The sequence below is a fragment of the Stenotrophomonas sp. DR822 genome (assembly GCF_019793815.1).
In the GTDB taxonomy this organism is placed as follows: domain Bacteria; phylum Pseudomonadota; class Gammaproteobacteria; order Xanthomonadales; family Xanthomonadaceae; genus Stenotrophomonas; species Stenotrophomonas indicatrix.
Map to the genome: position 1 here is coordinate 3,276,150 of NZ_CP081826.1, position 54,974 is coordinate 3,331,123.

Annotated in this window: 56 protein-coding genes and 1 tRNA gene (1 of these 57 only partly in view); 36 read left to right on the plus strand and 21 right to left on the minus strand. The window is 66.6% G+C overall.

The genetic code is table 11. The features are described from left to right. From rsmB to K5K93_RS15030, 3 genes are all read left to right on the plus strand, one after another. Positions 1-968, plus strand: partial view of a 16S rRNA (cytosine(967)-C(5))-methyltransferase RsmB gene (gene rsmB / locus K5K93_RS15020; protein ID WP_222388301.1) — the 3' portion only. Its footprint begins 364 nt before the window's first position; only the last 968 of its 1,332 coding nucleotides appear in the window; its start codon lies beyond the left edge, outside the window; its stop codon occupies positions 966-968. A gap of 22 nt (positions 969-990) precedes the next feature. Next, positions 991-2,703, plus strand: coding sequence for a glycosyltransferase family 39 protein (locus tag K5K93_RS15025; RefSeq protein ID WP_222388302.1), 1,713 nt, complete (start codon positions 991-993; stop codon positions 2,701-2,703). Positions 2,704-2,825: 122 nt separating this feature from the next. Beyond that, positions 2,826-4,112 (plus strand): O-antigen ligase, encoded by a 1,287-nt coding sequence (locus K5K93_RS15030; protein ID WP_261311858.1) that lies wholly within the window; start codon positions 2,826-2,828, stop codon positions 4,110-4,112. A gap of 25 nt (positions 4,113-4,137) precedes the next feature. Here K5K93_RS15030 and K5K93_RS15035 read toward each other — a convergent pair whose 3' ends face one another. After that, entirely contained in the window at positions 4,138-4,944 is an 807-nt protein-coding gene (locus K5K93_RS15035; protein ID WP_032976680.1) for a glycosyltransferase family 2 protein, read from the minus strand. On the opposite strand from K5K93_RS15035, the gene K5K93_RS15040 reads away from it, so the two are divergent. Then, the gene (locus K5K93_RS15040; RefSeq protein ID WP_093818103.1) at positions 4,943-6,001 is read left to right on the plus strand and encodes a CDP-glycerol glycerophosphotransferase family protein; all 1,059 of its coding nucleotides are present in this window, start codon (positions 4,943-4,945) and stop codon (positions 5,999-6,001) included. The two genes, K5K93_RS15035 and K5K93_RS15040, sit on opposite strands and share 2 nt — an antisense overlap. A gap of 176 nt (positions 6,002-6,177) precedes the next feature. Here K5K93_RS15040 and K5K93_RS15045 read toward each other — a convergent pair whose 3' ends face one another. From K5K93_RS15045 to K5K93_RS15060, 4 genes are all read right to left on the minus strand, one after another. Next, positions 6,178-7,719, minus strand: coding sequence for a PH domain-containing protein (locus K5K93_RS15045; RefSeq protein ID WP_222388303.1), 1,542 nt, complete (start codon positions 7,717-7,719; stop codon positions 6,178-6,180). Then, positions 7,716-8,192 (minus strand): PH domain-containing protein, encoded by a 477-nt coding sequence (locus K5K93_RS15050; RefSeq protein WP_222391093.1) that lies wholly within the window; start codon positions 8,190-8,192, stop codon positions 7,716-7,718. The genes K5K93_RS15045 and K5K93_RS15050 overlap by 4 nt, the downstream gene beginning before the upstream one ends. Before the next feature lie 118 nt (positions 8,193-8,310). Beyond that, on the minus strand, positions 8,311-9,444 hold the full coding sequence (gene ribA / locus K5K93_RS15055) for a GTP cyclohydrolase II RibA (RefSeq protein WP_222388304.1): 1,134 nt from the start codon (positions 9,442-9,444) through the stop codon (positions 8,311-8,313). Between the two features lie 74 nt (positions 9,445-9,518). After that, positions 9,519-10,439 carry a lauroyl acyltransferase gene (locus K5K93_RS15060; protein ID WP_025879049.1) on the minus strand — a complete coding sequence of 307 codons (921 nt, stop codon included), beginning with the start codon at positions 10,437-10,439 and terminating at the stop codon, positions 9,519-9,521. 61 nt (positions 10,440-10,500) lie between these two features. Between K5K93_RS15060 and dtd the strand changes: the two genes are divergently transcribed. The 4 genes from dtd (at position 10,501) to K5K93_RS15080 (ending at position 13,607) form a co-directional block, all read left to right on the plus strand. Next, the gene (gene dtd, locus K5K93_RS15065) at positions 10,501-10,941 is read left to right on the plus strand and encodes a D-aminoacyl-tRNA deacylase (RefSeq protein WP_032976683.1); all 441 of its coding nucleotides are present in this window, start codon (positions 10,501-10,503) and stop codon (positions 10,939-10,941) included. Positions 10,942-11,031: 90 nt separating this feature from the next. Further along, on the plus strand, positions 11,032-12,882 hold the full coding sequence (rpoD, locus tag K5K93_RS15070) for an RNA polymerase sigma factor RpoD (protein ID WP_093818099.1): 1,851 nt from the start codon (positions 11,032-11,034) through the stop codon (positions 12,880-12,882). 293 nt (positions 12,883-13,175) lie between these two features. After that, entirely contained in the window at positions 13,176-13,541 is a 366-nt protein-coding gene (locus K5K93_RS15075) for a hypothetical protein (RefSeq protein ID WP_222388305.1), read from the plus strand. After that, positions 13,532-13,607, plus strand: a tRNA-Ile gene (locus K5K93_RS15080). The genes K5K93_RS15075 and K5K93_RS15080 overlap by 10 nt, the downstream gene beginning before the upstream one ends. Positions 13,608-13,636: 29 nt before the next feature. Here K5K93_RS15080 and K5K93_RS15085 read toward each other — a convergent pair. After that, positions 13,637-14,044, minus strand: a complete 408-nt coding sequence (locus tag K5K93_RS15085) for a DUF6326 family protein (RefSeq protein ID WP_222388306.1) — start codon at positions 14,042-14,044, stop codon at positions 13,637-13,639. Positions 14,045-14,067: 23 nt separating this feature from the next. After that, on the minus strand, positions 14,068-14,766 hold the full coding sequence (locus K5K93_RS15090) for a DUF4386 domain-containing protein (protein ID WP_222388307.1): 699 nt from the start codon (positions 14,764-14,766) through the stop codon (positions 14,068-14,070). Between K5K93_RS15090 and K5K93_RS15095 the strand changes: the two genes are divergently transcribed. Next, on the plus strand, positions 14,765-15,595 hold the full coding sequence (locus K5K93_RS15095) for a hypothetical protein (protein ID WP_222388308.1): 831 nt from the start codon (positions 14,765-14,767) through the stop codon (positions 15,593-15,595). The two genes, K5K93_RS15090 and K5K93_RS15095, sit on opposite strands and share 2 nt — an antisense overlap. An 18-nt stretch (positions 15,596-15,613) precedes the next feature. On the opposite strand, the gene K5K93_RS15100 is transcribed toward K5K93_RS15095, so the two are convergent. Together K5K93_RS15100 and K5K93_RS15105 are read right to left on the minus strand one after the other, a co-directional pair. Then, positions 15,614-15,934 (minus strand): hypothetical protein, encoded by a 321-nt coding sequence (locus K5K93_RS15100; RefSeq protein ID WP_222388309.1) that lies wholly within the window; start codon positions 15,932-15,934, stop codon positions 15,614-15,616. Positions 15,935-16,062: 128 nt separating this feature from the next. Next, positions 16,063-16,407 carry a helix-turn-helix domain-containing protein gene (locus K5K93_RS15105; RefSeq protein ID WP_154881112.1) on the minus strand — a complete coding sequence of 115 codons (345 nt, stop codon included), beginning with the start codon at positions 16,405-16,407 and terminating at the stop codon, positions 16,063-16,065. An 87-nt stretch (positions 16,408-16,494) separates the two neighbouring features. On the opposite strand from K5K93_RS15105, the gene K5K93_RS15110 reads away from it, so the two are divergent. After that, complete coding sequence (locus K5K93_RS15110; protein WP_222388310.1) at positions 16,495-16,821, plus strand: nuclear transport factor 2 family protein; 327 nt, start codon at positions 16,495-16,497, stop codon at positions 16,819-16,821. 120 nt (positions 16,822-16,941) lie between these two features. Here the strand turns inward: K5K93_RS15110 and K5K93_RS15115 are convergent, their stop codons facing one another. Beyond that, positions 16,942-17,583, minus strand: a complete 642-nt coding sequence (locus K5K93_RS15115) for a glutathione S-transferase family protein (protein ID WP_222388311.1) — start codon at positions 17,581-17,583, stop codon at positions 16,942-16,944. Between the two features lie 4 nt (positions 17,584-17,587). Here K5K93_RS15115 and K5K93_RS20295 point away from each other — a divergent pair, with 4 nt between their 5' ends. Then, positions 17,588-18,100, plus strand: coding sequence for a hypothetical protein (locus tag K5K93_RS20295; RefSeq protein ID WP_261311859.1), 513 nt, complete (start codon positions 17,588-17,590; stop codon positions 18,098-18,100). 17 nt (positions 18,101-18,117) lie between these two features. Here the strand turns inward: K5K93_RS20295 and K5K93_RS15125 are convergent, their stop codons facing one another. Next, positions 18,118-18,420 (minus strand): hypothetical protein, encoded by a 303-nt coding sequence (locus K5K93_RS15125; RefSeq protein WP_093818090.1) that lies wholly within the window; start codon positions 18,418-18,420, stop codon positions 18,118-18,120. Positions 18,421-18,521: 101 nt separating this feature from the next. On the opposite strand from K5K93_RS15125, the gene K5K93_RS20300 reads away from it, so the two are divergent. The 5 genes from K5K93_RS20300 (at position 18,522) to K5K93_RS15150 (ending at position 21,293) form a co-directional block, all read left to right on the plus strand. Continuing rightward, positions 18,522-18,974 (plus strand): hypothetical protein, encoded by a 453-nt coding sequence (locus K5K93_RS20300; RefSeq protein WP_261311860.1) that lies wholly within the window; start codon positions 18,522-18,524, stop codon positions 18,972-18,974. Between the two features lie 43 nt (positions 18,975-19,017). Next, positions 19,018-19,233 carry a hypothetical protein gene (locus tag K5K93_RS15135; protein ID WP_093818088.1) on the plus strand — a complete coding sequence of 72 codons (216 nt, stop codon included), beginning with the start codon at positions 19,018-19,020 and terminating at the stop codon, positions 19,231-19,233. Further along, positions 19,221-19,520 carry a hypothetical protein gene (locus K5K93_RS15140; protein ID WP_093818087.1) on the plus strand — a complete coding sequence of 100 codons (300 nt, stop codon included), beginning with the start codon at positions 19,221-19,223 and terminating at the stop codon, positions 19,518-19,520. The genes K5K93_RS15135 and K5K93_RS15140 overlap by 13 nt, the downstream gene beginning before the upstream one ends. Before the next feature lie 77 nt (positions 19,521-19,597). After that, positions 19,598-20,662 (plus strand): prolyl oligopeptidase family serine peptidase, encoded by a 1,065-nt coding sequence (locus K5K93_RS15145; protein ID WP_222388312.1) that lies wholly within the window; start codon positions 19,598-19,600, stop codon positions 20,660-20,662. A gap of 178 nt (positions 20,663-20,840) precedes the next feature. Then, a complete protein-coding gene (locus tag K5K93_RS15150) occupies positions 20,841-21,293 on the plus strand; it encodes a PA2169 family four-helix-bundle protein (protein WP_032952113.1) in 453 nt (150 codons plus the stop codon). Between the two features lie 84 nt (positions 21,294-21,377). Here K5K93_RS15150 and K5K93_RS15155 read toward each other — a convergent pair whose 3' ends face one another. Beyond that, positions 21,378-22,844, minus strand: a complete 1,467-nt coding sequence (locus K5K93_RS15155; RefSeq protein ID WP_261311861.1) for an MFS transporter — start codon at positions 22,842-22,844, stop codon at positions 21,378-21,380. A 110-nt stretch (positions 22,845-22,954) separates the two neighbouring features. Here K5K93_RS15155 and K5K93_RS15160 point away from each other — a divergent pair, with 110 nt between their 5' ends. The 4 genes from K5K93_RS15160 to K5K93_RS15170 all read left to right on the plus strand — a co-directional run bounded on the left by K5K93_RS15160 (position 22,955) and on the right by K5K93_RS15170 (position 25,998). Next, positions 22,955-23,860, plus strand: coding sequence for a LysR substrate-binding domain-containing protein (locus K5K93_RS15160; RefSeq protein ID WP_093818085.1), 906 nt, complete (start codon positions 22,955-22,957; stop codon positions 23,858-23,860). Between the two features lie 219 nt (positions 23,861-24,079). Then, the gene (cml, locus tag K5K93_RS15165; protein WP_222388313.1) at positions 24,080-25,261 is read left to right on the plus strand and encodes a CmlA/FloR family chloramphenicol efflux MFS transporter; all 1,182 of its coding nucleotides are present in this window, start codon (positions 24,080-24,082) and stop codon (positions 25,259-25,261) included. 87 nt (positions 25,262-25,348) lie between these two features. Further along, positions 25,349-25,549 (plus strand): hypothetical protein, encoded by a 201-nt coding sequence (locus K5K93_RS20330; RefSeq protein WP_033832284.1) that lies wholly within the window; start codon positions 25,349-25,351, stop codon positions 25,547-25,549. 98 nt (positions 25,550-25,647) lie between these two features. After that, positions 25,648-25,998 (plus strand): VOC family protein, encoded by a 351-nt coding sequence (locus K5K93_RS15170; protein ID WP_222388314.1) that lies wholly within the window; start codon positions 25,648-25,650, stop codon positions 25,996-25,998. Positions 25,999-26,101: 103 nt separating this feature from the next. Here K5K93_RS15170 and K5K93_RS15175 read toward each other — a convergent pair whose 3' ends face one another. Next, a complete protein-coding gene (locus K5K93_RS15175) occupies positions 26,102-26,404 on the minus strand; it encodes a KGG domain-containing protein (protein WP_222388315.1) in 303 nt (100 codons plus the stop codon). 317 nt (positions 26,405-26,721) lie between these two features. On the opposite strand from K5K93_RS15175, the gene K5K93_RS15180 reads away from it, so the two are divergent. Both K5K93_RS15180 and K5K93_RS20335 read left to right on the plus strand, forming a co-directional pair. Beyond that, the gene (locus K5K93_RS15180) at positions 26,722-27,615 is read left to right on the plus strand and encodes an NAD(P)-dependent oxidoreductase (protein WP_222388316.1); all 894 of its coding nucleotides are present in this window, start codon (positions 26,722-26,724) and stop codon (positions 27,613-27,615) included. Positions 27,616-27,837: 222 nt separating this feature from the next. After that, positions 27,838-30,372, plus strand: coding sequence for a methyl-accepting chemotaxis protein (locus tag K5K93_RS20335; RefSeq protein ID WP_222388317.1), 2,535 nt, complete (start codon positions 27,838-27,840; stop codon positions 30,370-30,372). A gap of 72 nt (positions 30,373-30,444) precedes the next feature. Here K5K93_RS20335 and K5K93_RS15190 read toward each other — a convergent pair whose 3' ends face one another. After that, entirely contained in the window at positions 30,445-30,831 is a 387-nt protein-coding gene (locus K5K93_RS15190; protein ID WP_222388318.1) for a DUF2628 domain-containing protein, read from the minus strand. Between the two features lie 216 nt (positions 30,832-31,047). On the opposite strand from K5K93_RS15190, the gene K5K93_RS15195 reads away from it, so the two are divergent. Beyond that, on the plus strand, positions 31,048-31,218 hold the full coding sequence (locus K5K93_RS15195) for a hypothetical protein (RefSeq protein WP_177176993.1): 171 nt from the start codon (positions 31,048-31,050) through the stop codon (positions 31,216-31,218). A gap of 57 nt (positions 31,219-31,275) precedes the next feature. On the opposite strand, the gene K5K93_RS15200 is transcribed toward K5K93_RS15195, so the two are convergent. Beyond that, positions 31,276-33,312 carry a TonB-dependent receptor gene (locus K5K93_RS15200; RefSeq protein WP_222388319.1) on the minus strand — a complete coding sequence of 679 codons (2,037 nt, stop codon included), beginning with the start codon at positions 33,310-33,312 and terminating at the stop codon, positions 31,276-31,278. Between the two features lie 495 nt (positions 33,313-33,807). On the opposite strand from K5K93_RS15200, the gene mdoH reads away from it, so the two are divergent. From mdoH to hemC, 5 genes are all read left to right on the plus strand, one after another. Continuing rightward, the gene (gene mdoH / locus K5K93_RS15205) at positions 33,808-35,733 is read left to right on the plus strand and encodes a glucans biosynthesis glucosyltransferase MdoH (protein WP_222388320.1); all 1,926 of its coding nucleotides are present in this window, start codon (positions 33,808-33,810) and stop codon (positions 35,731-35,733) included. Between the two features lie 50 nt (positions 35,734-35,783). Next, complete coding sequence (locus tag K5K93_RS15210) at positions 35,784-36,443, plus strand: alpha/beta hydrolase (protein WP_222388321.1); 660 nt, start codon at positions 35,784-35,786, stop codon at positions 36,441-36,443. A gap of 3 nt (positions 36,444-36,446) precedes the next feature. Continuing rightward, positions 36,447-37,490, plus strand: a complete 1,044-nt coding sequence (locus K5K93_RS15215; RefSeq protein ID WP_222388322.1) for a sensor histidine kinase — start codon at positions 36,447-36,449, stop codon at positions 37,488-37,490. Positions 37,491-37,500: 10 nt separating this feature from the next. Continuing rightward, complete coding sequence (locus tag K5K93_RS15220; RefSeq protein ID WP_025879008.1) at positions 37,501-38,229, plus strand: LytTR family DNA-binding domain-containing protein; 729 nt, start codon at positions 37,501-37,503, stop codon at positions 38,227-38,229. A gap of 679 nt (positions 38,230-38,908) precedes the next feature. After that, positions 38,909-39,820 carry a hydroxymethylbilane synthase gene (gene hemC, locus K5K93_RS15225; protein ID WP_033832280.1) on the plus strand — a complete coding sequence of 304 codons (912 nt, stop codon included), beginning with the start codon at positions 38,909-38,911 and terminating at the stop codon, positions 39,818-39,820. A 116-nt stretch (positions 39,821-39,936) separates the two neighbouring features. Here the strand turns inward: hemC and K5K93_RS15230 are convergent, their stop codons facing one another. Both K5K93_RS15230 and K5K93_RS15235 read right to left on the minus strand, forming a co-directional pair. Further along, entirely contained in the window at positions 39,937-40,713 is a 777-nt protein-coding gene (locus K5K93_RS15230; protein WP_025877391.1) for a DUF481 domain-containing protein, read from the minus strand. A 107-nt stretch (positions 40,714-40,820) separates the two neighbouring features. Continuing rightward, on the minus strand, positions 40,821-41,423 hold the full coding sequence (locus K5K93_RS15235) for a hypothetical protein (RefSeq protein ID WP_032976576.1): 603 nt from the start codon (positions 41,421-41,423) through the stop codon (positions 40,821-40,823). A gap of 81 nt (positions 41,424-41,504) precedes the next feature. Between K5K93_RS15235 and K5K93_RS15240 the strand changes: the two genes are divergently transcribed. Together K5K93_RS15240 and K5K93_RS15245 are read left to right on the plus strand one after the other, a co-directional pair. Next, positions 41,505-42,476: a YafY family protein gene (locus K5K93_RS15240; protein WP_025877388.1), complete on the plus strand. Its 972-nt coding sequence runs from the start codon at positions 41,505-41,507 to the stop codon at positions 42,474-42,476. A gap of 26 nt (positions 42,477-42,502) precedes the next feature. Continuing rightward, positions 42,503-43,297, plus strand: coding sequence for a MetQ/NlpA family ABC transporter substrate-binding protein (locus tag K5K93_RS15245; RefSeq protein WP_222388323.1), 795 nt, complete (start codon positions 42,503-42,505; stop codon positions 43,295-43,297). Positions 43,298-43,365: 68 nt separating this feature from the next. Here the strand turns inward: K5K93_RS15245 and glpK are convergent, their stop codons facing one another. The 3 genes from glpK to K5K93_RS15260 form a co-directional block, all read right to left on the minus strand. Beyond that, positions 43,366-44,865, minus strand: a complete 1,500-nt coding sequence (glpK, locus tag K5K93_RS15250) for a glycerol kinase GlpK (RefSeq protein WP_222388324.1) — start codon at positions 44,863-44,865, stop codon at positions 43,366-43,368. A 63-nt stretch (positions 44,866-44,928) separates the two neighbouring features. Next, the gene (gene glpD / locus K5K93_RS15255; protein WP_222388325.1) at positions 44,929-46,413 is read right to left on the minus strand and encodes a glycerol-3-phosphate dehydrogenase; all 1,485 of its coding nucleotides are present in this window, start codon (positions 46,411-46,413) and stop codon (positions 44,929-44,931) included. Between the two features lie 120 nt (positions 46,414-46,533). Next, positions 46,534-47,169 (minus strand): OmpW family outer membrane protein, encoded by a 636-nt coding sequence (locus tag K5K93_RS15260; RefSeq protein ID WP_049464294.1) that lies wholly within the window; start codon positions 47,167-47,169, stop codon positions 46,534-46,536. 186 nt (positions 47,170-47,355) lie between these two features. On the opposite strand from K5K93_RS15260, the gene K5K93_RS15265 reads away from it, so the two are divergent. The 3 genes from K5K93_RS15265 to lpdA all read left to right on the plus strand — a co-directional run bounded on the left by K5K93_RS15265 (position 47,356) and on the right by lpdA (position 51,685). Further along, a complete protein-coding gene (locus K5K93_RS15265; protein WP_222388326.1) occupies positions 47,356-47,925 on the plus strand; it encodes a DNA-deoxyinosine glycosylase in 570 nt (189 codons plus the stop codon). 113 nt (positions 47,926-48,038) lie between these two features. Further along, positions 48,039-49,769, plus strand: a complete 1,731-nt coding sequence (gene aceF / locus K5K93_RS15270) for a dihydrolipoyllysine-residue acetyltransferase (RefSeq protein ID WP_222388327.1) — start codon at positions 48,039-48,041, stop codon at positions 49,767-49,769. Positions 49,770-49,876: 107 nt separating this feature from the next. Further along, on the plus strand, positions 49,877-51,685 hold the full coding sequence (gene lpdA / locus K5K93_RS15275) for a dihydrolipoyl dehydrogenase (protein WP_222388328.1): 1,809 nt from the start codon (positions 49,877-49,879) through the stop codon (positions 51,683-51,685). 429 nt (positions 51,686-52,114) lie between these two features. On the opposite strand, the gene K5K93_RS15280 is transcribed toward lpdA, so the two are convergent. Next, positions 52,115-52,933 (minus strand): hypothetical protein, encoded by an 819-nt coding sequence (locus tag K5K93_RS15280; protein WP_222388329.1) that lies wholly within the window; start codon positions 52,931-52,933, stop codon positions 52,115-52,117. A gap of 496 nt (positions 52,934-53,429) precedes the next feature. Here K5K93_RS15280 and K5K93_RS15285 point away from each other — a divergent pair, with 496 nt between their 5' ends. The 3 genes from K5K93_RS15285 (at position 53,430) to atpE (ending at position 54,949) form a co-directional block, all read left to right on the plus strand. Next, positions 53,430-53,762, plus strand: a complete 333-nt coding sequence (locus K5K93_RS15285) for a hypothetical protein (RefSeq protein ID WP_032952006.1) — start codon at positions 53,430-53,432, stop codon at positions 53,760-53,762. Positions 53,763-53,793: 31 nt separating this feature from the next. Next, positions 53,794-54,582 carry a F0F1 ATP synthase subunit A gene (gene atpB / locus K5K93_RS15290; protein WP_025877369.1) on the plus strand — a complete coding sequence of 263 codons (789 nt, stop codon included), beginning with the start codon at positions 53,794-53,796 and terminating at the stop codon, positions 54,580-54,582. A 64-nt stretch (positions 54,583-54,646) separates the two neighbouring features. Continuing rightward, a complete protein-coding gene (gene atpE, locus K5K93_RS15295) occupies positions 54,647-54,949 on the plus strand; it encodes a F0F1 ATP synthase subunit C (RefSeq protein WP_025877367.1) in 303 nt (100 codons plus the stop codon). The last annotated feature ends 25 nt before the right edge of the window (positions 54,950-54,974 follow it).

The window sequence follows — 54,974 nt, forward strand, 5'->3', positions numbered from 1 at the left end:
GCCGTGAACGCCAGGCTGGCCTGGTCAATGCGATCCTGCGCCGCGCCCAGCGCGAGGGTTTCCCCGAACAACCTGCACGCGACGCATTTCCGGTCTGGCTGGCCGAGGCCGTCGAGCGCGACTGGCCGGCACAGGCCGAAGCGATCTACGCCGCCAGCCTGCAGCCGGCGCCGCTGTGGCTGCGTGCCAACCGCCAGCAGGGCGGGCGCGAGAAGATGATGGCGGCCCTGGCCGAGGCGGGCATTGCCGCCGAAGCCAGCCCACTGAGCGCCGATGCGCTGCGGCTGGCCGTGCCGGTCCCGGTGAACCAGCTGCCCGGCTTCGGCGAAGGCCTGCTGTCGGTGCAGGATCTGTCGGCGCAGTGTGCAGCCGACGCGCTGGCGCCGCCGGCAGGCAGCCGCGTGCTCGACGCGTGTGCCGCCCCGGGTGGCAAGTCGGCGCACCTGCTCGAGCGTGACCCCGGCCTGCGATTGCTGGCGCTGGATATCGATGCCCGTCGTCTGGCGCGCGCAAGGGATACGTTCGCCCGCACCGGTGTGGGCGAAGGCGCGCAGGTGCAGGTGGCCGATGCCAGCGATCCGGGGGCATGGTGGGACGGCATTCCGTTCGACGCGATCCTGCTGGACGCACCGTGCTCAGCCACTGGCGTCATCCGTCGGCAACCGGACGTGATGTTCCATCGCCGTGCGGAAGACATCGATGCGCTGGTCGGCATCCAGGCCCGCCTGCTGGAAGCCTGCTGGTCGATGCTGCGCCCCGGTGGTGTGCTGCTGTATGCCACCTGCTCGATCCTGCGCGCGGAAAACGTCGATCAGGTAAAGGGCTTCCTGAAATGGCACGCGGATGCGGAAGCGGTTGCGCTGGGTGACGCATTTGGTCTGGATTGTGACGGTATTGCTCGCCAGCGCCTGCCCGGTGAAAACGATGCTGACGGATTTTTCTACGCGCGTCTGCTAAAAAAGGCCTGACCCAACCGCCGTCCGAGCCCCCATGCTGAAAACCCCTGCGTCACGCCAGACATGGCTGTTCGTTGTGATGGCCCTGCTGGTGTTGGGTGCCGGGCTGGGACTGCGTGACCCCTGGCCTTCGGACGAACCGCGCTTCGCCCTGGTCGCCAAGCAGATGGTGGACAGCGGCGACTGGCTGTTCCCGCACCGGGGGCTGGAGCTGTACTCGGACAAGCCGCCGATGCTGATGTGGTGGCAGGCCACGCTGTACAGCGTGATCGGCAACTGGCGCGTGGCGTTCCTGCTGCCTTCGCTGATCGCTGCACTCGGCACGCTGTGGTGCGTGGTCGACCTCGGCCGGCGCCTGTGGACCCGCCAGGTCGGCCTGTACGCTGGCTGGGCGCTGCTGTTCGCGCTGCAGTTCACCTTCCAGTCGAAGAAGGCGCAGATCGACCCGCTGGTGGTGTTGTTCATCACCCTGGCCAACTATGGTCTGCTGCGCCACCTGCTGCTGGGGCCTGCCTGGCGCTGGTGGTGGCTGGGCTGGTTCTTTGCCGGCATCGGGGTGATCACCAAGGGCGTGGGCGTGATCGCGCTGCTGATGATCGTGCCAGCGGTGATCGGCTCGGTGCTGCACTGGCCGCGGGTGCGGCTGCATGCGCGTGACCTGCGCTTCTGGCTGGCACCGCTGGCGTTCGTGCTGGCCATCGCGCTGTGGCTGGTGCCGATGGTGATGACCGCGCTGGCCACCCGCTCCGGCGAATACCTGGCCTACATGGACGACATCCTGTTCCGGCAGACTGCCAAGCGCTATGCGCAATCGTGGGATCACCACCAGCCCTGGTGGTACTTCCTGGGCACCATGCCGTCGATGTGGATTCCCGCCTTCCTGGCGGTGCCGTGGGCGATCCCCGCCTGGCGGCGCCGGCTGCAGCGCCGGGACGCACGCTATCTGTTGCTGCTGGGCTGGTGGGCCCTGATCGTGCTGTTCTTCTCGATCCCCAATGGCAAGCGCGACGTCTACATCCTGCCGGCGCTGCCGATGTTCTGCCTGGCACTGGCACCGTTGCTGCCGGGGCTGCTGCGCCGGCGCGATGCGCAATGGCTGCTGGGTGCGTTCACCCTGCTGCTGTCGCTGGGGACGTTGGCCGCCGGTCTGTCTGCCCTGCTGGGCAAGCCCGGCTTTGAAGTACGGCTGATGCAGACGCGGGGCATCGGCAATGGCGAGATGAACGCTCTGGCCTGGGCAGCCATGGCGATGGGCGGCTGGGGTGTGGCCAGCCTGCTGCTGTTCGGGCGCGCCCGCCGCGAGCTGGCCCTGGTCTCGACCCTGACTGCCGTCTGGGTGCTGTACAGCCTGATCGGCTATCCGCTGCTGAATGATTCAAGTTCCGCCCGCGGCCTGATGCGGCACACCGGCCAGCGTATCGGCGCCGATGCCGAGCTGGGACTGGTGGCCTGGAAAGAGCAAAATCTGCTGATGGCCGACCGCCCGGCAGCCACCTTCGGTTTCAACGAGCCTTGGGATGCGCAGCTGGCTGCGGCCGTGGAATGGCAGCAGTTGGCGCCCCGGCGCCGCTGGTTGCTGGTCCACGAAGACGCGCTGTTGCCCTGCATCGACCGCAACCACGCCGAGTTGGCGGGAATTGCCAATCGCCGCCGCTGGTGGCTGGTACCGGCTGCTGCCGTGCAGGGCCGCTGCGTGGCCAGCGCGGAGGAACGCGAACGTGAACGACGGCTGCAACGTGAGGAATAACCATCCTGGCCCGTGCTTGTCCAGACTGCCCAAGCGACAGCAAAGGCAGTAAAACGTCAGCGTGGGATTGGCCGTGCCGGTGATCCCGTTCATTCCGCCGGATTGCAGCGAACTTTTTCGACGTGGCAGCTTCACAGCACAACCTGGAATCCACGATCGGCGATCCGCTGGGCGTCCCCGCAGGCAAGCTCCCGCGCGCGGCGCACTGGCTGGCGCAGATCGGCCTGTTCTGCATGCCGGCACTGGTGCTGACCATCCCGATCAACCTGTTGCCCTACGCGCTGCTGCTGCTGGTCAGCACGGCGATGGTGCCCGGCCTGCTGTGGCAGGCCCGACGTATGGACAAGCAGCCGATCAAGGTTCTCAGCTGGCTGATGCTGGCGGTGCTGTTGATGGCCATCGTGTCGGTCGTGCTGTTCGAACAGGGCCTGCGCGATGTCGACAATCGATCCCGCTTCCTGGTCATCCCGTGGATCGCACTGTGGGTGTGTGCGCTGCGCCCGGACATGCGCTGGCTGTGGCGCGGTGCATTGGCCGGGCTGGTGGGCACCTTCGTGCTTTCGGCACTGCAGGTGTTCCAGGGTGCGGCACGCGCCGAACTGTTCACCAACGCGATCGTGCTCGCCGACATCGTGATGATGCTGATGGTGCTGCTGGTGTTCTGCCGGCCGTCGCGGCGCTGGTCGCTGGTGATCGTCGGCATGGCTGCGGGTTGCGGGACCATCATCCTGACCGGAAGCCGGGGCGTGTTCGCGGCCCTGCTGGCGTTGCTGGTGGTGCTGGCACTGAGCCTGCGCTGGCGCACCGGCGCGGCGCGTCTTTCAGTGCTTGCCGGCATGCTGGCCATCGGCGCGACCCTGCTGCTGTCGGTGCCCGAACTGCGCCACCAGGTGCGGTTGTCCGAACTGCACAGCGATGTGCAGCGCATGGAGCAGGGTGACAGCGACTCTTCGGCCGGGGCGCGCGTCGAGCGCCTGCAGGTGGCGTGGGAGACCTTCCTTGATCATCCGCTGACCGGAGTAGGCATCGGCCACTTCGACACGGCCATGAAGCGGGTGCCGGCCTGCCGCGAGAACCCGCAGGAAGTCCGCTGCCACCTGCGCCATGCGCACAACGATCTGGCCGAGTGGGGGGCTACCCAGGGCCTGCCGGGCGTGTTGCTGCTGCTGGCCGTATATGGCGTGCCCCTGTGGGTATTCGTGCGCCTGCACCGGCGCAGCGGGCATGCCACCTTCCGCGGCCCTGCCGCCGCCGGTGTGATGGTGGTGGTGTCCTACATCCTGTGCGGCCTGACCCAGTCGATGTTCGCGCACCAGATGACCGCCAGCTTCTACGTCACCATCGTTGGCCTGCTGACCGGCCTGTCGATCGTGGAAGGTGCCCGGCACCGGGCAGGGATCGCCCGATAGCATCCGGCCAGGTTCAACCCTCCACTCAGGGGTTGGGCGGATCGGACACGGCCTGACCGTTGCCCAGCATCCACAGCATGATGGTCTTCTGGCGCACGTAGTTGGCGCGCACATAGGCATATACCAGGCCATGCCAACCGTCGCGGAAGCCGCCACGGAACAGGAAGCCGCGCCAGAACCGCCAGGCCGGGGCCAGCACCAGCTTGCCGAGGGTGGCCCGCTTGCCACGCGCGAACTCGTGTTCGGCCATCATCCGTGCGTACTTCTCGGTCTTGGCCAGCTGCTGCTGCAGCGAGCGGTAGGGGAAGTGGATGAGGTCCCCGCGCAGGGTGCCGACCGTGCCATCGACACTGGCCGCCTCATGGATCTCGCGCTTGCCGCGCCAGCCGCCGTGGCGGCGGTCGAACAGACGCAGCACCCGGTCCGGATAGGCATTGCCGTGGCGCAGGAACCTGCCGAAGTACTCCGACAGGCGGGCGAAACGGTAACCCGCATGACCGGCAAAGCCGCCGTCGCGGGCCTGCTCGATGGCCGTGCGCAGTTCCGGGCTGATGCGCTCGTCGGCGTCCAGGCACAGTACCCAGTGGTGGGTGGCCTGCTCGACGCAGAATGCCTTCTGGCTGCGGAAGCCATCGAACGGACGCTGCAGCACGCGGGCGCCAGCCGCCTCGGCGATGGCCACCGTGGCGTCGGTGGACTGCGAGTCCACCACCACGATCTCATCGCAGAAGGCCAGCGAGGCCAGGCAGTCGCCGATGCGCCCAGCCTCGTTGAACGCGATAATGCAGGCCGAGATGCGAGGCCGTTCGATGGGAGCGGTCGTGGAGGACATGATGGCCGGGTACCTGTTGTTTGCGACGGAGCGCTATGCGCTACCTATTCTCGCCCCGTTGGTGCAGGCCTTGCACGCTTCCGGCCAGGAAGTGGCCGCTTGGTTCGAAGATGGCGCGGCTGGCAGCCAGCTGCCCGGCGTGCCCAACATCGGCCTGAAGCAGGCCCTGGCGATGCGGCCGCGGGCGGTGTTCAGCGCGGCCAACTGGGTGCCGACCTTCCTGTCGGGGGCCAAGGTGCAGCTGTTCCATGGCTTCAACGTGGAAAAGCGCGACAGTGCGCGTGGCCACTTCCGGGTGCGCGGCATGTTCGACCTGTACTGCACGCAGGGCCCTGCCACCACCGCGCCGTTCCGCGAGATCGCGGCAGTGCAGGGCCATTTCGCCGTGGCGGAAACCGGCTGGCCGAAGCTGGACCCGCTGTTCCGCGACGACGGTGGCGACAGTGCCGCGCTGCGCAGTGCAGCCGGCGGCCGCCCGGTGATCCTGTTCGGTTCAACCTTCACCGAGCGCTTGAGCGCCGCCCCGCACCTGCATGCGCAGATCGCCGCCGACATCGCCGCCGGGCAGCACTACTGGCTGCTGACCCTGCACCCGAAGTGCCCGCCGGAACTGTTCGAACGTTACCGCGCGCTGGCCGGCGCCAATGCACGGTTCATCGAACCGGAGCAGGTGATGGCTGCCCAGCGCGCCGCCGACGTCCTGCTGTCGGACACCTCATCGATCGTTTCCGAGTTCATCGTCCAGCACAAGCCGGTGGTGACCTTCCGCAACCGCGTGCCGAAGCCGCACATGATCGATTTCGATGATCCGCAGCAGTTGCCGGCCATGCTGGCGCGCGCGCTGCAGCCCGACGCGGCGCTGCAGGCGGAGATCGTGCGTTACGCCGATGCCATCCACCCCTATCGCGATGGTCTGTCCAGCGAGCGGGTGATCGCCGCCACTGAGGATTTCCTGTCCGGCGAAATGGGCGTGCTGCGTCGCAAGCCGTTTGGCAGCTGGGTGCGCGACCTGCAGATCCGCAAAGACCTGGGCTACTGGGGGCCGTCGCAGCGGTGATGTGGGTAGCGCCGGCCGCTGGCCGGCAACCACCGGAATGCCCTGCGTTTGCCGGCCAGCGGCCGGCACTACCGTTCACCCACGCCATGCGTGGGTGGTGAAGTAGATCCACGCCATGCGTGGATGGTGAAGTAGATCCACGCCATGCGTGGATGGCGGTTCAACGATCGGCCGCGCTACCAGCGCAGCTTGCGCCGTGCCAGCGCCGTCGCCAGTTCTTCCATCAACGCCTGTGCACGCGCCTGCGGCAGGTAGCGCAGTGCCAGTGCCACATCGCCATGCGCACCGGCGGTGTCCAGCTGCAGGCTGGCCGTACCCAGCAGCTTGTCCAGCGGCGAGCGCTGCAGGCGCAGGCCCTGCACCTTGTCCAGCTCGGCCCAGCGCCACCAGCGCTTCCACCAGCCGCCGCGCACCGCCACGAACTGGCCATCCAGGTGCCAGCCCATCCGCACCATCTGCCGGTGCGCGATCAACAGGCTGACCGGCAGCCAGGCCAGCAGTGCCAGGGCCGGCAGGCCCCAGCGCCAGTACAGCGCGGCGGTCAGCAACGGCACCACCAGCAAGGTGGACAGCGACAATCGCCACCATCCGCGTTGCGGTATCGGTTGCCACTGCTGCGGCGGCCATTGCAGCTGCGGCAGCAGGTGGCGCACCAGTCCATCGCAGGCGCTTGCGCCAGCCAGCGGTGCCAGTTCGCGCAGCGCGCGGTCGTCGTCGCGCGAGGGGCCACCGGCAGCGCTGTCGATACGCAGCTGGCGCAGCCCGAAGCAGCGTTGCAGGGTGCTCTCGCCCAGCGTCCATGCCTGGATGCGGCGGCGCGCGACGCTGCTGCGGGTGCGGCTGAGCAGGCCGGTGGAGACGGTCAGGCGCCGCTCGCGCTCGCTGAGGGTGAAGCCGTGGTAGCGCAGCAGCGTCAACACCACCGACAACACGCGCAGCAGCAGCCAGCCCAGCAGCAACGCGGCCGCCAACAGCACCAGCCCGCCGGTCACCCCGGCATGCAGGTGGCTGGCGTAGCCGAAGGCCTCGCGCCCGCCACGCTGGATGGCATCGTCCATCACCGGGCGCGGTACGGTCTGGAACAGGACGCCGAAGGCGGCGATCGCCAGCGCCCAGCCACGGTTGGACAGCAGGCCCATGCGCAGCACGTCCCAGCTCGACAGGTGCAGCAGTACCTGCTCGTCGTCGGATGGCACGACATCGGCAGCCGGCGCGTCGCCCGGCGTCGGCTGGGGCGCCTGTCCACGCTGGCGCACCAGTTGTTCCAGGGCCAACGCCTGGTCCAGCCGCAGCACGCGCATCTCCGCTTCCGGACGCACCCCGCCGGCCGATTCCAGGCGCAGTTCGGCAACCCCGAACAACCGGTGCAACGGGTTCTGCCGCACTTCCACGTTGTGGATGCGGGCGAAGGGAATCTCGCGCCGGTTGCGCGCCAGCAGGCCGCTGCGCACGGTGATCGCATCGTTGCCGATGCGATAGCGGTAGCTGAGGTACTGCAGCACCGACACCAGTACCAGCGCGGCGATGGCGGTCAACGGGATCAACTGTGCCCACATCGGATCGCGGTCGCCGCGTTGGCCGAACACCAGCAACGCGACCAGCGGCAGGAAATAGTGGCGCAGCTGCATCAGCAGCACGAACAGCCACGACCACGGATGCAGGCGATGCTCGTCGCCACCGCTGGGCAGCGAGGGCGGCAGGGGCGGGGGCAGGCTCACAGGGCGTCGGCGTCCTGGTCGAGCTGATGGGCCAGGGTGTCACGCAGGCGCTCGGCATCGGCTTCGTCCAGGCCGCTGACGGTGACCGCACTCAGGCGGGTGCCGGCGGTGTGCACGATCAGCGTGGCCAGGCCTGCACGCCGCTCCAGGGGCCCGCGACGCAGGTCCAGGTGCTGCACGCGCGAAATGGGAATGCGTGTCTCCAGCTGCCACATCAGGTCGCGGCGCAGGCCCAGGCCCTGTGCGTCCAGCCGCCAGCGGGTGCGGGTCAGGCGCCGATGGCCGATCCAGGCGCCGAAGACGAGGCCGACCAGCAGGCCCAGCATCGCTGCCCACGGGCCACCGGGAAGATCGAAGAACCACCAGAGGGCCGCCAGCGGTGCGCCGGGGATGAACAGTCCGCCGAAGGCGCCCTCCAGCGCCGCCAACCGGGCAGCGCGCCGCGGCAGGGGTTGCCAGTGGTCGAGGGGCATGTCGGCGGCAGCAACAGGCAAGGGCAGTGGCAGTTCGGTCACGCGGGCGTCCGTCGGGCAGCAGGGCGGGCAGGCGCGGTGATGGCCGCACCGCGCAGACGTTAGCAGGTCGCCCGCGTTACTGGGCGGCCTGGATCAGCGCGTCGACATCCAGCAGATGGCCGGCGCGGTCGGCCTTGGTGCGCAGGTAGTGCTCGTTCTCGGCGGTTATCTCGCCGGTGACCGGAATGCAGTCCAGCACTTCGATGCCGGCATTGCGCAGGCGCTGTGCCTTGGTCGGGTTGTTGCTGAGCAGGGCAACACGGGATACACCCAGTCCGCGCAGCATCGCCACCGCGCTGCCATAGCGGCGCTCGTCGGCGCCGAAGCCCAGCTGCGCATCGGCGTCGATGGTATCCAGGCCGTCATGCTGGTAGCCGTAGGCGCGCATCTTCGCGGCGATGCCGGTACCGCGGCCTTCCTGGTCCAGGTACAGCAGCACGCCGCCGCCCAGTTCCTTCAGTTTGCGCAGGCCGCGCCGCAGCTGGTCGCCGCAATCGCACTTGAGCGAACCGAACAGGTCGCCGGTGAGGCAGGACGAATGCACGCGCACCGGCACCACGGCGGACAGGTCCGGTTCGCCGACGATGATCGCAACCTGGTCGCGCTGGGCGACGCCACCGCGGAACACCGCGAAGGTGGTCATGCCGACGTCGCGCAGCGGCACCGGAGAACGCGCCACCAGTTCGTAATCATGTGCGGCGTGCGCGGCGCCTTCGGCCAGATCGCACAGGCCGACCTCGGCCGCGCCATCGAACGTGGTGTCGTCTGCATCCAGGCGCACGGCCACCATCGCTGGCAACAGCAGGCCCAGCCGGGCCAGCTCCACCGCGCCGGCATCGAACGCATCGCCTGCGCTCCAGGCCGCGGGCATCGGTCCGGGTTCGCGCAGGTAGCCCAGCGAGGGCAGGGCATCGAAGGCAACGCCGGCCAGCGGCAGGCGTGCGCCCTCGGGTGCCTCCACGCCGAGCACGCGGGCGCGGGTGGCGGTCAGGTACAGGTAATGGCGCTCGCGCGCGGCACTGGCGAAGGCGGCGAAGCTGCTGGCAGTGGCGCTGTCCAGGGCGATCACCGCCAGGCGCTGGCCCTGGCCATCGTGGAGCAGGACCGGGCGACCGGCGCGCAGTTCGGCGACGGCGCGCTCGCAGCGGATCGCTGCCGGATCACCGAACAGGGAGGGAGCAGACATGGCAGGACCGGGGGAGGCGGACATCGGTGTCTCTATGGGGGCGCCAGCGTCGTATTCAACGTGCTGCGGCGGTGTGTCGCAGGCCGGTGCAGCGGCTCTCAGTGCGGATGTTCGTCGGTCGCGTACGGGTCTTCCTCGCCGCTGCCCGGTGGCCGCAGCGTATAGCGCTTGTAGGTCCACTGGTACTGCGCCGGGTCGCGGCGGGCGATGCGTTCGATGCCAGCGTTGAGCGCGGTGGCCGCCACGTGCGGGTCCGGATCGGCCACGGCCGGGTCGGTCGGCTCGATGTGCAGGGCAAATTCCATGTCCGGGCCGATGCGCTCGCACCAGCCATACAGCACGGTCGCGCCGGTGCGCTCAGCCAGGCGGTTGACCAGGGTCATGGTCAGTGCCTGCACGCCGAAGAACGGCACGAACACGCCGTCGCCGGCCTTGGGCTGCTGGTCGGGCAGGATGCCGGTGGCACCGCCGTCCTTGAGCACCTTGAACAGCTGGCGCACGGCCGGGCCTTCGGCCCGCACCTGCTGCACGTTGTCGCCGCCGCGCACGATCTGCAGGAAGGCATCGCTGGCCTCGTCCTCCGGCGGCTTGTAGACGATGGCGATCTGCCCGCGCGAGGCCAGCCACTGGTTCAGCAGCTCCCAGTTGCCGTAGTGCGGGGCCGCCACGATCACGCCCTTGCCGCTGGCCAGGGCCGCGTCGTACAGGGCCTGGCCGTGGCGCTCCTTCAGGTGCAGGCGCAGGTTGTCGGCGGGCTTCCGGCTCCACAGGCGCAGGGTCTCGATGGCCTGCAGGGCGGTGGAGCGCAGCAGTTCGCGCTGCAGGCGGTCGCGTGCCGGTGCGTCCAGCTCGGGGTAGGCCAGCTCCAGGTTGCGGCGGGTGACGCGGCTCTCGCGGGCATCGAGGCGCACCCACGTCCAGGCCAGGGCGCGCGCGAACCCGCGCAGCAACGGCCAGGGCAGGCGGGCGAACAGGGTGGTGGCGCGGTAGACCAGCCGGGCTTTGCGGTGTGGATTCATCGGCCCCAGTTTAGCCAAGGGCGCTGCTATCGTGGCCGGCCCCTTGCCTGGAAGCCCGCCGATGCTCGTCCTGATTCAACGTGTCAGCCAGGCTGCCGTGCATGTGGAAGGTGAGGCGGTGGGGCAGATCGGGCCCGGCCTGCTGGCCCTGGTCGGCATGGAACCGGGCGATACCGAGGCCCAGTTGCAGCGGATGGCCGAACGCCTGCTCGGCTACCGTGTGTTTGCAGATGAGGCCGGAAAAATGAACCGCTCGCTGCGTGATACCGGCGGCGGCCTGCTGCTGGTCAGCCAGTTCACCCTGGCCGCGGATACCCGTTCCGGCATGCGGCCGAGCTTCACCAGCGCGGCACCGCCGCAGGAGGCTGAACGCGGGTTCAATCGATTTGTCGACATCTGTCGTGAAAATCACGCGCCGGGGGTGGAAACGGGCCGCTTCGGTGCCCATATGGTCGTCAGCCTGGTCAACGACGGTCCCGTGACCTTCCTCCTCAGGCCCTAGGCCGCCGGGACCACCGCCCGGCAGGCCGGGCCCCGGGCTGGTATAATGCTACGTTCCCTATTTCCCCCCAGCCGGTGGCGCGAGCACTACATGGCCAACGAACGTCCTGCCCAATCCGAAATCAAGCAACTGATCAGCAAGGGCCTGGAACAGGGCTACCTGACCTATGCCGAAGTCAATGACCATCTGCCCGACGACATGGTCGATCCGGAACAGATCGAAGACATCATCGGCATGATCAACGGCATGGGCATTGATGTCCATGAAGTTGCTCCGGATGTGGAAACCCTGCTTCTCAACGACGGCAACACGGGCAACCGTGAGGTCGACGACACCGCAGCCGAAGAAGCTGCCGCCGCGCTGAGCGCGCTCGACACCGAAGGTGGCCGTACCACCGACCCGGTGCGCATGTACATGCGCGAAATGGGTACCGTCGAGCTGCTGACCCGCGAAGGCGAAATCGCCATTGCCAAGCGCATCGAAGAAGGCCTGTCCCAGGTCCAGGCCGCACTCGGCCAGTTCCCGGTGTCGGTCGAATCGCTGCTGACCGATTACGAAGCGCACAAGGAAGGCCGCAAGCGCCTTGCCGAAGTGATCGTCGGCTTCAACGACCTGACCGACGACGTGCCGGCCCCGGCCGCTGTGGTGGCCGATGACGCGGACGACGCCGATGCCGACGCCGACGAGGAAGAAGACGATGTCGACGGCGGCGATGAAGAAGCCGCACCGACCGGTCCGGATCCGGAGGAAGTGGCTGCGCGCATGCAGGCGCTGGGCGATGCCCTCAACGCCTTCAAGAAGGCTGCCGCCAAGGGCGACAAGAAGAACCTGCCCAAGCTCCGCGAGGAGATGTCGGCGGTGTTCGTCACCCTGAAGCTGCCGTTGCCGCTGACCGACGTGCTGACCAAGCAGCTGCGCGACACCATGGGCAGCATCAAGGCCCACGAGCGCCGCGTGCTGAACCTGGCCACCGTCACTGCCCGCATGCCGCGCAAGGACTTCATCCGTTCCTGGGAAGGCAACCAGACCAACCTGGAGTGGGTGGAAGACGCACTGAAGCGCAAGCAGAAGTGGTCTTCGGCGCTGCGTGAAGTGAAGGACCAGATCGTGTCCGAGCAGCAGGCCACCATCGACATCGAGAAGGTCACCCTGCTGGACCTGGACGAGCTGAAGGAACTCAGCCGTGCCATGGCCTACGGCGAAGCCAAGGCGCGCAAGGCCAAGAAGGAAATGGTCGAGGCCAACCTGCGCCTGGTGATCTCCATCGCCAAGAAGTACACCAACCGCGGCCTGCAGTTCCTCGACCTGATCCAGGAAGGCAACATCGGCCTGATGAAGGCCGTGGACAAGTTCGAGTACCGCCGCGGCTACAAGTTCTCCACGTATGCGACCTGGTGGATCCGCCAGGCCATCACCCGTTCGATCGCCGACCAGGCGCGCACCATCCGTATTCCGGTGCACATGATCGAAACGATCAACAAGTTGAACCGCATTTCCCGCCAGATGCTCCAGCAGTACGGCCGCGAGGCTACGCCGGAGGAGCTGGCCAAGGAAATGGACATGCCGGAAGACAAGATCCGCAAGGTGATGAAGATCGCCAAGGAGCCGATCTCGATGGAAACCCCGATCGGCGACGACGAGGATTCCCATCTGGGCGACTTCATCGAGGACACCAACGTGGAGTCCCCGATCGAGAACACCACCAACATCAACCTGTCTGAAACCGTGCGCGACGTGCTGGCCGGCCTCACCCCGAGGGAAGCCAAGGTGCTGCGCATGCGCTTCGGCATCGACATGAACACCGACCACACCCTCGAGGAAGTCGGCAAGCAGTTCGACGTGACCCGCGAGCGCATCCGCCAGATCGAAGCGAAGGCCCTGCGCAAGCTGCGTCACCCGAGCCGTTCGGAGCAGCTGCGCAGCTTCCTGGATATCGATTGATTTCCAGGTAGTGCCGAGCCATGCTCGGCAACGGCTTCTGTCGAGAAAAACCCCGCCTTGGCGGGGTTTTTCTTTGGGGGATCCGGTGTGGAGTCGTGGCCATGCTCGGCCGCGGCTGGTGATGACGCATCCGCCCTTTGACGTGCGGAGATGACAGACGCACGCTGGTGATTCAGGTGCTCAACACACCTCGTGGGCGGGCCGGATCACCGGCACCGAGGCGGACGCGCTGCGGGGACACGTGCAACGCGTGTATCTGCGGCATCACCCCTGTTGAGCATTGGAGCTTGGCCATGAAGGCTGTTGAACATGATGCGCCTGTTGTTGCTGCCCTGGATTTCCCGCCATTGATGACGTGGCAGGACGTCATGCAGGACGAACTGGAGGATCGGCTGGGCTTCGCCCGACGGGCCACGCTGGCGCTGCTGACGCAATCGGGAGAACAGTTGGTTGCGGGGTTTGCCGGTGGCAACCGGACGGGGTTGGAGAGCGCAATGAAGGCGGTGGCGCTGTTCCAGGCGCATCTGCAGGAGAGGGAGCGGTTGGCGGGGATGGCAGAGCGACGGTTGCTGCGTGTTGGCGAGGCGCTTGCTGCTGCCGACCGAGTAGCCGACTCCGGCCGTGCTCCACTACACTGTGACGCTGCGCAGGGCCTATAGCTCAACGGTTAGAGCAGGGGACTCATAATCCCTTGGTTCCAGGTTCGAATCCTGGTGGGCCCACCACGTTGATCGCGCGATGACTCTCCGTTGCATCACACCCTAGGCCAGCGCCAGGCCAGTACGCAGATCGCCATCGAAAGCACGATCTCGATCACTCCCAGGGTGATGTAGAACCACCAGGCGCCGGGCATCGTCAGCGCCATGATCGCGGTGTAGAACAGCCCCGACAGGATGTTCAGCCATCGAGTCAGTCGGGCCGGCGCAAGCAGGGATACCGCCACCATCAGGCCGGGGATGGCCAGCATCAATGCCGTGGCAACCAGCGTGCCCTCATTGACCGGACCGACCGGGCCCGCGCCGTTGATCATGCCCTGCAATTTGCCTGGCACGTAAAGGCCGAAATAGTCGCCGTAGATGTAGCAGAACATCAGTGCCGCCCACAGCGCGGACAGCTTGAAGCGGACATGGATACGGATGTCGTGCAGTGCGCCGGATGCCATCGGGAAATCCTCGGATGGGAGCGTCAGATTGTCGCGCGTACGCGTGCACGCACACCGACCACCAGCAGCCACAGGCAGATGCCGATCTCGCCCAGCGATGCGGGCGCGGTCGCGTAGTTGGAGAAGGCCATTTCGGCATAGCCGGGTATCAGCAGTTCGCCGAACACGTTGGCCGCATACCCCAGGCAGCCCAGCATCAACAGCACGCCAAAGACCTTCGGCAGCACGCCGGATTTGAGGACCAGCCAGCCGAACGGTAGCAGCCACAGACCCCAGAACAATGAAGCGATGTGGACGCCGTTGCTCCAGGACTGCAGTGACTGCAGGGCCATCGCATTGCGCACCTCAGGGGCAACCAGTGCGCTGAAGCGGGTATCGGTCAGCACCGCCAGTGCATCCAGCCGATGGCTTGCAGCAACAAGCGCGATAGGCACCGCCGTGACGGCAAACGCAACCATCGCCACCGCTGCGGCGCGATGCACGTGCTGCAGCAAACGGAACAGGACCAGGGGCAGCAGCAGGAAGGCGACCTGCTCGACCAGGAAGGCGGCAATACCCCACTGGAACAGCTGCTGGTGGGCCACCAGGTTGCCCAGCATTGCCTGTGGCTCACCCGCGACGCGCAGCTGCCCCGGCACATAGCCCAGACTGAAGATGCCGGTGACCACCACCAGCAGGTACACCGCACCCGCGCTGCGGCTGATTGCACGTTCCGTTGCCATGTCCGGTACCCGCACAGGCCCAGAAGGTGGGCAGCCCGCACGCTACGAGAAGCATCGGCCGACGGTGACTGCCAGAAGTCAGGGGGACAGCTGGCATCGAAGGTGCCGCGCCCCCGCCCGTGATCCCGGCTTCACGCCCCGCACGCTATCCACAGCGGTCATGGACCTCATACGACTGCTGCGATCGCTGGAAGAATTCCTCTACGAGCTGGTCGGCTGGCTGGTGTTCTATCCGCGGATGTTCTGGCGGGTACTGATTCATCCCGGCGAGGTTGCGCTCTACACCCGCCGCGAGCTCGGCAAGGATCCCGACCAAAGGTTCTCCGATGCGATCAGCCCGGTGCTGATGTTGATCCTGTCGGTGGCCGCCGCCCATGCGCTGGAGATGGCGATGCGCATGTCCTCGCCTCGACTCAGTACGCCGGTAGGGCAGCTGCTTTTCAGCAGCGAGCAGGGGCTGCTGCTCACCCGCTCTGCGGTGTTCTGCGTGTACGCGCTCGGCGCGGCACTGGGCACGCTTCGGCGCCAGCGGTTGCCCGTGAACCGCGAGACGCTGCGCGAGCCTTTCTCCATCCAGGCGTTCATCGCATGCCCCTTCGTGGTGGCACTCGCGCTGTCACAGGCGGCAGCCGCGTCCCCGGCACAGGCTGGCCCGTTCACCGCGACCTGCATCAGCGTGCTGGCGGTGGCGTGGTACCTGTGGGCCCGCATGCGGGCCTTCGTGGCCTTGAATGGAGGATCAGCGCTGCGTGCGCTCGGCGCGGTAGTGGTCTCGTTCCTGCTGACGACGATCGGGGTTGTCGGCCTGTTTGCTGCCGTCATCCTCTGATCTTCAACAGGGCGGCGATCACTCGAGAGCGTGATCGGACTTGCGCGGTGGCACTGCCGTGGCCTCACCGCGTTGCACGAGGTCGAAGAAATCCACTGCCTCCGCCGCCAGCGCATCGTGGGCGTCGAAATCCCAGTTCTGCTTGTACTCGCGGGCGAGCAGATCACAGACGGCCTTGGCCTGCTGGTAGGTCTGCGACTTCTCCCCGCGATCTTCCAGTTGGTCGCGGTGGATCTGGCACAGCATGAGCTGGTGGGCATCTTCGGCCCGCTCGCGCTCCCAGCCGATGTCGGGCAGGGCGGACAGTGATGAGGCAAGCGCGATGGCAATCAAAGGCATGATCCGGTTCCAGGCGGGGGACGGAACCTGAGCGTAGGTGATGGTGCAGTGCGCGTGGCGGCACGCGCGATGGCCGTTTTACGGGGTGTTCACCATTCGCAGCAGCATGGTGGCTGCGCTGAAAATGGTCATGCCGATGGCTCGCCTGCCGCTGGTTTCTGCTCCTGCCACAGCAGCAGCGCGTCCAGTGCCGGGCACAGTGCCTGCCCCCACGCACTCAGTCGATACTCCACTTTCGGTGGCACCTGCGGATACACCGTGCGCAGCACGATGCCGTCGGCTTCCAGTGCACGCAGCTGCTGCGCCAGCATCTTCTGCGAGATGCCGGGGATGAGCCGCTCCAGGTCGGAGTAGCGCTGCACCTTGCCGTCGAACAGGTGGAAGAGGATCAACAACTTCCAGCGGCCTTCCAGCAGTGCGAGTGCACGGGTCACGTCCGCGGCGGCGGTCTCAGGGGTATAGGCCTTTCTCATGGGGTGGGTCACTTACCTTCGGGTGCGTTCTTGTGGCGGCCACGGTGCGGTTCGAGAATAGCGCCAGTCCCGCCTGGAGTGCCTGCGATGTCGATTGATCTTCCCGCGCCGTTGTCCCGCTATTTCCTGCTGGCCAATGGCGAGCCAGGAGCGCACGTAGAGCAGTGCTTTGCCGCAGACGCGACGGTGCGCGATGAGCGCCAGCAGCACCAGGGACACACGGCGATTGCCGCCTGGGTGGCGCAGACGCGTGCGGCCTACCAGCAACACGTGGTCCCCCTGCAGCTGCACGTGCAGGACGGTCGCCACATCGTGTCTGCACAGGTCGGCGGCACGTTCCCGGGCAGCCCGGTGGTGCTGACACACGCGTTCACCCTGGAAGGGGGTGGCATCGTCGCGCTGGATATCCACTGATCCAGTGGCGGTTGCTTCCGGAGATCGGGTGGCACGCCGATAGTTGCCGATTGACGCGTAGCAGTACCAATGGATGGCGAACTCCACGCATGGCGTGGAGCTACTGGGAGCGGGGTGGAGCTACGGGGTCTGGAACACCGCCAGCTGTGCGGCGAAGGCGCGCTGGTAGGCTGGCCGCGCGGTCGCGCGGTCAACGTAGGCAGCAAGGTCTGGATACTCGCCAACGATGCCGCTGCTCTGCAGCCGCAGCAGCACCGACACCATCAGCAGATCGCCGGCGCTGAAGTCTCCGTCCAGCCAGGGTGCATCGCCCAGCCGGGCGGACAGCTGGCTCAGCCGCCTGCGCACGCGCTCGTCCAGCATCACCAGCCGTTGCGCGTACCAGGGCTGTTCGCGTTCCAGCACCCACGCCATGGAGCGTTCGACGATCGGCGGCTCCACGGTATTCAGCGCGGCGAACATCCAGGCGATCGCGCGCATGCGCGCACCCGCGTCGGCGGGCAGCAACCCGGGGTGCTGTTCGGCCAGGTGCAGCAGGATCGCGCCTGATTCAAACAGCACCCCGTTGCCGTCCTCGTAGGTGGGGATCTGACCGAACGGATGCCGCGCCAGGTGCGCCGGCTGCTTCATCTCCTCGAAAGAGAGCAGGTGGACGTCGTAAACGAGGCCCAGCTCCTCCAGCGCCCAGCGCACGCGCATGTCGCGGGCCAGCCCCTGGCCGCGGTCCGGGGAATGCTTGAATGCGGTCAGGATCGGTGTCATCAGGATGTCCATCGGCGTTGGCTGCCAGGTTGGCTGGCCTTTCCTCTCTCGACGCGCGGACGGGTCGGGAATCGACACCCCTTCGCCAAGCGAGGGGCCCGGCATCGCCGCCCCGGATGAACGGTTCACGTCGGACGATTCGCCCAGGAGGGTCGGTGACGCGATACTGACGTCCAGCACAGTCCGGGGAAAGTACGTGAGCACGTCCAAGCTGCCGCGCATCGTTGGGTTCGACGTGCCACGGCTTCACCAGCAGGTCGATGCGTCTGCTGATGAAGCCATCACCGCGCTGCTTGATCAGGCACCGGATGAGCGGTGGACCGGCCGCTTCCTGCAGCACTGCGCGACGCTGGCGTCGCAGCTGTCATTGGCGGAGGTGAGGGTGGAGGGCACCCGCATTGCCTTCCATGGCTCCATCGCCGATGCGCGTGCCTTGGCAGACGCGGTCATCGCGCTGGTGAACCGGTTGAATGATCAGCTGATGCAGGAAGGCAACCAGCTCGCTGGCGAGGAGTGATGTGCCTGCAGCTGGTGTCAGGCCGCTTGCGGGGCCAATGCCGGCCCGGACAGGCGGGCCCAGCAGCCCATCGCCATTTCCGCCGATCCCGGATGGCCACGCAGGCTGGCGCGCAGTGCGAGGCGTGACTGCAGGTCGGTGAGCCACGCCGTGCGCGTGCCGTGTGGGTTGCGGACATAGATGTCGCACGCCAGGCGGATGACCGGCGCGACTTCATGGCGGAAGTTGGTGGCGGGCAGATCGCCCGTCTGAAACGCAGCCTGCCAATGCTGCAGCTCGCGTTCGACGTCAACAAAGTCCTTGTTCGTGATGCGTTCCATGAGACTTCTCCTGTTGGAACGCCAACGTACACCTGTGCATGTCAGTACCCTGTGTGCGCGCAGCGTTGCCCATGGCGCTCGTTCATTAATCTTCGGCTTTCATGCAGTTGCGTAACCGGACGCGGCGCACACTGACGCTGCAGCAGATCGCTGCGGTGGAGCGCGGCCATGAACAACAATCCGCCGCAAGGCCGGACCGATCGCACCAAGGCCTCGGCCGGAACCGGGCCGGCAGCCCAGCATGGAAACGTTCGGGGAGCCTGCTGATGTCGTCCCATGCCCGTGCGGTAAGCCTGATGACGAAGATCATGTACCAGTGCCGTCCGGCAAGAACGACGACGATGGCGCGCTGCCGCGCCTGCCAGGCCCCCAGTCCGGGTGGGATGGAGTGCGCGCGTTGCCTTACCGAAGAACTCGGGGGCGTGATCGGCAACCGCGGTGCTGCGGCACGCTGGCTGGATTCGTTCCTGAAGGTTCAACAGGACGAGGCGTTCGTTTTCGTGTGTGCCAAGCGGGTCGAGGACACCGCGTCGGCGGGTCGCAGTCTGGATTGACATTGCGCAGGCGTATGCTCGAACTCCAACGGGAGCGAGCGTCATGTCTTTTCAGATCAACCTCTATGACAGGGACGGACGCGGGCTTCGCCTTCCCGATGGATGGTGGATCGACCTGCACACCGATCCCCCCGCGCTGGTCAATGGCGCTGTCCGCATCGATCTGCCTACGTCCACGCGCAACGAGCATCCTGATCTGCAACCGGACGTCCTGAACCATCTCCGCCGCCGTATTGAAGGTGCGCAATGGCTAACCTGACCTACCATCCGCCGCTGGGCGTGCGCTGGCTGACGTTCCGCCTGCGCAACGGTCAATCCATCGGCCCGGAAAAGCTGCGCGCCGTGTGGTCCGATGCCGCAGAAACCAACGACTGTTCGGTCCGCCGCGAGCACGTGGAGGGCGCGGGCTTCGTCTATGCGCTGTACGCACCGAGTGGGCTGTGTGTTCCGCGCCGGGCGGAACTGCGCATGCGGCTGTTGCTGGAAGAAGCGGGCTACGCGTTTTCGATGGGCGTGCTTACCGGCAGCCATCCTGCCTACGGTTGAGCGCAGGGTGATCTGATCGGCCCGGAGGTTGCTAGACTGCGCGCCCCGCGCGCTGCCGCAATCACGGAAGATTCCCCATGCCGAAGCTGTCTGCTCTTGCTGTTGTCCTGGCGCTCGCTGTCTGCGCGCCAACCGCACACGCCGGGGAACAGGACAGCGCCTCGACCATCGCGTTCAAGTCGATCAGCCCGGTGCTGAATGCCCTGATCAATGCCGGCGATGCGCAGGACCTGATGGAGCGGGCCGAGGAAGACGACGCCACGCTGCTGCAGTCGCTGGCGCTTTATCTGGCCGCAACCCGCGAAGACCCCACGTTGGCGCAGGCGCCGTACCACGCAGCGGCATTGTTCGCACGCCGCGGTGACGATGCGCTGGCCGAGCGCTATCTGCGCCAAGCCGATGAGCGTGGCATGTGGTTCGCGCCCGCGCTGGCCGACAACGATGACTTCGAGCACCTGCGCGGAACGCCGTTCTTCAAGCAGGTGCTGGCCAATACGCAGGCACGCTACGCGAAGGTATCGGTCGGCAAGGTAGGCGCCATCTCGGTGCTGCCCCCTTCGAAGGGGATTGCGATGTCGGCCTGTGCGCCGGTGCTGGTGTGGCTGCACGGCTACGGCATCAACGGCCACCTGGACAGCAGCGAGCAGCCGCTGGCCGATGCTGGTGTGGTGTTGCTGGGCATCAACGGTACGGAGATGCGCGAGTCGTTTGACAGCTTCAGCTGGACCGGCCCGTATGAGGGTACGCACAAGGTGGTGCAGGCGGGGCTGGAGCAACTGGCCGCGCGCCAGTGCATCGACCGCAAGCAGGTCTATCTGATGGGCTTCTCGCAGGGCTCGCAGCATGCCGGCGCGCTGCTGGCGCAGCATCCGGATGACTATGCCGGTGCATTGCTGGTGTCTCCGGGTGGCTGGCGCCAGCCGGTGCCCACGCAGAGCAGCGCGCACGGCAAGCGGGTGTTCGTCATCAACGGCGAGCAGGAAGGGCCGGCGAACCAGAAGATGAGCGCGGATTTCCGCGCCCTTTTCAGCGATGGCAACGAGCTCCGGTCGCGTACCCATGAGGGCGGTCATTTTTATCCGGACGACTGGAAGACCTCCTTCCCACAGGCCATCCGCTGGCTGATGGGCAAAGGCGGCTGAGCAGTGGGTTCAGGTGCAGTGAAGACGCCGCCTCTTCGGTGTGAGACGGTCGGGTGCCGTTGGGCAGCATGATCACCGCATCAATCGGTGCTCACCTGCGAACCACGCACGGTCGTCCAGTCTGGCGTGGCAGGCAACGGATACCACTGTTGTCCTTTCCCCAACGAGGAGACTACACATGAGCACCCAGTCCACCATCGAGCATCGCCTCAACGACCTGATCGAGATCGCACGTGATGGCAAGTCCTTCTACGAGGAAGCCGCAACCAAGGTGAAGGATGCCGAGCTGTCGGCATTGTTCGTCCGCATCGCCGGCGTGAAGGGCCGCATCGTGTCCTCGCTGAGCAGCTCGGTGGCCGCTACCGGCGGCAAGCCGGCCGAGCACGGCACCATGGTCGGTTCCATGCAGCAGTTCTACGGCAAGGTGCGTGCGGCCTTCGGTGACACCAACTACGGTTACGTGGCCGAACTTGAAGAGTCCGAGGATCGCCTGCTGGGCGCGTTCAAGGACGTCCTGAAGGACAACGACCTGCCGCCGGCGGTGCGCCAGGAAGTGACCCAGTGGCTGCCGGAAGTGCAGGAATGCCACTCGGTGATGCGCGACCGCAAGCATGCGATGAAGGCTGCCTGATCGCATCCGGCGATCGTCCCCCACATCGCCGCGACCAGGGCAGCCCAGTGCTGCCCTGGTCGTTTCTGCGTCTGCCATCTACGATCAGGCGCGTGGCCTGAGCAGGGCAACGGCCAGGCTGGCCAGCGTCGCTGCTGCGGCCGCAGTCCACAGGGACGCGGCAAAGCCTTGGCTGTAGATCGCCCGCGCCAGATCAACCTGGGCTCCTCGGGTCAGTGCACCGGTGGCGATGGTGTCGGCCAGACGCATGACTTCATCTGCAGGAACGCGGGCTGAGAGTCCGGCGCGGATGCCGACGGTCAGGGCGCTGGAGAGGACCGTGAAGCCGAGCAGGATGCCGACGAAGCGCGTCGTCGCACTGATGCCCGAGGCCATGCCTGCGCGGTCGCGGGGCGCCGAACCGATGATCGCCTTGGATGTTTCGCCGTTGAGGATGCCACCGCCTGCGCCGATGATGACCATCGCCAGCAGCGCCACCGTCGGCTGGTTGTGCCATGCACCGATACCGGCCAGCGCATTGCCGGCGGCAGTGATGGACAGGCCGATGGCCAGCACCATCCCGCTCGACAATCGTCTGCCCAGGCGCCTGCCCACGCTGGGGAACAGCAGCATCGCCGCAGCGAACGGCAGCATGCCGGCGCCCGTGGCCAGTGCACTCAGGCCGACGCCGTTCTGCAGGTACTGCGGCAGCATCGAGGCCATCACCTGCGCGCTGACCGCGTAGCCGACCATGGCGATCAGGGCACCGACAAAGCGCGGGCTGGCAAGCAGCCGCAGGTCGACCATCGGATGCCGACGCGTGAGCTCGATGCAGGTGAACAGCGCGGCCATCGCGATGCCCAGGCCCAGGCCGGCCAAGGCCACCGCCGATGTCCATCCCTGCGCGAGTCCTTCCACGAGGAAGAACACGATGCCGAAGATCGCCATGCTGAAGGTGATGATGCCGGGCGGATCGAGCGGGCGTACCACCGTGTCGGCAGTGTCGGGAACCCAGCGGATCGCACCATGGGCCAGGAAGGCGAGGAAGGGCAGGATCGCGATGAACACCGAGCGCCATCCCCACAGCGAGGACAACAGCCCACCGATAAGCGGCGAGAGCACCATCATCATGCCCATTGCCGTGCCCCAGAAGGCCCAGGCATCGTCGCGTTGCTTGCCCTCGTGGAATTGGTGGCCGATCACCGACAGTGATGGGGCCAGCAGGAAAGCGGCACCCACGCCCTGCAACGCTCGGGCCACATACAGCGCACTGGCCGTGGGGGCCAGCGCGCAGGTCAGCGATGAGAGGGCGAACAGTGCGATGCCGATCAGCAGCACCCGCCTGCGGCCATGACGATCGGCGATGGCACCGGCGGGCAGAAGCAGCGAGGTGAAGGTCAGGATGTAGCAGCTGATCACCCATTCGATGTCGGCGAAGTCAGCCTGCAGATCCCGCGCGATGGTCGGCAGCGCGACGGCCACGGCGTTGGTTTCCAGCACCGTCATCGTGCAGCCGAGCGAGGCGATGATCAGGATCCAGTTGGGCGGTCTGCGGCGAGGGAAGAGGTGCACCGGGTACTCGGGCGGGGGAAGGGAGAAGGCCCATTCAAGCAACTTCGACTGTTTGTTTCATTGCCGGTGTTCTTCAAGTACGTTAGGCCAAAGCTAACGAGCCGGCACGCATGGACCGTCGACATCTGCAGTACTACGTCGCACTGGCCGAGGAGCTGCATTTCGGGCGCGCCGCGCTGCGCCTGGGCATCGCCACGCCGACGCTGAGCGTTCAGATCCAGCAGATCGAGCGTCGCCTGGGCACCCCCTTGTTCGATCGCAGCAGGCGCGAGGTCACGCTGACCTCTGCTGGTGCGATATTCCTGGCCGAAGCACGCAACGTGCTGCGCCAGTTCGAGCAGGCAGAGGCCGTGGGCCGCCGCGCTGGTCGCGGGGAAATCGGCAGGATCGAGATCGGCTACGTAGGTTCGGCGGTCCATGCCGGCGCGCTGCAGGAGCAGTTGCAGCGGTTCCGCAGCGGCTCGCCCGATGTGGAGCTGAAGGTCGGCGAATGGCCGATGGCCGACCTGCCGGACCTGCTGCTGGACGGTCGCATCGATGTGGTGTTCTGCCGGCTTCCGATGGAGGTGCCCGATGCGCTCGGTTCGCACATCCTGATCGAAGATCAGTTCTGCGTGGCGTTGCCGGCATCGCATGCGCTGGCCCACGCGGGGGTGCCGGTGCAGCCGGCGCTGCTGGCGAAGGAGGCGTTCATCATGCCGGAGCAACCCGCCGGTACGCTGGAAGTCGCCCGCCGTGGCGGATTCGTGCCGGACATCCGCTCCCGTCCCGGTCATCTTGCCGCGGTGCTCGCGCAGGTCTCGGTGGGCGATGGCGCCGTGGCGATCGTACCGTCGGTGCTGCAGCGGACGCTGCTGCTGCCAGGCGTGGTGTATCTGCCGATCGCCGGGCCGGTCATCGCCTCGACCATCGCTGCGCTGTACCGTGAACAGGAAACATCGCCAGCGGTCCGCCGGCTCATCGAGCAGGTGCGGCGTACCCCCTCCCGGCGCATCGACATGCTGCCCTTGTCCTGAGGCCTTGGTGGACGCCGTTGCCGGACTGCCCCGCAATGGCCTTGCTACACTGGCCGCACTCGATCTTCCACCGGATCATCAGATGAACAACGGGAACGGTCCGCAGACAGTCCGCTGAGCCGCAACAACGGTACGCACGTTGTTGCGGTGATCTTGTCCTGCGATCTCCACGCACTGGGTTGATCACCGCCGGATTCCCTCCTGAGCGAATGTTTCCCCATGTCTGATCGAAAAACCCTTCGCTGGGCCCATTCCCTGCCGGGCGCCATCGTGTTGATGGCCCCCTTTGACCTCCTGGCCTCGCTGGCCATGGATATCTACCTGCCGGTCGTATCGGCCATGCCGCAGGCACTGGGCACCTCTCCCGCCCTCATCCAGTTGACGCTGAGCCTGTACATGCTCGTGCTCGGGCTGGGCCAGTTGATCTTCGGCCCGCTGTCGGACCGGATCGGGCGACGGCCGGTGCTGCTGATGGGCGCGCTGTTGTTCACGCTGGCGTCGTTCGCGCTGGCCGCGTGTAGTGGTGGTGCGGCATTCCTTGCGTGGCGCGGCGTGCAGGCGATTGGGGCGTCGGCCGCACTGGTGGCGACCTTCGCCACGGTGCGCGACGTGTATGCCGATACGGCCGAGGGCGCCGCGCTCTATGGCCTGTTCGCCTCGATGTTGGCGTTCGTGCCGGCGTTCGGTCCGATCCTCGGCTCATTGATCGCCTATACGCTGGGCTGGCGGGCCATTTTCATCGCGCTGGGTGTACTGGGATTGCTGGCGGGTGCACGCGCATGCCGCGGCTGGCAGGAGACACGGCCACCGCAGCATGTCCACGCATCGCCAGCCTTCGCGCGCATCCTGGGCAATGCCGGCTTCTGGGTCCATGCATTGGGGTTCAGTGCGGCGATGGGCACGTTCTTCGTGTTTTTCTCGATCGCCCCGCGGGTGCTGATGGGGAGGGCCGGCTATTCGGCGATGGGCTTCAGCCTGGCCTTCGCGACGGTGGCGCTGGTGATGATCGTCACCTCGCGCTTCGCTTCCCGGTTCATCGGGCGATGGGGCATTGGCGGCAGTTTCCAGCGTGGGCTGATGGTGATGATTGGCGGCGCGCTGGTCATGGCGATGATGGCGATGCTGCCGCCGTCATTTGCCGGTGTCGTGTTGCCGATGTGGCTGGTGGCCATCGGCATCGTGATGGTGGCTGCGGTGGCGGCCAACGGTGCGCTGCGCGATTTTACCGATGCCTCCGGCACGGCAGTGGCGTTGTACTACGCCGTGCAGAGCGTGATCGTGGCAACGCTTGGCACGCTGGCGACGCTGCTGCTGCCGGGCGATACGGTCTGGCCGCTGGTGGCCTTTGGGCTGCTGCTGCCGTCGTTGAGCCTGGGTGGCCTGGTGATGCTGAGGCGGTAACTACGCCCACGCTTTCACTTCCTCTCCCGCACACGCGGGTAGGGTGATGCGGCCTGGAGTCACCAGGCCTATCAGGGAGTGATATCGATGCGAGCCATCAGGAAAGTGATCGTTGCTGCAGTGTTTGCACTTGCGTGTACCGGTTCGGTGGCGGTGGCCGGTCCGGTCCAGCCGTGCGACTTCCCGTGCTGGAAGGCCTACCAGGCCTGCGTTTCCGGCGGCGGTGATGCCATGGAGTGCCAGTTCGAATACGATCGCTGTGTCATGGACAGGTGCGGCGCCGTCTGAGGCCTGCCTACCGTTCGCAATGGGGGCCCGTTCCAGGGGCCCCTTTTCACTTGGCCGCAGGCACGACGTCCGCGGTCCTGATCGTCTGGAGCCGCAACATGGCCGTCAAACGTGTCGTCGCCAACATCGCCAGTGCCGATCCTGCGCAGGCGGCCGCGTTCTACGGCGACATCCTCGGCATGGACATCGTGATGGACCACGGCTGGATCGTTACCTACGGTGGGCAGGGCGCTGCGCTGGCACAGCTCAGCGTTGCCAGCGAAGGCGGATCGGGTACGCCGGTGCCGGATCTTTCGATCGAGGTGGATGATCTGGACGCCGTGCTTGAACGCCTGCGACACGCGAACATTGCGCTTGAATATGGCCCGGCCGAAGAGCCATGGGGTGTACGTCGCTTCTACGTGCGCGACCCGTTCGGGCGCCTGTTGAACATCCTCGCCCACACCTAGCCAGCGCGCGCCGGCTCAGCGGCGCCTTCCACTGTGCTGACAGTGCTGAGTGCTGATCGACGTCGGCGGCACCGCCGGTACGCGGCGCAGTGACCGCAACACGTCAACGTTGTTGACCGCTGTCAGGTTTGTCGGGCATGTCCTGTTGTTGTTGTTGTTGTTGCTGGCGGCTGCTGGCGTGCCGCGCATGGCCGCCTTCACGGCCGATCATGGCCATGTGTTGGCGGTCCTGGCTGATCGCTTCACCGCCTTTCCGGCCCGCCACCCGGGCCTCGGCCGGGCTGAACTGGTGTGCATTGCCGGATGCGTGGGCAGCACGTCCCCCTTTGGCCGCGATCGCGCGCTGTTTGTCTTCGTCCATCGAGGCAAAGCCCCGATTGCTGTTGCCATTGCGTGAGTGGGTCATTACCGGTCTCCGGTGTGAACATGGGGCGCTGCCATCAGTGACGGTCCCATGTTGCACAGTGCAGGCTAAAGACAGGTCGAAGTGGGGTGTACGAGGCTCACATGGCCTGCGCACGCGTTTGACGACCGGTTACCGTGCAGGAAGTGCCGTGATCTGCAACCGGTCGTCACGGCAGTCCCAGCAGGGAAGAGCCCGAGCCGTCGGCCGGAAGTGGATGGCATGCAGAATGTCATCGTCTGCTATCGCCGACGCCATCGTGCATGCCTAGAATCAAGCCATCCCGGTAGGTCCCGGGCGCTGTCGAGTGAATGGATTCAATGAAGATTCTGTTGACCGGAAGTTCCGGGCGGATAGGACGGGCGATCTTCGGTGCGCTGGCCGCTGCCAATGAGGTGGTGGGGCTGGATCGCAGTCCGTTCGCCACCACGCGCGTCATTGCCGATGTCACCGATCGCCGGGCGCTGGAACGCGCCGTGCAGGGGGTCGACGCGGTGATCCACACCGCGGCCCTGCACGCCCCGCACGTGGGCCTGGTACCCGACGCGGTGTTCCAGCAGATCAACGTGGAGGCCACCACGAACCTGCTGCACCTGGCGCGCGAAGCCGGCGTGCAGCGCTTCGTGCTGACCAGTACCACGGCGTTGTACGGCCATGCCGTGGTGTCCGGCGGCTGCCGCTGGATCGACGAGGACACCGAGCCGCTGCCGCGCACGATCTACCACCGCACCAAGCTGCAGGCCGAGGCGGCTGCCGAAGCGGCGGCCAGTGCAACATTCACCGTGCGCGTGCTGCGGATGGCACGTTGCTTCCCCGAACCGCCTGACCGCATGGCGATGTTCCGCCTGCACCGTGGTATCGACGCGCGCGACGTGGCCAGCGCGCATGCCGCGCTGCTGCACGATGAGGGCGCGGCCTTCCAGCGTTACCTCGCCTGTGCACCGACGCCCTTCCGGCGCGAGGACTGCCTGCAGCTGGCCGCCGATCCGCGCCAGGTGCTGGCGCGCCGCGCACCGCAGCTGCTGGCCGAGTTCGAGCGCCGTGGCTGGCCACTGCCGCTCAGCATCGATCGGGTCTATGACAGCAGCCGGATGCGCGCAGCGCTGGGCTGGCAGCCCCGTTTCGGTCCGGAGGACGTGCTTCAGCAGTACGCCGCGGGCAGCATCGAGGTCCTGCCCCGTGCGGAGTGGATCCGCGACCGCGTCGCCGAATAGCACAGGCGAGCAGCACAGGCCTGGGTCGACGGCCGCAGCTGAGCGGGTTCAGGTTTTGTGCGTGCGGCGAGCCTCAACCTCGCCCGGCCATGGCCGCTAACCCGGTGCGCGCCTTCCCGCGCCGGGTTCCGATCCGGCGGGCAGGCGGCCCGCGCGACGGATCGCGCATCTGCGCGGTGCCCTGGTGGCACCGGTCGACCTGAACTGCCTGCGGATCCTCCCATGTCTTCTTCCCGTTCCGTCGCTGCCCGTCGCCCCGGCAGCATCGCCCACAAGCTGATGCTGGGCACCGCGGTGATCGCGTTGCTGTGCTTCGGCGCGACCGCGTTCCTGATCTATCACCAGGCCAGTTCGGCGCTGGTGTCGTCCTCGCGGCAGACCATGGCCAGCGAAGCCCGTGCCGAGGCGCGGCAGGTGGCTGCCGACCTGGGCACGGCCTTTGCCAGCAACGATGCTATGGTGGAAACCGTGCTGGCCCAGCGTGCGCGCGGTGATGCCCCTGATCGCGCCAGCCTGGCCAATGTCATCGGCGAGCAGCTGCACGCACACCCGGAATGGCTGGGCAAGAGCACCATGTGGGAGGCCAATGCCTTCGACGGCAAGGACGCCGACTTCGTCAACAGCGAGGCGCACGACGCCACCGGCCGCTACATGAGCTACTGGGCCTGGCAGGACGGCAAGCCGCAGCAGTCGACGATGACCGACTACACCGAGACGCCCAGCGGCTCGGGCAACTGGTACATGGTGCCCAGCCGCGACAAGCTGCCGCTGGTCAGCGAACCGTATGCCTACGACATCGGCGGCAAGCAGGTGCTGATGAGCACGCTGAGCACGCCGATCGTCGAGAACGGCACCTTCCTCGGTGTCTTCACCGTCGACTTCTCGCTGGACGCGCTGCAGAAGCACCTGGCCACGCTGACGCCGATGGGCGCCGGCCGCGTCGAACTGCTGTCGCCCAAGGGCGTGGTGCTGGCCTCGGCCGATGCTGCCGAGATCGGCAAGCCGCGTACCGATGCCGCCACCCTCGGCATGCTGGCGCAGATCGCCGCCGACAAGACCTACGAAGCGTTCGAGCCCGACGCTGCCGGCAACGTCCGCCTGTACGTGCCGCTGCAGGTCGGTGACGCGCCGCAGCGTTTCGCGCTGGGCGTGGTGGTGCCGCATTCGGTGATCATCGCGCAGGCCCGCGAGCTGCTGTGGATCATCCTGCTGGTGGGTGTGGTGGCTGCGCTGGTGCTCAGTGGTGGTGTCTACCTGCTGCTGCAGCGCCTGGCGGTGCGACCGCTGGCGCAGGCCGTGCGCATCGCCGGCGACGTGGCTGCGGGCAAGCTGGATACCGCCATGCCGGCGCTGGGCAACGACGAAGTGGGCCGCCTGCTGGACGCCATGCAGGGCATGCGTGGCCAGCTGCAGGCAGTGATGGCCGCACAGGCGGAGATGGCGCGCCGCCATGATGCCGGTGAAATCAGCTACCGCATGGATGCCTCGGTGTTCCCGGGCGAATATGGCCGCATGGTGGCCGACAGCAACCAGCTGGTGGCCGACAGCAATGCGGTCACCCAACGCCTGGTCGAGGTGATGCAGCGCTACGCGGTGGGTGACCTGAGCGTGGACATGGAGGCACTGCCGGGCGAAAAGGCGGTATTCACCGCTGCCATGGCAACCACCAAGACCAACCTGGCGGCGATCAACGAGCAGATCCAGCAGCTGGCCGCTGCGGCGGCGGCAGGCGATTTCGCCGTGCGTGGCGATGCCCAGCGCTTCGAGCATGACTTCCGCCGCATGGTGGAAACGCTCAACACCATGATGCAGGTCAGCGACCAGAACCTGGCTGCGCTGTCGACGCTGCTGCGCGCCATCGCCGCCGGTGACCTGAGTACACGGATGGAGGGTGACTTCCACGGCGTGTTCGCGGTGATGCGCGACGATGCCAACAGCACCGTGCAGCAGTTGACCCAGATCGTCGGCCAGATCCAGCAGTCCGCGGCCAGCATCCGCCTGGCCGCAGGCGAGATCGCGTCGGGCAACAGCGACCTGTCACGGCGTACCGAGCAGCAGGCGGCCAACCTGGAAGAGACCGCCGCGTCGATGGAGGAGCTGACCTCCACCGTGCGCCAGAACGCCGATCATGCCCTGCAGGCCAACAAGCTGGCGGCCTCGGCCGCAGGCGTTGCCAGCGAAGGCGGGCAGGTGGTCAGCCAGGTGGTGCAGACCATGGAGCAGATCGAGACCTCTTCGCAGCGCATCGCCGAGATCATCTCGGTGATCGATGGCATCGCTTTCCAGACCAACATCCTGGCATTGAACGCGGCCGTGGAAGCGGCGCGCGCCGGTGAACAGGGCCGTGGCTTTGCGGTGGTCGCCAGCGAAGTGCGCGCGCTGGCACAGCGCTCGGCGGGCGCGGCCAAGGAGATCAAGGAGCTGATCGACGCTTCGGTCGGCCATGTCGGCGCCGGCGCGCAGCTGGTGCACGGTGCGGGTCGCACGATGCAGGAGATCGTCGGCCAGGTCGGCCGGGTCAACGAGATCATGGCCGAAATTTCGGCCGCCTCGCGCGAGCAGTCGGCCGGTATCGAGCAGGTCAACCAGACCGTGGTGCAGATGGACGAGACCACCCAGCAGAATGCTGCGCTGGTGGAAGAAGCCACCGCTGCGGCGCGGGCGATGGAAGAACAGGCCGAGCAGCTGGCGGTGGCGGTGTCACGCTTCCGCCTGCAGGCCGACACCCGACCGGCTGCCGCGTTGCGCGCCGCCTGAGCCGGGGCATGAACGACGACGCCCGGCCAAGGCCGGGCGTCGATGTGCCGCTGCGCGAGTGGTGCGCTGGGCTTAGAACATGCCTTCGAAGGGGTTCCAGCTGGTGTTGCCCTTCAGCTGTTCCAGGTAGTAGCTGTAGTTGGTGCTCGAGGCGACCAGGAAGTTCATTGCGATGAACAGTGCGCGGGCCACGATGTCCGGCAGCACCAGGCTGACCGCGATCAGCACGATGTTGATGCCGATCACCACCAGCGCCTTGCGCCACATGCCCAGGATGAACAGATAGATCGCGCCGAAGAAGAAGGCGAAGAAGTTCAGGTTGATCTTCAGGCGGTCGCCGAAGGACAGCGCCTTCCAGGCCTGCTTGAAGCCGGGCTCCTTGGGAGCGCCGTGCTGCTGGAAGAAGTTGAAGCGGAACTGCCACTTCGGGCTGAAGCGGGTCAGGTCAACGGTGTTCATGTATAGGGACTTCCCTGTTAGGAAAACGTTTTCATGATAAGTGAGTCACATTCAGCAAACCAGCTTGGAGCGTCAAAAATGTGACGTTCCTACGGCAAAGGGCTTGCGTCCCGGTGCCGCACCGTCACCCATCCGCCTTGTTTTTAGGATAGGGTGCGCAGTTCCTCTGCCACCCCGGTTGTTCACGGGTAGCAGCGGTATGTCCATGGAGGTTGCATGACCACACCTGCTACACCGGAAAACGCACCCGGACCGGTGCTCCTGCCGACACCCGAAGTGGTGCAGGCACAACAACTGCTCGCCCGCCAGCAACTGGCGGTGGCGATTGACCGTGCACGCATCGCGGCCAGCCGCGACGCTGCGCCGGCCGTGCTGGAAAACGACTGAGCCTGGGAAACCAGCCGCGATCGCGCTGGCCTGCTGCCAGCGCGATCGCAGTGCGCATCAGAAGCGCGCCGTCATGCTGAGGAAGTAGCTGCGGCCGGCGACGAAGTAGTCGGTAGCGCCGTCGGCGTACAGCTTCTTGTCGGCCAGGTTGCTGACGCCGCCACGCAGGGTCAGCACCTCGTTGACGTTCCAGGCAGCGGTCAGGTCATACAGCGTGTAGGCCTTCAGGAAGGTATTGACCACGCCGGTCTGCTTGCCGGTGTACTGCGCCGACAGGCTGCTGGAGAACGTGGTGTTCGGGGTCCAGTCCAGCGACGAATAGCCTGAGAACTCCGGGGTGTCGATCAGGTTGCGGCCGGTGGTCAGGTTCCTGGCTTCCTTCATCCAGGTCGCCGACGTGCGCCAGCGCCAGTGATCGCCGAAGCGGAAGTTGAGGTTGCCTTCCACGCCGCTGGTGCGCGCGCGCTGCACGTTGCTCATGCGCGTCCACCAGTAGCCGTTGAAGAAGCCCAGCGCTTCATACTCGATCTTGTTCCTGAAGTCGGTATGGAAGTAGGTCAGGCCGGCGTCGACCAGATCGTTGTCGAAGCTGACGCCGATCTCGCGGTTGGTGCTGGTTTCCGGATCCAGGTCCGGATTACCGGCCATGTAGCAACCGCCACGCACGTAGCCCAGCGGGTACAGCGAGGTGCAGCCCCGGCCGCCGGACTGGGTCGCCGCGCTGGGCGAATTCTCGGTCAGGCTCGGCGCGCGGAAGCCCTTGGACACGCCCCCACGGATCGTCCACTGCTCGCTCGGGTGCCAGACCAGGTAAGCACGCGGACTGACGTGGCTGCCGAACTGTTCATGGTGGTCCAGGCGCGCGCCCAGAGTCAGTGCGAGGGTACGGTGCAGTTTCAGCTCGTCTTCGACGAACAGCGCCCAGGTGTCCACTTCCAGGCTGGAGCCGACCACCGGGTTGCCGGCATAGTCCACCGGCGCCTGGCCGATGGTGTCGGTGTTGGTCAACTCCTGGCGCTTCCACTGGCCGCCCACCGCGAACTGGTGGTCCACACCCAGGGTGAAGGGGGTGCTCAGGCTGCCTTCGATGATCGTATCGGTTGCCTCGGAGCGACCGGTGGCGCCGATGTCGTTCTTGTACTCGGTCCAGTACGCGCTGAGCTTGGAAGTACCGAAATCCCACTTGCCGTCGTGGTTCAGCGCCAGCGAACTGCGCTTGAGCTCACTGGCACCCCAGGCGCCTTCGTCCTGCTTTTCCAGCGCCTGGGCGATGAAGGCCTGCTGCACACCGTGGCCAGCTTCCAGTGACACTTCCTGTGCCTCGCTCAGCTTCCACTGCAGCAGCGCGTCGACATTGCGGTCCTTCTCGCCGGCGTAGGCGTTGCCATACACGCCGCCGTTGGAGCGGTCCGAGTCGCGGCGCATGCTGTTGGCACCGATGCGCAGGCCGAAGCGCTCGCCCAGCGGGCCGGAGAAGGTCGCGGCGATCTGCTGGGTGTCGCCACGGTCGCCATCCTGCGGCCGGGTGTAGCTGTGGGTCGCGCTGCCGTTCCAGCTGTCACCGATGCGCTTGGTGATGATGTTGATCACCCCGCCCATCGCGTCCGAGCCATACAGAGAGGACATCGGGCCACGCACCACTTCGATGCGTTCGATCTGGTCGGGGGAAATCCAGTTCAGGTCCTGGCGGCCCAGGTCAGGGCGATAGTTGGTCGAGGCCGAGCTGCCCATGCGCTTGCCGTCCACCAGCACCAGCGTGTAGTTGGACGGCATGCCGCGCAGCTTGATCTTGGACTGCTCGCCAACGGCGCTGAGCCCACCGGTCACGCCCGGAATACGGCTGAGCAGGGTGGCCAGGTCGTGCACCGGCTGGCGTTCGATGTCTTCGCGGCTGATCACGCTGATGCTGGCCGGGGCATCCTTGATCCACTGCTGGTTGCCCGAGGCGGTAACCACCACGGTATCCAGGTCCTTGGTCGAGGCATCGGCGCTGGCTTCAGCGGCGGCGAGGGCAGGCTGGGCCAGCAGGCAGGCGGCGGCCAGGGCGCTGGCCAAGCGGGTACGCGGCAGGCGCGCGGAACGGAGAGGGGACATGACGGCTTCCAAGGGAGAGGAGAGACCCGGTGGAAGCAGCAGGCGCACGCAGACAGCAGGCAGCCAACCCCTTCCCTGGGTCGTCGGGCGCGCGGAGGGTCCGGCGCAGCTGGGTGGGTCCGGTGCGCGGAGCGCGACGACCTGCCTGGTTAACTTAATGATAACCGTTCTCGTTTGTTACGATCCAGTACTTTCCGGGATGGATCGACACCTGCGGGGCGCATGGCGTGGTTCGCCTGCTGATTGCTGAATGGGGAGATTTTCCGGCGTAGACCTTCGCACCCGGCTTACATTCGGGGCCATAGACTGGGCCGCATTTTTCGATTCCGCCCCGTTGGAGATCGTGTGGGTTCCGGTAGTGACAGACATCGACTGCGCGGCATGACGTCGTGGCAGACAGGACAAGTGCGGACGCCGGGAATGCGTACCAGGAACCTTGGTGCATGCAGCCCGGCCGGGACGGCTGGTCCTGCGGCCTGCAGGGAGTAGGCGGCCATGGGGAGTGAAACCATCGACGCGGAACCGGTCACGGCCGGTCCCGACGCGGGCTGGGCCCTGCTGCCGGCCGAAGCACCGCTGGTGATGCCCGAACAGACGCTGCGGCATGGCTCGCTGAAGGTCCGCCGCCATCGCACCTCGCCGCGCATGATCGGCCTGCGCCGCCTGTACATCCTGGGCGGCACCGCGGCAATGACCGCCGTGGCCACCCGGATGATGTGGCGAGTGCTTTCCGGCAATGGCATCAGCGTTCTGGAGGCCTGCCTGCTGGTGCTGTTCGTCGGCCTGTTCGCCTGGATCGCGCTGTCCTTTGCCAGTGCGGTGGCCGGCTTCCTGACGGCCGTGTTCGACCGGGGCTACCGCCTGGGCATCGATCCGGACAAGCCGCTGCCCACCGTGCACAGCCGCACCGCGCTGCTGATGCCCACCTACAACGAAGACCCGCGCCGGCTGCTGGCCGGCCTGCGTGCGATCTACGAATCGGTGGCGGCCACCGGCCAGCTGCAGCGGTTTGATTTCTTCGTGCTAAGCGATACCCGTCGCGAGGACATCGCGCGGGCCGAAGAGCAGGTGTTCGCCGAGCTGCGCGAGCTGGTGCCCGATGGGCAGGCGCGACTGTTCTATCGCCGCCGTGGCGACAACAGCGCGCGCAAGGCCGGCAACATCGCCGACTGGGTACGCCGTTTCGGCGGCGCCTACCCGCAGATGCTGATCCTGGATGCCGACAGCCTGATGACCGGTGACAGCATCGTGCGCCTGGTCGCCGGCATGGAGCACAACGCCGACGTCGGCCTGATCCAGACCCTGCCGTCGGTGATCGGCGGCCGCACCCTGTTCTCGCGCATGCAGCAGTTCGGCGGGCGCGTGTACGGGCCGGTGATCGCCCGTGGCGTGGCCTGGTGGCACGGTGCCGAAAGCAATTACTGGGGGCACAACGCGATCATCCGCACCCGTGCCTTCGCCGACCACGCCGGCCTGCCGGAGCTGCCGGGGCGCAAGCCTTTCGGCGGCCACGTGCTCAGCCATGATTTCGTGGAAGCGGCGCTGATGCGCCGTGGTGGCTGGGCCGCGCACATGGTGCCTTACCTGGGCGGCAGCTACGAGGAAGGCCCGCCGACGCTGACCGACCTGCTGGTGCGCGACCGCCGCTGGTGCCAGGGCAACCTGCAGCACGGCAAGGTGGTGGGCAGCCGTGGCCTGCACTGGATCAGCCGCGTGCACATGCTGATCGGCATCGGCCATTACTTCACCGCACCGATGTGGGCGATGCTGATGCTGATCGGCATCGCCATCCCGCTGTTCCAGGAAGGCATCGATTTCAACGCCCTGCTGCACCTGTCGCCCAGCGTGTACTGGCGTGCGCAGGATGAAGAACAGGTGGTGCGCCTGTTCGCCGCCACCATGGCGGTGCTGCTGATGCCCAAGGTGCTGGGTTACTTTGCGATGCTGCTCGACCCGGTCGAACGCCGTGGCTGTGGTGGCGCGATCCGGGCGTTCCTGTCGATGCTGGTGGAAACCGTGCTGGCCGCGCTGATGGCGCCGGTGGTGATGTACGTGCAGTCGCGCGGGGTGGCCGAAGTGCTGTCCGGCCGCGACTCGGGCTGGGATGCACAGCAGCGCGATGACGGTGGCATCTCGTGGATTTCGCTGGTGCGCGGCTACGGCGGCCTGGGCGTGTTTGGCGCCTTCATGGGCGTGCTGGCGTGGGCGGTGTCGCCGTCGCTGGCGGCCTGGATGGCGCCGGTGGTGATCGGCATGGTGCTGGCGGTGCCGGTGGTGGCACTGACCTCGCTGCGCGGGCCAGGCGCCTTCCTGCATCGCCTGGGCCTGCTCGACATTCCCGAAGAGAACCTCCCGCCGCCGGTGCTGGTGCGCGCCGCGCAGCTGCGCCGGGAAGCGGCCGAGCAACCGCCGCTGTACTGATCGCACCGTGCCAGCGGCATAATGCGGCTCGAACGTACAGGAGCCGCAACATGCTGCAAACGGTGGAACAGGAAACCGGCGCCTCGCCGCAGTGGTCGGTGATCTGGCTGCACGGCCTCGGTGCCGACGGCCATGATTTCGCGCCGATCGTGCCCGAACTGGTGCGTCCGCACTGGCCGGCACTGCGCTTCGTGTTCCCGCACGCACCGGTGCGGCCGATCACGATCAACAACGGCGTGCCGATGCGCGGCTGGTACGACATCGTCGGCATGGACTTCCGCTCGCGCGCCGACATGGCCGGCGTGCAGGAGTCGGTGGCGCAGCTGGATGCGCTGATCGCCCGCGAGATCGAACGCGGTGTCGCCGCTGATCACATCTTCCTGGCCGGCTTCTCGCAGGGCGGGGCGGTGATCCTCAGCGCCGCGCTGGCACGCACTGCACCCTTGGCCGGCCTGATCGCGCTGTCGACCTACCTGCCGGAGGCCGAAAGCGCGTCGCGCGTTGATGGTGCGGTGGATGTGCCGGTGTTCATGGCCCACGGCAGCAGCGATCCGGTGATCCCGCAGGCGGTGGCCGCACACAGCGCCGAGACGCTGCGCACGCTTGGGCTGGACGTGCAGTGGCACAGCTACCCGATGGCCCACCAGGTCTGCGCCGAGGAAATCGACGCGCTGGGCGACTGGCTGCAGGCACGCCTGGGCGTCGCCTGACCCATGGCCGCGAGCGCTGCCCCCCCGTGGATGCCGGAACTGTGTCGCTTGCCGCGGTTGGCAGCGATGCTCGGCCTGGCCGAACTGGTGGTGGTGGTGCTGGCGCTGGCGCCCGATGGCAGCCGCCACTGGACAATGGGGGAACTGGCCTCGGCCAGCGGTTTCGCGCTGTGGCTGGCGCTGGCGGTCACCGCCAGCCTGTGCCTGCTGCGGCAGGCGCTGTCGAAGCTGCCGGAAACGCTTGGTGCCGTCGCCGCCGTCGGCCTGGCCGCGCTGATCGCCATCCTGTGCGCGGCCATCATCCACGCCCTGTATGCCGTGCTGGGCGACAACTTCGCGCGCGGCATCGGCTTCTGGCGCTTCACCCTGGGCAGCGCGGCCACCACGGCGCTGATCACCGCGTTGGCGCTGCGCTACTTCTATGTCAGCGACCGCTGGGCGGCGCAGGTGCAGGCCAATGCGCGTGCGCAGGCTGATGCTCTGCAGGCGCGCATCCGCCCGCACTTCCTGTTCAACAGCATGAACCTGATCGCCAGCCTGCTGCATCGCGACCCGGCGGTGGCCGAGCGTGCGGTGCTCGACCTGTCCGATCTGTTCCGCGCCGCACTGGGGGCAGGCGAGGGCGATTCGACCCTGCGCGATGAGTGCGAACTGGCCGAGCGCTATCTGTCGATTGAATCACTGCGCCTGGGCGACCGCCTGCGGGTGCATTGGCAGCGCGATGAACCGCTGCCCTGGGACCTGCCGATGCCGCGGCTGGTGCTGCAGCCGCTGGTGGAAAACGCGGTGCTGCACGGCATCTCGCGCCTGCCCGAAGGCGGCACCATCGAGCTGCATCTGGCCTGTGTGGGCAGCGAGCTGCAGATCCGCGTACGCAATCCTGCACCGGATCCGGAGGTGCCCGGGCTGGCCCTGGCCCAGGGAGCGGGCCACGCCCAGCACAGCATCGGCCATCGCCTGAGCTGGCGCTTCGGCCGCGCCGCGCGGATGACGGCTGGCTGGAGCGAGGGCTACTATGCCTGCCAGGTGACAGTGCCGATCCAGTGAGGGGACGATCGTGAGGGTAGTCATCGCCGATGACGAACCGCTGGCGCGCGAGCGCCTGCGCAGCCTGTTGGCCGCGCAGGAAGGGGTGGACGTAGTGGCCGAGGCCGGCAACGGCGAGCAGGCCCTGCACGCGTGCGCCGAACTGCAGCCGGACCTGGTGCTGCTGGATATCGCCATGCCCGGCCTGGACGGGCTGGAAGCGGCCCGCCACCTGGCCAGTTTCGAGCCCAGGCCTGCAGTGGTGTTCTGCACCGCCTACGATGCGCATGCGCTGTCGGCATTCGAGGCAGCGGCCATCGATTACCTGATGAAGCCGGTGCGCGCCGAGCGGCTGGCGGCGGCGATCGCACGCGCCCGCACCTTCCTGGCCGGCCGTGACGGGCAACCCCAGCACACCGGCGGCCAGGCCCGCAGCATGCTGTGTGCCCGCCTGCGCGGCAGCCTGCGATTGATTCCGCTGGACGATATCCACTATCTGCAGGCCGAAGAAAAGTACGTGGTGGTGCATCACGCCCGTGGCGAGGACCTGATCGAGGAGTCGTTGAAGTCGCTGGAGGAAGAGTTCGCCAGCCGCTTCGTGCGCATCCATCGCAACTGCCTGGTGGCGCGCCATGAGCTGGTGGAGCTGCGGCGTGGCAGTGGTGGCCAGGTGCAGGCGGTGCTGCGGCATGGCAAGCAGCCGCTGGAAGTGAGCCGGCGGTGCGTGGCGACGCTGAAGCAGGAATTGCGGCATCTGTAGGTTCTCCGCGCGGCCTGCGGCCGCGACTGCTTCGAAATCAACAGCAACAGCAACAGCAACAGCAACAGCAACAGCAACAGCAACAGCAACAGCGGGTTGGTCGGCTCTGTGTTGTTGCGTGTTGGGTGAGGCGGGATGGGCGGGCGGGACACGCCGTAAACCCATCCATGGGGGCTCGATGGCGCCATCCATGGCGCCAACGGTCCCGCCCGCCCATCCCGCCTCGCCCTCGCGAATTTCCCGGTGACGGACAGCAAGAGCGTTGGTGTTATCGGGTGGGGAAAGAGGGGTCAGATCCCTTTTCCTGCGGAAAAGGGATCTGACCCCGGAAGTCGCCGGCTGTTGCTTCTGCTTCTGCTTCTGCTTTTTTCTTTTTTCTTTTGATCTTCCGTGGCTGACGCACACGGAAACTGTCAGAGGCCGGGCGGGGTGGGCTGCGCAGGGGCGTGAGCCGCATGGGCCCGAGGCATGCCTCGGGCGGGTTGGGCAGGATGCCCAACCCCGGTCTTGCCGGGTGCGCAGGACAGCGCACACGAGCAAGTGGCGACCGAGCTTACATGGACGTACTTGCAGCGACCCCTGCGCAGTCCACCCCGCCCGGCCAAGCACAGCTGTTGCTTCCAGCCACGAGGGGCTCCGCCGTTGGCCGTATCCCGCCGATAGGCGCGATAATGAAGGGATGGAAACCGTCCGCATCGCTACCCGCAAGAGCCCGCTCGCCCTCTGGCAGAGCGAACACGTCGCCGACCGCCTGCGCCAGGCACATCCCGATCTGCACGTGGAACTGGTGCCGATGAGCACCCGCGGCGATGAGGTGCTGGACCGCTCGCTGGCGGCCATCGGTGGCAAGGGCCTGTTCCTCAAGGAACTTGAACTGGCCATGCTGCGTGGCGAGGCCGACTGCGCGGTGCACTCGTTGAAGGATGTGCCGATGGAACTGGATGCGCCGTTCGCGCTGCCGGCAATGCTGACCCGCCACGATCCGGCCGATGGTTTCGTCTCCAACCTGTATGCCTCGCTGGATGCACTGCCGATCGGTGCGCGCGTCGGTACCTCGTCACTGCGCCGCCAGGCCCAGCTGCGTGCGCTGCGCCCGGACCTGGAACTGCTGGACCTGCGCGGCAACGTCAACACCCGCCTGGCCAAGCTCGACAACGGCGGCTACGACGCCATCGTGCTGGCCGTGGCCGGGCTGGAACGGCTGGGCCTGGGCAATCGCATCGTCGCCCGCCTGCAGCCGCCGCAGTGGTTGCCGGCACCAGCACAGGGCGCGGTGGCGGTGGAGTGCGATGGCGGCAATGCCGCGCTGATGGCGCTGTTTGCAGGCCTGGATGACGCCGCCACGCGCGCCTGTGTGGAAGCGGAGCGGGCCATGAACCGCGCGCTGCACGGCAGCTGTCATGTGCCGGTGGCGGCGATCGCGCAGTGGCAGGGCCAGGACCTGCACCTGCAGGGGCTGGTCGGCAGCGCCAGCGACGGCCGCGCGGTGCGTGCCGACGCCGTGGGCCCGGCCAGCGACCCGGAAGCTTTGGGCCAGCGCGTGGCGAAGATGCTGCTGGATGCGGGTGCTGGCGAGCTGTTGAACGTCTGAGCCACCGCAGGTAGTGCCGGCCGCTGGCCGGCAACCTCATGAACCCGATGGAATGCAGTTGCCGGCCAGCGGCCGGCACTACCAAAAGCAGAACGGGCGCCAGGCGCCCGTTTCGCTTATTTGAACTTGTAGACCACGTTCATCGTGGTCAGCGTATCGGTCTTGCGCTTGTCCTCGGCGACGTCGCTGTTGTAACGCGCCTGCCAACCGGCCTTCAGCGCCAGGTGCTCGTTCATGCTCACCGAGACACCGAAATCATTCTGGCCGAAGGTGTTGTACGAACCCGATTCGACCAGCAGCGTGTTGATCAGGTCGGTGTTGTCGGTCAGCGAGTACTTCAGGTCGAACAGGCCGCGACCGATCAGGCCGGTGCGGGTGCGGTCGTCCTCGGTGCTGTGGGTGCGGCGCACACCGGGGCCGATCTGCGCATCGAACGAGAAACGCTCGGTGTTCCACAGCCGGGTGCCGTAACCCAGACCGAACGAGCTCTGCCGGTCGTAGGTGGCGAAATCATCACGCTCGGTACGTACCGTGGCCGTCAGCTGGCGATGTTCGCCCAGCTGCAGCGCGCTGCCTGCACTGCCGGTGTAGCGGTTGGCGGTGGTGTTGTTGCGGCGCGTGGTGGTGCCGTCGTCGCTGGTTTCGGTCACCTTGGAGCTGGAGCGCAGGCCGAACAGATCCATGCTGTGCACCCAGTCGCCATCGGTGTAGCGCAGGCGCAGGCGGCCGTTGAAGCTCTCGGTGCTGCTGTTGCCACGTGCCGACGCGAAGCCGAGTTCGCCACCACTGCCGCTCCACGGCGAGGACATCGCCGCCAGTTCGGAGGCATCCTGCGCATACGCCAGCGGGGCGCAGAGCAGCAAGGGGACCAGCAGGGACACGCGCAGGGACATCGAGGCTTCTCCGAAGCGGTTGGCAGCCGGTGATGATACTGGAAGCGTGATGACCGTCCGAATCGCCCGTCCCGCCTGCTTCAGCAGGCGTTGTCGGCCAGGCCCATTCAGGGCAGGTCGACCTGCAGGGCAGGATCGTTGAAGCGCGAGTACCGCAGCCGCAGCTGGAAGGGCTTGCCGTTGTTGTGGCCGCTGCGCACGATCTGCCGCGGCAGGCCCTGCGCATCCACCCAGTACTCCAGGCGCTCACCGGCCGTGGCGCCACGCAGGCGGTAGTGGCGGGTGCTGACGCCGTCCAGCGTCTGCTCGCCCAGGTCTTCGGCCTGCAGGGCCTGTGCAGGGATATCGGCGGGCAGCGGGCTGCGCCATTGCTCCAGCAGCCCCGGCGGGGTCGGCACCTGGCGGATCGCATCGTCGGCCTGCAGGAACATGGTGTCGCCGATGATCACCTGTGGTCCGGCAGGGGTCTGCACGCGGAAGCGGTCCGGGGCGACGAAGTCCATCGCGGTACGCACCGGCTGCTGCGCGCCCAGCACCTCCAGCTCGGCATGGAAGCTGCGCAGGGCGGCAAAGCGCTGGCTGGCAGACAGCACTGCCTGCGCCGGATCGGCAGCGGGGACGGGCGTGGCAGCGTCGGTGGGCGCCGGTGCGCGGTCGCAGGCGGCCAGCAGCAGGCAGGCCAGCAGGGGCAGGACAGACAACCGGCGCATCGGGCGCTCCACGGGGCAGGGGGCGCCCACGATAGCCCAATCGTCCGCCACAACGCCCGAGACTCGGACATAATCGGGGGCATGGACCGATACGAACGCATCACCGCCCTGCATCGTCTGCTCAAGTCCGCACGCTATCCGGTGACGGTGGCGACCCTGCAGGACAAGCTCGGTTGCTCCCGGGCCACCGTCTACCGCGACCTGGCGTTCCTGCGCGATGCGCTGATGGCGCCGATCGAGGGCGATGGCGAGGCCGGCTTCCGCTACCTGGCCGACGAGAGCGACCGCTTCGAGCTGCCCGGCCTGTGGCTGAGCTCGGAGGAGCTGCACGCCCTGCTGGCCTCGCAGCACCTGCTGGCCCGTACCGGCGGCGGCGTGCTGTCTTCGGTGCTGGCGCCGCTGCAGCAGCGCATCGAGAGCCTGCTGGCCGCCCAGGCCGGTGTTTCCAGCTGGCCGGTGGATCGGGTGCGGGTGATTCCGCACCGTGGCCGCAAATTCGATGAAGCCAGCTTCCGTTCGGTGGCCTCGGCGGTGCTGGAGCGCAAGCAGCTGGGCTTTGAGTACCGCGCCCGCTCGACCGACGAAGCGACCAAGCGCACCGTATCGCCGCAGCGGCTGACCCATTACCGCGACAACTGGTACCTGGACGGCTGGGACCATGATCGCGAGGCCCTGCGCAGCTTTGCGGTGGACCGCATCTACAAGGCGCGGGTGATCGACAGCACCGCCCGCGATGTCGCCGACAGCGAACTGGACGAGCAGCTCGGCGCCAGCTACGGCATCTTCTCCGGTGCGCCCAAGGGCTGGGCAACCATCCTGTTCAGTGCCAAGGCCGCGCGCTGGGTGGCCGACGAGCACTGGCACTCCAAGCAGCAGGGACGTTTCCTCGCTGATGGCCGCTACGAACTGAAAGTGCCCTACAGCGTGTCGCGCGAACTGTTGATGGACGTGTTGCATTACGGGTCCGATGCCGAGATCGTCGAGCCGATGATGCTGCGCGAGCAGGCCAAGGCACTGCTGGAACTGGCCCTGACCAACTACGAAAAATCCTGACACCTCCCCCGAGATCGATTGCGCCCATGAAGAAGACCCTGTTGCTGCCCCTGTTCGCCGCTGCGCTGGCCCTGACCGCCTGCGGCAAGTCCGGTGAGCCTTCGCAGAAGCTGGTGGTGGCCGCCACCGCCGTGCCGCACGCCGAGATCCTGGACGTGGTCAAGCCGATCCTCAAGCAGGAAGGCGTGGAGCTGGACGTGCGCGTGTTCAACGACTACGTGCAGCCCAACGACCAGCTGGTGCAGAAGCAGGTGGATGCCAACTACTTCCAGACCGAACCGTACCTGGACGCCTACAACCGTGATCGCAAGACCGACCTGACCAAGGTGGTGGGCGTGCACATCGAGCCGTTCGGTGCCTACTCGCGCAAGATCAAGTCGCTGGCCGAACTGCGTGAAGGGGCCGATGTGGTGATCCCCAACGACCCCAGCAACAACAGCCGCGCGCTGATCCTGCTGCACAAGGCCGGCGTGATCGAGCTGAAGGACCCGACCAATGCGCTGGCCACACAGCGCGACATCGTCTCCAACCCGAAGAACCTGAAGTTCCGCGAGCTGGACTCGGCGATGCTGCCGCGCGTGCTCGACCAGGTCGATCTGGCCCTGATCAACACCAACTATGCACTGGATGCCGGCCTCAACCCGACCAAGGACGCGCTGGCGATCGAGAGCAAGGACTCGCCGTACGTGAATTTCCTGGTCGCCCGCCCGGACAACAAGGATGACGCCCGCGTGCAGAAGCTGGCCAAGGCGCTGACCAGCCCGCAGGTGAAGGCCTTCATCGAGACCAAGTACAAGGGCGCGGTGCTGCCGGCGTTCTGATGTTGGGGTAGCGCCGGGCCATGCCGGGCGGAATGGGTGTCGCCGGGCATGGCCCGGCGCTGCCGCCCTCAATCGACGTGGAAGGCGAGGGTGGCGGCCACGGCCTGCTGCCACCCGGCGTAGAGTTTCTCGCGCCGGGCCACCGCCATCTGCGGTTCGAAGCGGCGATCCAGCCCCCACTGTGCCGCGATCTGTTCGCGGCTCTCCCAGAAGCCGACCGCCAGCCCGGCCAGGTAGGCCGCACCCAGCGCGGTGGTCTCGGTCACCTGCGGTCGCAGCAGGGGGACGCCGAGGATGTCGGCCTGGAAGCTGGCAAGGAAGTCGTTGCCGATCGCGCCGCCATCGGCGCGCAGTTCACTGAGCGAGATGCCCGCATCGGACTGCATCGCATCCAGAACGTCGCGGGTCTGGTAGGCCATCGCCTCCAGCGCTGCGCGCACGAAGTGGGCCTTGCCGGTGCCACGGGTCAGGCCGAACATGGCACCGCGCACGTCGCTGCGCCAGTACGGTGCACCCAGGCCGACGAAGGCCGGCACCAGGTACACCCCCGCGCTGTCCGGCACCTGTGCGGCCAAGGCCTGGCTGTCAGCAGCGCGATCGATCATGCGCAGCCCATCGCGCAGCCACTGCACCACCGAGCCGGCGATGAAGATCGACCCCTCCAGCGCGTACTCCACCTTTCCCTCCAGGCCCCAGGCAATGGTGGTCAGCAGGCCATTGCGCGAGCGCACGGCCTGCGTGCCGGTGTGCATCAGCATGAAGCAGCCGGTGCCATAGGTGTTCTTGACCATGCCTGGCTGGAAGCAGGCCTGGCCGAACAGCGCGGCCTGCTGGTCGCCGGCGATGCCGGCAATCGGGATCGGATGGTCGAAGAAGAACTGCGGGCGCGTGTGCGCGTACATCGAACTGGAATCGCGCACCTGCGGCAGCATCGCACGCGGAATGTCCAGCAGGGCCAGCAGGTCCTCGTCCCATTCCAAGGTGTGGATGTTGAACAGCAGCGTACGTGCGGCGTTGCTGTAGTCGGTCACGTGCGCCTGGCCGCCGCTGAGATTCCACACCAGCCAGCTGTCGATGGTGCCGAACAGCAGCTCGCCACGCTCGGCCCGCTGCTGCGCGCCTTCCACGTGGTCGAGGATCCAGCGGATCTTGGTGGCCGAGAAATAGGCATCGATCAGCAGGCCGGTACGCTCGCGGATCAGCGCTTCGTGGCCGTCGGACTTCAGCCGCTCGCAGATCGCCTGGCTCTGCCGCGACTGCCAGACGATGGCGTTGTGGATCGGCTGGCCGCTGGCACGGTCCCAGACCACGGTGGTTTCGCGCTGGTTGGTGATGCCCAGTGCGGCGATGTGGCGGGGATCGATCTGTTCGCGGCTGAGCAGTTCGGTGATCGTGGCGTAGACGCTTGTCAGGATCTCGCGCGGGTCATGCTCGACCCACCCCGGCTGTGGAAACAACTGGGCAAACTCGCGCTGCGCGCTGCCGACGATGTCGCCGGCGCGATCGAACAGGATCGCGCGCGAACTGGTGGTTCCCTGGTCGATGGCCAGCACGTAGCGGGGCGTCATGCAGCGTCTCCGGTGGCGATGTTGAGATCGTAATGCATCGGCGGCGCCGGGCCGCGCGCGGCATTACCGGCGATGTGAATCCATCCAGGCCTGCAGCCGTGCAGCCTGTGCCGCGTCCATCTGCAGCCCCAGCTTGCTCCGCCGCCACAGTACATCCTCGGCGCTGCGGGCCCACTCGTGGTCGCACAGGAACGCCACCTCGCGCGCGTGCAGGCCCGCGCCAAAGTCTTCGCCCAGATCGAACAGGCAGCGTGCGCCGTGCAGCAGGTCGACGCTGCGACTGCCATAGGCGCTGGCCCAGCGCCGCAGCGTGGCCTCCGGCAGCCAGGGGGCCTGGTGCCGAAGCTGTTCCCGTGCCTGCCCGGCATCGCCCCAGTCGCTGCCGGGCAGCGGCTCGCCTGTCGCCGTCCAGGCGGGGCCGGCGTGCGGCAGATAGGGGCGCAGCAGGTCCAGTGCCTCCTCGGCCAGCACCCGGTACGTGGTCAGCTTGCCGCCCAGCACGTGCAGCGCAGGCGCACCTCCGGCGTCCAGTTGCAGGCGATAGTCACGGCTCAGTTTGGCCGCGCGCGGGTCCGGGTCGGCCAGCAACGGGCGCACGCCGGCAAACTGCCAGACCACCTCGGCAGGTGCGACCGGATCACGCAGGTAGCCGTTGGCAGCGCTGCACAGGTAGTCCACTTCCGCAGGCAGCACACTGCAGCGTGCGGGGTCGCCGCGATAGTCGGTGTCGGTGGTGCCGATGAGCAGATGGTCGTGGAAGGGCAGCAGGAACACCACGCGGCCGTCGGGCTGCTGCAGCAGGCAGGCGCGGTCTTTCGGCCAGGCGCGGCGCAGCACGATGTGGCTGCCCTGTACCAGGCGCAGCGCAGGACCGCCGCTGCGGGCGTGCATGCGCTCCAGCAGACCGCCGGCCCAGGGGCCTGCGGCGTTGACCACCGCCTGTGCCTGGACGGTCTGCTGATGGCCTGCGGCGTTTTCCAGTACGCCGTGCCAGCGTCCGTGCCCGCGTTGCAGGTCCACGCAGCGCGTGCCGGTCAGGATGCATGCACTCCGCTGCGCAGCATCGAGCGCGTTGAGGATGACCAGCCGCGCATCATCCACCTGCGCGTCGGCGTAGCTGAAGGCGTGCTGCAGCTGTGGCGACAGCAGCGCGCCGAGTGGATCGGCATGCAGGTCCACGGCGCGCGACGCGGGGAAGGCGGGACTGCGCCGGCCCAGATGGTCGTACAGCCAGAGCCCGAGCCGCAGCATCCAGCGCGGGCGCAGGTGCGGCTGCCACGGAAGCACGAAGCACAGCGGCCGCACCAGGAACGGCGCCTGCCGACGCACCACCTCGCGCTCGCCCAGCGCCTTGCGCACCAAGCCGAACTCGCCCTGTTCCAGGTAGCGCAGACCGCCATGGATCAGCTTGCTGCTGGCGCTGGAGGTGTGTGCTGCCAGGTCGTGCTGTTCGCACAGCAGCACCTTCAGGCCGCGGCCGCTGGCATCGCGGGCGATACCGGCGCCGTTGATGCCACCGCCGATCACCAGCAGGTCGACCTCGTGCATCGCGCCTCCGCATCCCGTCCGTGTAGATCCGACTGTCAGTGGACTCTACAGAACCCGGGTGACGGAAACGACGACGGGCCCCGAAGGGCCCGTCGCGGTACAACAAAGACGCAGAAGCGCTTAGAAGCGGGCGCCGATGCCGAAGCCGACGGTCCACGGATCCATCTTCGCTTCGCCGATCTTCTCGCCGCCGACCTTCACGTCCGGACGCGAACGCATGTAGCGGGCGTCGGCACGGGCGAACCAGGTCGAGTTGATGTTCATGTCCACACCGACGGTGCCGATCACGCCCTTGGCGTCCTTCAGGCGGATGTCCGAGTCGCTGCCGTCGGCAAGGGTTTCATTGCTGAAGGCCGACTGGAAGTAGCCCACGCCCACGAACGGACGGAACACGTTGTCAGCCTGGCCGAAGTGGTACTGGCCGCTCAGCGCGACCGGCTGCTGCTCGACGCTGCCGAGGCGGGCATTGCCCGGGCCCTTCACCTTGTGGTCGAACTTGTCTGCAGCGCCCCACAGTTCAACGGCCCAGTTGTCGTTGATGTAGTAGCTGAAGCTGACGGTCGGTGCCGGGCCGCCATCGACCTTCTTGATGCCGTCGATCGGGTCATTCTTCGGCTGCAGCAGCGAGACGCCGCCAACCACGGCAAAATGCTTGCCCGAGGCGGTATCGGTGGTGCTGCTGTCCTGCGCGAAGGCAGCCGGTGCAAACGCGGCGGAGGTCAGCAGGGCGAGGCTCAGGATACGGATGGAGCGCATGGGGGAATCTCCTAATGTTTCTTGTTTTGGGCCCCCGGTTGCGGGGCGAGCACACCGTAGTCGCCCCAACATGAATCGAATCCGACGCGCGTTAAAAATTAGTTCGCACTGTTCAGCGAACAGCGCGAAATCCCTGTTTCCATGCGGTTTCTGCCCTCCCGGAATATTCATGCAGTTGGAGAAGATGTGAGCGCTGCAACGTTGTGCATCGGCCTGCCTGCGCAGGTGAACGCGGATTGCCGGGTGTTGCTGCTGGGTTCAATGCCCGGTATCGCTTCGTTGCAGGCACAGCATTACTACGCGCACCCGCGCAATCGTTTCTGGCCCTTGCTCGGCGATCTGTGCGGCTTCGACCCGGCAATGCCGTACGCGCAGCGACTGCAGGCGCTGGCAGCCAATGGCGTCGGCCTGTGGGATGTGATCGGCCGCTGCGAACGACGCGGCAGCCTGGATGCGGACATCGTGCGTGGCACGGAAGTGGCCAATGCACTTCCCGCACTGATCGCCGCACTGCCTGACCTGCAGCTGATCGGCTGCAACGGTGGCGCGGCGATGCAGGCCTTCCAGCGCTGGGTGCAGCCGCAGCTGGCCACGTCGGCCAAGGTGCTGGCGCTGCCGTCCACCAGTCCGGCCAACGCAGCGTGGTCCTTGCCGCGCCTGCGCCAGGCCTGGCAGCCGGTGGCCGTTGCACTGGCGACATCAAGCGGACATCGGCAGGACAATACGCTACCGACTGGAAGCGCCGACGGGCCATGAGCAACAGCGTGTCCCGGCTGCGTGCGTACTGAAAACACCTGTAACGGTTGGCGCTGGCTCCCGCTGGCCGCACAATAGACGTTTCCCTACACCAGATTGCCGGAGTTCTCCCCATGGCCGAAATCAAGGAAGCACGTGTCCCCGATATCGGTGACTACAGCGATATCCCGGTAATCGAGGTGCTTGTTGCCGTCGGCGATACGGTGAAGAAGGACCAGGGCCTGGTCACGCTGGAAAGCGATAAAGCGACCATGGAGGTGCCGTCCTCGGTGGCCGGCGTGGTCAAGGAAATCAAGGTCAAGCTGGGCGACAGCCTGTCCGAAGGCAAGGTCGTGGCACTGATCGAAGTGGCCGACGGCGAGGCTGCCCAGCCGGCCGCCGCTGCTGCACCCGCCGCGGCGCCCGCACCGGCCAAGGCCGCTGCTCCGGCCGCTGCCACCCAGGCCGCTCCCGCTCCGGCCGCTGCTGCCGCCCCCGCTGCCAGCGGCGGCGCGGTGGAAGCCCTGGTGCCGGATATCGGCGATTACAGCGGCATTCCGGTCATCGAAGTGCTGGTCGCCGTGGGCGATACGGTGAAGAAGGACCAGGGCCTGGTCACGCTGGAAAGTGACAAGGCCACCATGGAAGTGCCGTCGTCGGTCGCCGGCGTGGTCAAGGAGATCAAGGTCGAGGTCGGCGACAACCTGTCGCAGGGCAACGTGGTCGCCATCATCGAAGCCGAAGGCGCTGCCGCCCCGGCCCCGGGCAAGGCTGCCGCCGCTGCTGCCCCGGCCGCCGCCGAGACCGCCACCAAGGTCGAGCCGGTCGCCGTGCCGGCCCAGCCGGACAAGCTGGCCGCCCGCGAGATCGCCAGCGCCCCCTCGGCCGGCGCGCCGACCAGCCCGCCGGTACAGTTCAACGCCGATGGCGTGCTGCCGGCCAAGGTGCCCTACGCATCGCCGGTGGTGCGCGTGTTTGCCCGTGAGCTCGGTGTCGACCTGCTGCAGGTCAGTGGCAGCGAGAAGGGCGGCCGCATCACCAAGGCCGACGTGCAGAAGTTCGTCAAGGCCGCGCTCAGCGGCGGCGCTCCGGCAGCTGCCGGTGGCACCGTGGCTGCCGGCGGTGGCCTCAACCTGCTGCCGTGGCCGAAGGTTGATTTCAGCAAGTTCGGCGACGTGGAAGTGCAGCCGCTGTCGCGCATCAAGAAGATCTCCGGTGCGAACCTGGCCCGCAACTGGGCGATGATCCCGCACGTCACCCAGTTCGAGCAGGCCGACATCACCGACCTGGAAGGCCTGCGCGTGGCACTGAACAAGGAGAACGAGAAGGCCGGCATCAAGCTGACCATGCTCGCCTTCCTGATCAAGGCCAGCGCTGCGGCGCTGAAGAAGTTCCCGGAGTTCAACGCTTCGCTGGATGCCAGCGGCGAGAACCTGACCCTGAAGAAGTACTTCAACATCGGTTTCGCTGCCGATACCCCGAACGGCCTGGTCGTTCCGGTCATCCGCGACGTCGACAAGAAGGGCGTGGTGCAGATCGCGCAGGAAACCGGCGAGCTGGCCAAGAAGGCGCGTGACGGCAAGCTGGGCCCGGCCGACATGAGCGGCGGTTGCTTCTCGATCAGCTCACTGGGCGGCATCGGCGGCACCGCGTTCACCCCGATCGTCAATGCCCCGGAAGTGGCCATCCTCGGCGTCTCCAAGTCGTCCATCCAGCCGGTCTGGAATGGCAAGGAGTTCGCTCCGAAGCTGATGCTGCCGCTGTCGCTGAGCTACGACCACCGCGTCATCGATGGCGCCCTGGCCGCACGCTTCACCACGTACCTCTCGCAGGTGCTGGCCGACATGCGCCGCGTGCTGCTGTAAGGCACCGCTTCGCCCCCACCGTGCGGCCGCTGCCCCTGGCGCGGCCGCCTGTCGAAACGCAGTGACAGCCCGCCGGCCACGCCGGTCGGGCACGAGGAAAACCCACCATGGCCACGATTGAAATCAAGGTTCCCGACATCGGCGATTACAGCGATGTGCCGGTGATCGAAGTGCTGGTCGCCGTTGGCGATACGGTGAAGAAAGACCAGGGTCTGGTGACCCTGGAGTCGGACAAGGCGACCCTGGAAGTGCCGTCCTCGGCAGCCGGCGTGGTCAAGGAAATCAAGGTCAAGCTGGGCGACACGCTGTCCGAAGGCGCGGTCGTCGTGCTGCTGGAGACCGAAGGCGCCGCTGAAGCGCCGGCCAAGGCCGCTGCGCCGGCCCCGGCGGTTAGCGCCCCGGCCAGCAAGCCGCCGGTGACGCCGTCGCACCGCGCCCCCGCCGAGCCTGCAGCACCGAAGCCGGCGCTGGCCAGTGGCAAGGCCGCCGACATCGAGTGCGAAATGGTCGTGCTGGGCTCGGGCCCGGGCGGCTACACCGCCGCCTTCCGCGCCGCCGACGTCGGCCTGGATACGGTGCTGGTCGAACGCTACGCCAGCCTCGGCGGCGTCTGCCTCAACGTGGGCTGCATTCCGTCCAAGGCACTGCTGCATGCCGCTGCGGTGATCGACGAAGTTGCCCATGCCGGTGATTTCGGCGTCGAGTTCGGCAAGCCGACCATCACCCTGGACAAGCTGCGCCAGTACAAGGAAAAGGTCGTCAACCAGCTGACCAAGGGCCTGGCCGGCATGGCCAAGCAGCGCAAGGTCCGCAATGTGCAGGGCGTTGGTACGTTCGTGTCGGCCAACGAACTGCTGATCACCGCTGAAGACGGCAGCACCCAGCTGCTGCGCTTCCAGAAGTGCATCATCGCCGCCGGTTCGCAGGCGGTGAAGCTGCCGAACTTCCCGTGGAACGACAAGCGAGTGATGGACTCCACCGACGCGCTGGAACTGGCCGAAGTGCCGGGTTCGCTGCTGGTCGTCGGTGGCGGCATCATCGGCCTGGAAATGGCCACCGTGTATGGCGCGCTGGGTAGCAAGGTCACCGTGGTCGAGTTCATGGACCAGCTGATGCCGGGCGCCGACAAGGACCTGGTCAAGCCGCTGGCCGACCGCCTGAAGAAGCAGGGCATTGACGTGCACCTGAAGACCAAGGCCTCCGGCGTGACCGCCGATGCCAAGGGCATCACCGTGACCTTCGAAGCCGCCGAGGAAGGCCAGGCGCCGGCATTGGCGCAGGGCACCTTCGACCGCGTGCTGGTGGCCGTGGGTCGTTCGCCGAACGGCAAGAAGATCGATGCTGAAAAGGCCGGCGTGCAGGTGACCGATCGTGGCTTCATTCCGGTCGACCGGCAGATGCGCACCAACGTGCCGCACATCTTTGCCATCGGCGACATCGTCGGCAACCCGATGCTGGCCCACAAGGCCACGCACGAGGGCAAGCTGGCGGCCGAAGTGGCTGCCGGGCACAAGAAGGAGTGGGTGGCGCGGGTGATTCCGTCGGTGGCCTACACCAACCCGGAAATCGCCTGGGTTGGCGTCACCGAGACCGAAGCCAAGGCCAAGGGCCTGAAGGTTGGCGTGGCCAAGTTCCCGTGGGCCGCCAGCGGCCGCGCGATCGGCATCGGCCGCACCGAGGGCTTCACCAAGCTGATCTTCGACGAGGACAGCCACCGCATCATCGGCGGTGCGATCGTCGGCGTGCACGCCGGTGATCTGCTGGCCGAGATCGGCCTGGCGATCGAGATGGGTGCCGAGGCCGAAGACATCGGCCACACCATCCACGCGCACCCGACGCTGAGCGAATCGGTGGCGATGGCCTCGGAAATCTACGACGGCACGATCACCGATCTGTATCTTCCTAAAAAGAAGTAGCGCCGGGCCATGCCCGGCGAAACAAAAAACCCGGCGCAAGCCGGGTTTTTTGTTGGTCGTCTGCGCGAGTCTTTGATCATTCTCACTGCAAGCGTTCGGGCCGCTGCGCGGGCGGCAGGCATTTCGACAAATGTCCCCCGTCGCCCGCCTTCGGCGGTCGCCTCCTCCTTTACTTTGTCGAAATGCCTGTCGCCCGCGCAGCGGCTCGGCTTGCGGAAGGCGGAGCCCAACCACCGCCACCGCAGCGGCTGTCTGGATGCCTGACACACGGAGGGAGAGGCGCCTGGGGGCATTCGCACCCAGCCCCCTCTCCCTCCAGCGCTCGACCAACCCGCTTCTGCTCTTCTGTCGGAAACGCACAAAAAACGCGGCCCCCGATGTTCCGGAGGCCGCGCCAGGAGAGAGCGTGTTGTGGAAGGGGAGCAGGGCTTAGAAGCTGACGCTGATACCCGCCACCGGGCCCTTGAATTCCTGCTTCAGGCCGATGGTGCCGTCGCTGCCCTTCTTGTCCGCGTCCAGCTTGAACCAGTCGTAGCCGGCGAACACGCCGAAGTTGTCGGTGAAGCGGTAATCGACGATGGCGTTGGCGCGGCTCAGGTCACCCTTGTAGTCGTCAAAGCTGCCCCAGCGGGTGTTCAGATACTGGCCCTGCAGGGTGATCATCCACTTTTCCGACGGGGTGAAGCTCAGGCGTGCACCGACCACCGGCGCCACACCGTCGGTCTTCTCGTCCAGGAACCGGCCTTCATACACCGTGCCCAGGTCGGCGTAGCCCTTGGTGCTGACCTTGGCGTATTCGGCACCCAGCTGCAGCCCGAGGTCGAACTTCTCGGTGTCCACCACCGAGTAGTCATACACCAGGCTGGCCACCTGGTACTTCAGCTCGGCCTTGACGAAGCTGTCGGCCGGCACGTTGACGTTGCCGAAGGAAATGTCCTCGCCAAGCGTCTCGCGGCGGTCCTTGTCGTACTTGAAGTAGTTGAACAGCAGGCGCTGACGGTTGCTGATGCGGAACATGCCGTCGATGCGCGGCTCCCATTCCTTGCCACCCAGCTTGAAGTCCTCGGAGAAGCCGATGTCCTGGCCGGCGACATTGGTGTTGCCGCGCAGGGTGTTGTCCGAGTCGATGTTCATCGCACCCAGGCGCAGGGCGAAGCGGTCATCGCCTTCGGCGGCATGGGCGGAGGAGGCGAACGACGCGCCGGCGGCGAGAAGCGAGAGGGCGAGCAGGGTGGGGACGGAGCGCATCGAAAGAGTCCTTGCAGTGGTTCATCGGAATGAAGGCCACTTTGCCGGACGTCGCTGTCCACCATTCGTGAAGGTATGGTTCACGCGATGTGGACGGTTCAGCGCTGTCAGCGCCCTGCGAAAAGATGGCCCCGGAGCGGCGCTTCGGGGCCATCGTGGGGACCTGCAGGCGAAGCGTCGACGAGGTAGCTGCAGGCAGGTCGGAAGATGGGACCACGGCCGTCGGCGGAAAGTTCCGTCGCCTGCGACCAAAGTTCAATACGTTGCATCGCAACATCGCGCAGATGGCATTGTCCCCGTGGTGGGCTGCAAAACCGCAGCCCTTACCGCAACTTGCGCTGTTCCGATATGAACAGGCAGCGGTTGTCTCGCAAATTGTCCCATTGCTATAATTTGGCGGCTCGATGAGGCCCCCCTGCTGTAGTCGCCTCAGCCATCCACTTGTAACCACGCGGGACGTCCTGTGCTGAACTCCGTAGAAACGGGTCGGCGACTGATGCTGCGCGCCGCGGTCTACCCGCTGGCCGCGGTGGCTGTCCTGGCTCTGGCCTTCCTGCTGGTGGGGCCGAAGTATGCCCTTGGTGCCCTGGCATCCGGTGTGGCGGTTTCGGCCGGTGGTTGGGTGGCGGCACGGATGGCGCTGGGTGGTGGTGCGCTGGGGGCCGGTTCGGCCATGGCACGCCTGATCGTTGCGATCGTGGCCAAGTGGGCGCTCGTTTTTGGTGTCCTGATGGTGGGATTCCTGGTCTTCAAGCTGCCTGCACTGGCGCTGTTGGCCGGTATCGCCGTCGGGCTGATGTTCCAGGTCCTGGCCATGGCCAGGCGCTAATCGAATTCATTTAACTTAAGGTTCCGGACACATGGCAGGCGAGGCGCTTACACCCACCTCCTACATCCAGCATCACCTGCACAATCTGACGGCAGGTCATGGCACCCCGTGGGCGATCCACGTGGACACGCTGGTAACCTCGCTGCTGATGGGCCTGGTGATGGTCGTCGCCTTCTGGATGGCGACCCGCAAGGCCACCTCCGGCGTGCCGGGCAAGTGGCAGGCGTTCGTCGAGATCTGCCTGGAGTTCGTTGACCGCCAGGCCAAGGACACCTATCACGGCACCAGCAAGCTGGTGACCCCGATCGCGATCACGATCTTCTTCTGGATCCTCCTGATGAACCTCATCAAGATGATCCCGGCCGACTTCATCGCCAAGCCGCTCGAGCTGATGGGCGTGCCGTACTGGAAGCCGGTCCCCACCGCAGACGTCAATGCCACCCTGGGCATGTCGATCAGCGTGTTCTTCCTGATGCTGTTCTTCGCGTTGCGTGCCAAGGGTATTGGTGGTTTCACCAAGGAATTCCTGACCGCACCGTTCGGCAAGTGGATGATGCCGTTCAACCTGATCCTGAACATCGTCGAGTGGCTGAGCAAGCCGATTTCGCTGGCGATGCGACTGTTCGGCAACATGTTCGGCGGTGAAATCGTGTTCCTGCTGATCTGGGTGCTGGGCGGTGCAGGTATCGCCGGCATGTTTGCAGGCGCGTTCGCCGGCTTCGGCTGGATGCTGTTCCACCTGCTGGTGATCCCGCTGCAGGCCTTCATCTTCATGATGCTGTCCATCGTGTACCTGAGCCTGTCGGAAGACGCTCACTGAGTTTCGCTTCACCCTTCATCCGTTTGTTTCTAAACCCTTAGCAATCAAGTTCCTGGAGAAAACCATGTACTTCGCCGTCCTGACCAATCTCGCCCAAGTTCAGAGCTCCACCGTCCTCGCCGTCGGCATCATGATCGGCCTGGCCGCGCTGGGCGCCGGTCTGGGTCTGGCCATCATGGCCGGTAAGTTCCTGGAGTCGGCCGCGCGCCAGCCGGAACTGATCCCGGTCCTGCAGGTCCGCATGTTCATCACCGCCGGCCTGATCGACGCCGCCTTCATCATCTCGGTCGCCGTGGGCCTGCTGTTCGCCTTCGCCAACCCGCTGGTCGGCGAGTTCGTCTCGCGCCTGCCGGCAATCGCTGGCTGATCCAGCGAAAGTGAAACGACCGGGC

Coding starts and splice junctions, on each gene's coding strand:
- K5K93_RS15025 (WP_222388302.1), top strand. CDS start 991: ATGCTGAAAACCCCTGCGTCACGCCAGACATGGCTGTTCGTTGTGATG.
- K5K93_RS15040 (WP_093818103.1), top strand. CDS start 4,943: ATGATGGCCGGGTACCTGTTGTTTGCGACGGAGCGCTATGCGCTACCT.
- K5K93_RS15035 (WP_032976680.1), bottom strand. CDS start 4,944: ATGTCCTCCACGACCGCTCCCATCGAACGGCCTCGCATCTCGGCCTGC.
- K5K93_RS15050 (WP_222391093.1), bottom strand. CDS start 8,192: ATGCCCCTCGACCACTGGCAACCCCTGCCGCGGCGCGCTGCCCGGTTG.
- ribA (WP_222388304.1), bottom strand. CDS start 9,444: ATGTCCGCCTCCCCCGGTCCTGCCATGTCTGCTCCCTCCCTGTTCGGT.
- K5K93_RS15060 (WP_025879049.1), bottom strand. CDS start 10,439: ATGAATCCACACCGCAAAGCCCGGCTGGTCTACCGCGCCACCACCCTG.
- dtd (WP_032976683.1), top strand. CDS start 10,501: ATGCTCGTCCTGATTCAACGTGTCAGCCAGGCTGCCGTGCATGTGGAA.
- rpoD (WP_093818099.1), top strand. CDS start 11,032: ATGGCCAACGAACGTCCTGCCCAATCCGAAATCAAGCAACTGATCAGC.
- K5K93_RS15075 (WP_222388305.1), top strand. CDS start 13,176: ATGAAGGCTGTTGAACATGATGCGCCTGTTGTTGCTGCCCTGGATTTC.
- K5K93_RS15085 (WP_222388306.1), bottom strand. CDS start 14,044: ATGGCATCCGGCGCACTGCACGACATCCGTATCCATGTCCGCTTCAAG.
- K5K93_RS15095 (WP_222388308.1), top strand. CDS start 14,765: ATGTCCGGTACCCGCACAGGCCCAGAAGGTGGGCAGCCCGCACGCTAC.
- K5K93_RS15090 (WP_222388307.1), bottom strand. CDS start 14,766: ATGGCAACGGAACGTGCAATCAGCCGCAGCGCGGGTGCGGTGTACCTG.
- K5K93_RS15100 (WP_222388309.1), bottom strand. CDS start 15,934: ATGCCTTTGATTGCCATCGCGCTTGCCTCATCACTGTCCGCCCTGCCC.
- K5K93_RS15105 (WP_154881112.1), bottom strand. CDS start 16,407: ATGAGAAAGGCCTATACCCCTGAGACCGCCGCCGCGGACGTGACCCGT.
- K5K93_RS15110 (WP_222388310.1), top strand. CDS start 16,495: ATGTCGATTGATCTTCCCGCGCCGTTGTCCCGCTATTTCCTGCTGGCC.
- K5K93_RS15115 (WP_222388311.1), bottom strand. CDS start 17,583: ATGACACCGATCCTGACCGCATTCAAGCATTCCCCGGACCGCGGCCAG.
- K5K93_RS20295 (WP_261311859.1), top strand. CDS start 17,588: ATGTCCATCGGCGTTGGCTGCCAGGTTGGCTGGCCTTTCCTCTCTCGA.
- K5K93_RS15125 (WP_093818090.1), bottom strand. CDS start 18,420: ATGGAACGCATCACGAACAAGGACTTTGTTGACGTCGAACGCGAGCTG.
- K5K93_RS20300 (WP_261311860.1), top strand. CDS start 18,522: ATGCAGTTGCGTAACCGGACGCGGCGCACACTGACGCTGCAGCAGATC.
- K5K93_RS15135 (WP_093818088.1), top strand. CDS start 19,018: ATGTCTTTTCAGATCAACCTCTATGACAGGGACGGACGCGGGCTTCGC.
- K5K93_RS15140 (WP_093818087.1), top strand. CDS start 19,221: ATGGCTAACCTGACCTACCATCCGCCGCTGGGCGTGCGCTGGCTGACG.
- K5K93_RS15145 (WP_222388312.1), top strand. CDS start 19,598: ATGCCGAAGCTGTCTGCTCTTGCTGTTGTCCTGGCGCTCGCTGTCTGC.
- K5K93_RS15150 (WP_032952113.1), top strand. CDS start 20,841: ATGAGCACCCAGTCCACCATCGAGCATCGCCTCAACGACCTGATCGAG.
- K5K93_RS15160 (WP_093818085.1), top strand. CDS start 22,955: ATGGACCGTCGACATCTGCAGTACTACGTCGCACTGGCCGAGGAGCTG.
- cml (WP_222388313.1), top strand. CDS start 24,080: ATGTCTGATCGAAAAACCCTTCGCTGGGCCCATTCCCTGCCGGGCGCC.
- K5K93_RS20330 (WP_033832284.1), top strand. CDS start 25,349: ATGCGAGCCATCAGGAAAGTGATCGTTGCTGCAGTGTTTGCACTTGCG.
- K5K93_RS15170 (WP_222388314.1), top strand. CDS start 25,648: ATGGCCGTCAAACGTGTCGTCGCCAACATCGCCAGTGCCGATCCTGCG.
- K5K93_RS15175 (WP_222388315.1), bottom strand. CDS start 26,404: ATGACCCACTCACGCAATGGCAACAGCAATCGGGGCTTTGCCTCGATG.
- K5K93_RS15180 (WP_222388316.1), top strand. CDS start 26,722: ATGAAGATTCTGTTGACCGGAAGTTCCGGGCGGATAGGACGGGCGATC.
- K5K93_RS20335 (WP_222388317.1), top strand. CDS start 27,838: ATGTCTTCTTCCCGTTCCGTCGCTGCCCGTCGCCCCGGCAGCATCGCC.
- K5K93_RS15190 (WP_222388318.1), bottom strand. CDS start 30,831: ATGAACACCGTTGACCTGACCCGCTTCAGCCCGAAGTGGCAGTTCCGC.
- K5K93_RS15195 (WP_177176993.1), top strand. CDS start 31,048: ATGACCACACCTGCTACACCGGAAAACGCACCCGGACCGGTGCTCCTG.
- K5K93_RS15200 (WP_222388319.1), bottom strand. CDS start 33,312: ATGTCCCCTCTCCGTTCCGCGCGCCTGCCGCGTACCCGCTTGGCCAGC.
- mdoH (WP_222388320.1), top strand. CDS start 33,808: ATGGGGAGTGAAACCATCGACGCGGAACCGGTCACGGCCGGTCCCGAC.
- K5K93_RS15210 (WP_222388321.1), top strand. CDS start 35,784: ATGCTGCAAACGGTGGAACAGGAAACCGGCGCCTCGCCGCAGTGGTCG.
- K5K93_RS15215 (WP_222388322.1), top strand. CDS start 36,447: ATGGCCGCGAGCGCTGCCCCCCCGTGGATGCCGGAACTGTGTCGCTTG.
- hemC (WP_033832280.1), top strand. CDS start 38,909: ATGGAAACCGTCCGCATCGCTACCCGCAAGAGCCCGCTCGCCCTCTGG.
- K5K93_RS15230 (WP_025877391.1), bottom strand. CDS start 40,713: ATGTCCCTGCGCGTGTCCCTGCTGGTCCCCTTGCTGCTCTGCGCCCCG.
- K5K93_RS15235 (WP_032976576.1), bottom strand. CDS start 41,423: ATGCGCCGGTTGTCTGTCCTGCCCCTGCTGGCCTGCCTGCTGCTGGCC.
- K5K93_RS15240 (WP_025877388.1), top strand. CDS start 41,505: ATGGACCGATACGAACGCATCACCGCCCTGCATCGTCTGCTCAAGTCC.
- K5K93_RS15245 (WP_222388323.1), top strand. CDS start 42,503: ATGAAGAAGACCCTGTTGCTGCCCCTGTTCGCCGCTGCGCTGGCCCTG.
- glpK (WP_222388324.1), bottom strand. CDS start 44,865: ATGACGCCCCGCTACGTGCTGGCCATCGACCAGGGAACCACCAGTTCG.
- glpD (WP_222388325.1), bottom strand. CDS start 46,413: ATGCACGAGGTCGACCTGCTGGTGATCGGCGGTGGCATCAACGGCGCC.
- K5K93_RS15260 (WP_049464294.1), bottom strand. CDS start 47,169: ATGCGCTCCATCCGTATCCTGAGCCTCGCCCTGCTGACCTCCGCCGCG.
- aceF (WP_222388327.1), top strand. CDS start 48,039: ATGGCCGAAATCAAGGAAGCACGTGTCCCCGATATCGGTGACTACAGC.
- lpdA (WP_222388328.1), top strand. CDS start 49,877: ATGGCCACGATTGAAATCAAGGTTCCCGACATCGGCGATTACAGCGAT.
- K5K93_RS15280 (WP_222388329.1), bottom strand. CDS start 52,933: ATGCGCTCCGTCCCCACCCTGCTCGCCCTCTCGCTTCTCGCCGCCGGC.
- K5K93_RS15285 (WP_032952006.1), top strand. CDS start 53,430: ATGCTGCGCGCCGCGGTCTACCCGCTGGCCGCGGTGGCTGTCCTGGCT.
- atpB (WP_025877369.1), top strand. CDS start 53,794: ATGGCAGGCGAGGCGCTTACACCCACCTCCTACATCCAGCATCACCTG.
- atpE (WP_025877367.1), top strand. CDS start 54,647: ATGTACTTCGCCGTCCTGACCAATCTCGCCCAAGTTCAGAGCTCCACC.